At 33.1% G+C, this 57671-nt stretch carries 35 protein-coding genes (1 of these 35 cut by a window edge); 24 read left to right on the top strand and 11 right to left on the bottom strand.

The annotated features are described in order from the left end of the window. Positions 1-1146 precede the first annotated feature (1146 nt). From ACP7AT_RS04730 to ACP7AT_RS04710, 5 genes are all read right to left on the bottom strand, one after another. Positions 1147-3879 (bottom strand): cation-translocating P-type ATPase, encoded by a 2733-nt coding sequence (locus ACP7AT_RS04730; RefSeq protein ID WP_426063198.1) that lies wholly within the window; start codon positions 3877-3879, stop codon positions 1147-1149. 75 nt (positions 3880-3954) lie between these two features. After that, positions 3955-4389, bottom strand: coding sequence for a phosphate-starvation-inducible PsiE family protein (locus ACP7AT_RS04725; protein WP_426063197.1), 435 nt, complete (start codon positions 4387-4389; stop codon positions 3955-3957). 1264 nt (positions 4390-5653) lie between these two features. Further along, positions 5654-8191: a TonB-dependent receptor gene (locus ACP7AT_RS04720; protein WP_426063196.1), complete on the bottom strand. Its 2538-nt coding sequence runs from the start codon at positions 8189-8191 to the stop codon at positions 5654-5656. Between the two features lie 9 nt (positions 8192-8200). Beyond that, entirely contained in the window at positions 8201-9100 is a 900-nt protein-coding gene (locus ACP7AT_RS04715) for a FecR family protein (protein ID WP_426063195.1), read from the bottom strand. Between the two features lie 45 nt (positions 9101-9145). After that, positions 9146-9667, bottom strand: a complete 522-nt coding sequence (locus tag ACP7AT_RS04710; RefSeq protein ID WP_426063194.1) for an RNA polymerase sigma factor — start codon at positions 9665-9667, stop codon at positions 9146-9148. A gap of 229 nt (positions 9668-9896) precedes the next feature. Here ACP7AT_RS04710 and ACP7AT_RS04705 point away from each other — a divergent pair, with 229 nt between their 5' ends. The 3 genes from ACP7AT_RS04705 (at position 9897) to ACP7AT_RS04695 (ending at position 12547) form a co-directional block, all read left to right on the top strand. Then, entirely contained in the window at positions 9897-10928 is a 1032-nt protein-coding gene (locus ACP7AT_RS04705) for a hypothetical protein (RefSeq protein WP_426063193.1), read from the top strand. A 133-nt stretch (positions 10929-11061) separates the two neighbouring features. Further along, entirely contained in the window at positions 11062-11793 is a 732-nt protein-coding gene (locus ACP7AT_RS04700; RefSeq protein WP_426063192.1) for a hypothetical protein, read from the top strand. 385 nt (positions 11794-12178) lie between these two features. Then, a complete protein-coding gene (locus ACP7AT_RS04695; protein ID WP_426063191.1) occupies positions 12179-12547 on the top strand; it encodes a hypothetical protein in 369 nt (122 codons plus the stop codon). A gap of 166 nt (positions 12548-12713) precedes the next feature. On the opposite strand, the gene ACP7AT_RS04690 is transcribed toward ACP7AT_RS04695, so the two are convergent. The 4 genes from ACP7AT_RS04690 to ACP7AT_RS04675 form a co-directional block, all read right to left on the bottom strand. Next, a complete protein-coding gene (locus ACP7AT_RS04690) occupies positions 12714-13046 on the bottom strand; it encodes a hypothetical protein (protein WP_426063190.1) in 333 nt (110 codons plus the stop codon). Between the two features lie 608 nt (positions 13047-13654). After that, the gene (locus ACP7AT_RS04685) at positions 13655-13933 is read right to left on the bottom strand and encodes a transposase (protein WP_426063189.1); all 279 of its coding nucleotides are present in this window, start codon (positions 13931-13933) and stop codon (positions 13655-13657) included. A gap of 177 nt (positions 13934-14110) precedes the next feature. After that, on the bottom strand, positions 14111-14752 hold the full coding sequence (locus ACP7AT_RS04680; RefSeq protein ID WP_426063188.1) for a DUF932 domain-containing protein: 642 nt from the start codon (positions 14750-14752) through the stop codon (positions 14111-14113). Between the two features lie 393 nt (positions 14753-15145). Further along, positions 15146-15316 (bottom strand): hypothetical protein, encoded by a 171-nt coding sequence (locus ACP7AT_RS04675; RefSeq protein ID WP_426063187.1) that lies wholly within the window; start codon positions 15314-15316, stop codon positions 15146-15148. A 674-nt stretch (positions 15317-15990) separates the two neighbouring features. Here ACP7AT_RS04675 and ACP7AT_RS04670 point away from each other — a divergent pair. The 13 genes from ACP7AT_RS04670 to ACP7AT_RS04610 all read left to right on the top strand — a co-directional run bounded on the left by ACP7AT_RS04670 (position 15991) and on the right by ACP7AT_RS04610 (position 45557). Next, the gene (locus ACP7AT_RS04670; RefSeq protein WP_426063186.1) at positions 15991-16497 is read left to right on the top strand and encodes an OmpH family outer membrane protein; all 507 of its coding nucleotides are present in this window, start codon (positions 15991-15993) and stop codon (positions 16495-16497) included. Beyond that, entirely contained in the window at positions 16481-17083 is a 603-nt protein-coding gene (locus tag ACP7AT_RS04665) for a hypothetical protein (RefSeq protein ID WP_426063185.1), read from the top strand. The genes ACP7AT_RS04670 and ACP7AT_RS04665 overlap by 17 nt, the downstream gene beginning before the upstream one ends. Then, positions 17080-23184 carry a PKD-like domain-containing protein gene (locus ACP7AT_RS04660; RefSeq protein ID WP_426063184.1) on the top strand — a complete coding sequence of 2035 codons (6105 nt, stop codon included), beginning with the start codon at positions 17080-17082 and terminating at the stop codon, positions 23182-23184. The genes ACP7AT_RS04665 and ACP7AT_RS04660 overlap by 4 nt, the downstream gene beginning before the upstream one ends. Before the next feature lie 113 nt (positions 23185-23297). Continuing rightward, positions 23298-25910 carry a leucine-rich repeat domain-containing protein gene (locus ACP7AT_RS04655; RefSeq protein WP_426063183.1) on the top strand — a complete coding sequence of 871 codons (2613 nt, stop codon included), beginning with the start codon at positions 23298-23300 and terminating at the stop codon, positions 25908-25910. After that, the gene (locus tag ACP7AT_RS04650; protein ID WP_426063182.1) at positions 25907-26626 is read left to right on the top strand and encodes a hypothetical protein; all 720 of its coding nucleotides are present in this window, start codon (positions 25907-25909) and stop codon (positions 26624-26626) included. The genes ACP7AT_RS04655 and ACP7AT_RS04650 overlap by 4 nt, the downstream gene beginning before the upstream one ends. A 15-nt stretch (positions 26627-26641) precedes the next feature. Further along, positions 26642-38413 carry an RHS repeat-associated core domain-containing protein gene (locus tag ACP7AT_RS04645; protein ID WP_426063180.1) on the top strand — a complete coding sequence of 3924 codons (11772 nt, stop codon included), beginning with the start codon at positions 26642-26644 and terminating at the stop codon, positions 38411-38413. A gap of 82 nt (positions 38414-38495) precedes the next feature. Continuing rightward, a complete protein-coding gene (locus ACP7AT_RS04640) occupies positions 38496-38987 on the top strand; it encodes a hypothetical protein (protein ID WP_426063179.1) in 492 nt (163 codons plus the stop codon). Positions 38988-39068: 81 nt separating this feature from the next. Continuing rightward, the gene (locus ACP7AT_RS04635; RefSeq protein ID WP_426063178.1) at positions 39069-39350 is read left to right on the top strand and encodes a hypothetical protein; all 282 of its coding nucleotides are present in this window, start codon (positions 39069-39071) and stop codon (positions 39348-39350) included. An 87-nt stretch (positions 39351-39437) separates the two neighbouring features. Continuing rightward, a complete protein-coding gene (locus ACP7AT_RS04630) occupies positions 39438-39590 on the top strand; it encodes a hypothetical protein (protein WP_426063177.1) in 153 nt (50 codons plus the stop codon). Positions 39591-39607: 17 nt separating this feature from the next. Further along, complete coding sequence (locus ACP7AT_RS04625; protein ID WP_426063176.1) at positions 39608-43393, top strand: RHS repeat-associated core domain-containing protein; 3786 nt, start codon at positions 39608-39610, stop codon at positions 43391-43393. Between the two features lie 986 nt (positions 43394-44379). Further along, positions 44380-44679 carry a transposase gene (locus ACP7AT_RS04620; protein ID WP_426063175.1) on the top strand — a complete coding sequence of 100 codons (300 nt, stop codon included), beginning with the start codon at positions 44380-44382 and terminating at the stop codon, positions 44677-44679. Further along, positions 44676-45098 carry an IS3 family transposase gene (locus tag ACP7AT_RS04615; RefSeq protein WP_426063174.1) on the top strand — a complete coding sequence of 141 codons (423 nt, stop codon included), beginning with the start codon at positions 44676-44678 and terminating at the stop codon, positions 45096-45098. Before ACP7AT_RS04620 ends, ACP7AT_RS04615 begins: the two co-directional genes overlap by 4 nt. 108 nt (positions 45099-45206) lie before the next feature. Then, complete coding sequence (locus ACP7AT_RS04610) at positions 45207-45557, top strand: transposase (protein ID WP_426063173.1); 351 nt, start codon at positions 45207-45209, stop codon at positions 45555-45557. Positions 45558-45615: 58 nt separating this feature from the next. On the opposite strand, the gene ACP7AT_RS04605 is transcribed toward ACP7AT_RS04610, so the two are convergent. Continuing rightward, entirely contained in the window at positions 45616-45837 is a 222-nt protein-coding gene (locus tag ACP7AT_RS04605; RefSeq protein ID WP_426063172.1) for a hypothetical protein, read from the bottom strand. Between the two features lie 307 nt (positions 45838-46144). Here ACP7AT_RS04605 and ACP7AT_RS04600 point away from each other — a divergent pair, with 307 nt between their 5' ends. The 8 genes from ACP7AT_RS04600 to ACP7AT_RS04565 all read left to right on the top strand — a co-directional run bounded on the left by ACP7AT_RS04600 (position 46145) and on the right by ACP7AT_RS04565 (position 56721). Further along, positions 46145-47110, top strand: a complete 966-nt coding sequence (locus ACP7AT_RS04600) for an MlaD family protein (RefSeq protein WP_426063171.1) — start codon at positions 46145-46147, stop codon at positions 47108-47110. A 5-nt stretch (positions 47111-47115) separates the two neighbouring features. Next, on the top strand, positions 47116-48447 hold the full coding sequence (locus tag ACP7AT_RS04595) for a 4Fe-4S dicluster domain-containing protein (protein ID WP_426063170.1): 1332 nt from the start codon (positions 47116-47118) through the stop codon (positions 48445-48447). Between the two features lie 95 nt (positions 48448-48542). Then, on the top strand, positions 48543-49334 hold the full coding sequence (locus tag ACP7AT_RS04590) for a (Fe-S)-binding protein (protein WP_114755209.1): 792 nt from the start codon (positions 48543-48545) through the stop codon (positions 49332-49334). Positions 49335-49397: 63 nt separating this feature from the next. Further along, positions 49398-49880, top strand: a complete 483-nt coding sequence (locus ACP7AT_RS04585; RefSeq protein ID WP_426063169.1) for an ABC transporter ATPase — start codon at positions 49398-49400, stop codon at positions 49878-49880. A gap of 13 nt (positions 49881-49893) precedes the next feature. Continuing rightward, on the top strand, positions 49894-52890 hold the full coding sequence (locus tag ACP7AT_RS04580) for a glycoside hydrolase family 3 N-terminal domain-containing protein (protein ID WP_426063168.1): 2997 nt from the start codon (positions 49894-49896) through the stop codon (positions 52888-52890). 101 nt (positions 52891-52991) lie between these two features. Next, complete coding sequence (locus tag ACP7AT_RS04575) at positions 52992-55010, top strand: heavy metal translocating P-type ATPase (RefSeq protein ID WP_426063167.1); 2019 nt, start codon at positions 52992-52994, stop codon at positions 55008-55010. A gap of 77 nt (positions 55011-55087) precedes the next feature. Then, positions 55088-56221, top strand: a complete 1134-nt coding sequence (gene bshA / locus ACP7AT_RS04570) for an N-acetyl-alpha-D-glucosaminyl L-malate synthase BshA (protein ID WP_426063165.1) — start codon at positions 55088-55090, stop codon at positions 56219-56221. A gap of 71 nt (positions 56222-56292) precedes the next feature. After that, complete coding sequence (locus ACP7AT_RS04565) at positions 56293-56721, top strand: protease complex subunit PrcB family protein (protein WP_426063164.1); 429 nt, start codon at positions 56293-56295, stop codon at positions 56719-56721. A gap of 61 nt (positions 56722-56782) precedes the next feature. Here the strand turns inward: ACP7AT_RS04565 and ACP7AT_RS04560 are convergent. Then, positions 56783-57671 (bottom strand): IS3 family transposase gene (locus ACP7AT_RS04560; RefSeq protein ID WP_426063163.1); it runs 370 nt beyond the window's last position. Within the gene, positions 56783-57671 belong to an annotated coding region that runs on past the window's edge; the region does not span the whole gene.

Raw genomic sequence — 57671 nt, 5'->3', positions numbered from 1 at the left:
TGGTAACAGTCATTGCTCTTCTGAATAATTTTTACAGGGAATTTTTTTTGACTCAATTATTACCTCTTTTTGTGTAATCATCTTATATAATCTAAAAATCAATATCGCTTTAAAAACATAAATCGTCCTATAGAATTTCTCGCTTACGGCCACTCCCGCAAAAATAAAAGCAGCTCGCATTATCAAATCCCCGATCATTCTCCAAAACAGAATTTTATGCTAATGAATAGCAGGAGTGTTAAAATAAAAGTGAATACAAAAATATTATATATGCTCCATGCTTTTTCGATCACATAAACCGTAAAAAACTCCAATGCTTTTGTCTCACCTTCACAATAATAGAAAAGCATATCGAAGCACAAAGCAAGCGTCATCCGAACCCCTATCTAAATCAAAGATTATAAAACGCTTACTTCATGAGATTTACGATTAAATATCCCTAAATTTAATGCCAGAATCAGCAGTACAAATTCATTAAAACCAATCCAAAAACTCAAATCCGTTTGCATATTCACAAAATGTATAATTGATACTCTATGCTTATTTTGTCAAATTCAATTGGTCAATTTCATTGTTTACCAAAATTTTTGTCTGTTACCAAAATACGCACCTTTAGTTACGGTCAGACGATTTGCGTTTAAAAGCTGTTCGGGATTTACAGGCACAAATCGTTTTAAACGAAAATGCTTATGAAAGATAATAAGTTTTTTATCAAATGCCCAACAAAATTTTATACAATTAAAAAAACTTTACGCTTGTATAAATCCGTCACTGTTTATGATGGTTATATTTCTGACTTGTAATCCTATTTACTATTTTTTTGTTCGTATGCGGTTCGTTTTGTTGATATATAATACTTTGTAATTTTGATGCAGATGTTGTGTTAAAAAAATCTTGTTAAACACTCCAAACCTCGTGATCATTAACTAGTTTTAATGGTTCTTATGTTGTTTTGCACTAATTGTCCAAATAGTTTGATGAGTTTAGTCTGTTTGTTTTTTTATTTCATCTCGATAAGGATTGCATTTATTTTGTTTTGGATTTTCTTTGATTGGTTCGCAAGATATTTCATTTACTATGCTACAACCCACATTTCATATTTGTCAAACACTTCTTGATTACGAGTTTTACTTTTTCACTGTAATATTACATCTCAATATTTTTAAAATATTTTCTTTGAATCCATTTTTCAATACTGATGATTATTAGAATTGAAAAAGCGACCATGGCTGACACCCCCCATGCCTCCGCTTTTAATGGAGATGAATGAAACCAACGATTCATAAATGGAAAATAAACAAAAGCGGTCTGAACAAACAGTACTGTTGCAATTCCGATATAAATAAAAGGATTAGAGAAAAGCCCGATTTTATTGACTGAAAAATGAAGAGATCGGCAATCAATAAGATAAAACACCTGAAATAAAACCATTGCTGTTACAGCCATTGTTTGAGCTTCCGAAATGGCCAGTGAATGTGCTATGCCCCTGGACAGCTCATTATTATATTCCCAGAGAAATAATCCAATTGTTCCACCTGCCATTACCAAAGAAACTAGGATCATCCTGAAAATTATAAAGGAACTTAATAAAGGCTTCTTGGGCTTACGTGGAGGACGATTCATTACATCGGGTTCCATTGCTTCAAGCGCAAGCGGCAATGACAAGGCAACGGCAGTTATAAGATTGATCCACAATACCTGAACAGGTTGTATTGGGATGAGTAAAATTCCGTCTTTTGAGGGAAAAAACAACACAGCAATAAAAATAACCAATCCCAATCCTATACTTGTAGGCAGAAGAAATACAATAGATTTTAATAGGTTGTCAAATACTCTGCGTCCTTCTTCAACAGCCGCCTTTATACTTTCAAAATTATCATTGGTCAGGATCATGTCTGCCGCCTCTTTGGCAACAGCCGTACCACTGATACCCATAGCTACACCAATATCTGCACGTTTTAGTGCTGGGGCGTCATTTACACCATCTCCTGTCATGGCTACCACTTCCTCGCTGGCCTGAAGGGCTTTTACTAGATTTAATTTATCTTCAGGGGATACCCGTGCAAAAATATTGGTGTTTTTTACTACTTCTTGAATCTCTAGAGCATTCAAATTCTGAAGCTCCTTTCCGGTGATAACCCGATCTGCATTTATAAATCCAAGTTCCATGCCTATTGCTGCGGCTGTTGCAGGATGGTCGCCGGTAATCATTTTCACTGTAATACCTGCATTATGACACGATTTTATCGCTTCTTTTACTTCCATTCTTGGAGGGTCACTTATGGCCTGTATTCCTAAAAAAGTAAAATCGTAAAGATCCTCTTCCGTAATGAGTGATGAATGTTCGCTATCTAAGTTTCTGAAAGCGAAAGCCAATACTCTCATTCCTGTTCCTGCTAACTGTAAAGCCTCCGCTCGCACCATTTCTGTGTCAAAGACAATGGATGAATTTTCACTTTTTAATAAAAGTGGAATAACTGATTCAGGGGCGCCTTTTAGGTAAATTATTTTTTCTCCCAAAGGGGAGAGATGTAGCGTAGTCATTATTTTTTTTTCAGAATCAAAGGGTAATTCATCCAGCCTCGGCCATTTGCCTCTTAATTCATCTTCGTTTATTCCAAACTTCCCGGCTACTGCTATGAGGGCAACCTCTGTGGGATCTCCTACTGCTTTCCAAAGACCCTCATTATTATGAAGTGTTGCGTCATTGCACAATGCAGCAGCCCTTATCAGTTCTCCAATTTCATCATCTGTTCCTTTTTCATCTGAATTATTTTTTAAAATTTCACCATCAGTGTTAATGCCTACTCCTGTGACATTGAATTTTTGCTTTCCATTCCAAAGAACCTGAACGGTCATTTCGTTAAGGGTAAGCGTTCCCGTTTTGTCTGAGCAGATTACAGTGGTGCTACCCAAAGTCTCTACAGCGGATAAATGCCGGATAATAGCTTGTCTTTTTGCCATTCGCATAACACCGATAGCTGATGCGATAGTAATTACGGCAGGCAGCCCTTCGGGGATAGCTGCGACCGCAAGAGTAATGGCAAAAAATATTGCATCAATAAGTGTGTAATTACGAAATATTCCAATTAGAAAAACTAAGACACCAACAAATATGATGGAATATGTAATTCCCCGTGCAATTTTTTCAAGAGATTTTGTCAGTGGAGATTTGACTGACGTGGTGGTTTGAAGAAGTATGGAAATTTTACCGATTTCTGTTTTAACCCCTGTTAAAACAGCTACGCCTTCCGCAGTACCAGAAGTAATCATTGTACCGCTAAAAACCATATTCTTACGGTCAGCAACTCCTGCATCTGAGTCAATATTATCCGTGTGTTTTTCTACCGGGAAGGATTCGCCGGTAAGGATAGATTCATTACACTGCATGTTTTTTACGAATGTAAGCCGTAAATCTGCGGATACCTTGTCTCCAGCCTGAAGCAATACATAATCACCAGGTACAAGGTCAGCAGCCTGGATATTTTTTTGCTTTCCGTCTCTCATTACCGTAACATTCTCCGGTATCAATTGCAGAAGCCCCTGAATGGTTTTACCGGCTTGGTATTCTTGAACAAATCCGATAATAGCATTAATAATTATAACGCAAAATACCACTATTCCATCAGTGATTTTACCCATAGCTATGGCAAGGGTGGTAGCAGCAAGGAGAACATATATAAGCGGGTTAAGAAATTGCCTCAGCAAAATTTTAAAGGCACTTTCTCTATTTTGCCTGTGCAAAATATTGGGTCCTACTATTTTTAGACGTTTCTCTGCTTCTTTCGTATCAAGACCTTGCGAGGAAGCATTGAAGTTCTCTAATACATCATTATAAGAAACTGAATGCCATTTTTTATTTTGCAGTAATTGATCCATAATAACTTCATTTTATAGTTGTTATATTTTTAAATACAATTAAATAATTAAAAAACAGCGCGCTACTGGATTTGTTCAGGGTTTGTTTTGTGGTTTCTTATAATATTTTAACAAAAAATAAGCAAGACCGAGTGCAGCAATCATTAAAGCTAAACTCATAATAATATTACTACTTGTTTGCTGTATATCCAGTGTGATTATTTTAGTTGAAATAGCAATAATTGAGATTTCTATAATTTGAATAGTGGGAATTGTATCGGACGAAATAATTAATAGCAATGCTTTTATGAGCTCATATCCTACTGCTATGATCAGTATTAAATTAAATACTTCGAATAAGGTGGAAACTTCAATCAATAGATAAGGAGGAGCGATAATTTTTTTTAATTCTAAATAGATAAGATGTACTGTTCCCAAAATTAAAATTAAAGTCATAATGCTAATTAAAACACGAATTATATTTTTATTAGTGGCTGTAATTATTCTTAAAAATTTATCATCGCTCTTCATAGTATTTATTTTAACGGATTGAAGTTGCAGATTAATTATTTCAACTTTTAAGCGAGAACTTGTCAAATTGACAGAAAGCCCGCCGAAAATTGATTTTTTGTTTTTGATATTTTATGTTTTTCCTCTGTGTCAATTTTATCAGGGTTGTCTTTTACACTATAATGGTCCTATTATTACCAGTAAATTTAGTTATAAAAAAGTGTCTCTTTAGCAATATAATTATTTTTATTTTTTATTTTTGTTGATTGTTAGCAAAAAATAGAAAAAAAGTATATTGTTGTTTATCAGAGTTTTAATCTTAATTTGTCATTGTTTTATGTTCAATAATTACAATACATTTGTAGGATCTCTATTTTTTTGCGTAAAATTTACTTTGCCACTTTCCACATTTTAATTGTCAGGTCAAATTCGAGGGTTTAGTTTTTTTACCTTCTATTTATCACTTTCCAAATTTCTTTTTTTGCGTTATTGCTTGCTGATAAATCTGATTTGCTGAAAGAGAAAATGCCCAACTATTTTTCAATCGGGAATACTTGTTCGTTGTTTTTGATTAAACTTTTAATCATTGACCGCTCTTTGGAAAAATGCTGATTAGTTTTTACGTATATCACGCTCTGAATCAGATTCTTGGAATTTTTTCTCCAGTTCATGGATTTTTTATTGCTTAAGACTTATTTAAAATTCCATTTTTCAGGAAACCTTCCTTCTATAAACTCCTCGAACTCTTACCGCCATTTACACAACTATGGCGCTGTTATTCCCAAATCTCTTCCAAACTCTGATTCATTGTGTTTTCATAATTTAATTATAAAGCTTTTTCTATAAAGGCTTTATCATAAATTTTGCACACTTTTTTTATAGGTTAAAATTGAGGTTATTTCTTAATTATCTGTGATTACTACGTTAGCATGTACACTATTATGTTGCTGATCTTTCATCCTCCAACAAATGAAAACTGCTAGTCGGAATTCCCAATTTTACAAATAAAAGTTATTTCAACTCCGGACCAACCAGTTATCTGCGATCAAGAATAATACATTCCGATGCAAGAACTTATTACATTACCCTTAAGTTTGTTTTTTAACCTATTTTAAATCTGATTTTTTGGTTTTTTTGTACAAACTAGGCAAGTAGCGCTTCGATGACAATGCGATTTTTTATAGTTCTTACTACGGTAAATAGGGGAGTACTCAGATACATGGTTTTTTAAACAATTAATACATTTGAGTAACTTAATAAATTTATTCAATGTTATGGAAATCGTTTAATAAGCTATTCTAAAACTTAAATTTGGAGTGCGTCGAAGTGAAAAAGTTTTTATATTTTCTATAGAATTTGTGACCGTATTTATTTTATAATATTCGTTGATTTCATTTTTTCGATTCAATACATTCAGTAAAGAGAACCCCAATTTATATTGAATTTGATTTAAGCTTTCCCATTTGTATGTTGTTGAAAAATTAACTTGAAAAAAGTCATCTAGTATTTTATTGTTTGGAGTATTGTAATCAATCTTTGGATTAGAGAAATTACTGTAATTTATTGTCGAACTTATAGGAGTGGTCTCTGGTTTTCCAGAATACCACTTTGATCCCAATGCTATTTTTAGATTTTTTCTTTCATAGATTCCAGCCCAAGAGATAATATGGTCTAATTTAAAGTTATTTGGAAATACAGGCTGTTCTAAATCTGGAAAGTGATAATTATTAGTATTGTAAGTGTAACTAAACCAGGTAATAAAATGATTTATCTTTTTTTGAACCAGCATTTCCATTCCTAAAACTTCATAATCGCCATTCGTTTTTACAAATTCTAATTGGTTTTGAAATTCTTGACTCGAACTATTAATTCCAGTTACTTTTTTATAAAAATTATCTAAAGTAAATAACCAATTATTTTTGTTGTAAAACAAACTAATTGATGCTTGCTTACTTCTTTGAATAGGTATCGTTGTGTTGTTTGCCAATATCCATCTTCTTTTTTCAATACCAAAATAATCGTTTTGCAAATCAATAACCTGATAAGAATTTTGACTTTTAAATTCTCCTAATACTTCTAAATTAAAATATTTTGTAATGGCATAATTAAACTGTAATCGTGGTTCTAAAAGGCTTTTTTTGAATTGTTCAATGTAGTTTAATCGCAATCCTGCATTAAAATATATTTTGGATAAAGTATCATTATATTTTGCTTCAGCTATAAGTGCATGAATTCGTAAAACTTCTTTAATTCTTCTGTAAAATATAGGACTATTTACTTCATCTGAATTTATGGTGCCAATTTCGTTAAATTGATATCCATTTTTAAGAGTAAATTTCGAATTGATTGTATGACTATTTTCAAGCTTAAAGCCATTGTCTAGCACTTCATTTTTTTGTTTTACAATTTGATTGTCTTGTATTTTGTTTTTTTCGGCATTGAGTACATAAGACGATGTGTAAACATTCAAATGAGCGCTATTTTTAGTATTCCAGTTTCGTATCCATGAAAGATTACTTCCGTAATTTTTTTGGTATAAAATATTATTTTCAGACTGAATTTGAGAACTGGCGTTGGTTGTTTGAAAAATTTTAAGTTGATCGTTAATTGTAATAAAATCGAAAACAAAATGGTTTTTTTGTCCGATTTGTTGAGAATATTTAGCCGTAATATCGTAAAAATTAAATTTTTCGTCACCTAAATAATCTATATTTTGATTATTGGAAAAATTAGTAATACTTGTATTTTGAAAGGCTTTATTATAATATTCTTTGTAAGTCGGTGTTTTTACAAAATCGGTTATGGATTTTCTTCCTGAAATTTCTACAAAACTGTTTTCGGAGATTTTGAACTTTGAATATACATCGGCATTTATCATGTTTATTCCTGCACTAAAACTGTTTTTTTTAAATGCATTGGAGTTTGAGGAAATATCCACAACGCTTGAGACGCCTTCTCCAAAAAAAGCAGAAGTCCCATTTTTAATTATAGAAATGGTATGGGCTAAATTAGGGTTGAAAGCCGAAATTAATCCAAAAAAATGTCCCGTCTGATACATTTTTATTCCATTCCATAAAAACAAATTTTGATCATGCGTACCTCCTCTTACATTAATACTTGAAATACTTTCATCAGCACTATAAATACCGGGAATTTGCAACATGGTTTGTAAAACATCGGGTTCAATTAAGCCAGGTAATATTCCAAGTTTTTTAGGTTTAATTTCAAATGTTCCATTAATTTTTTTTGAGATTCCAGATGTTAAAAGTTGATTCGCAATTATATTATTTAATTCAGAAACTTCCACTTCAATAAAAATCTTTAAACAATTTTTATTTTGTAAAGCAGAGACAGAAATTTTTTCAGTGGTATACCCAATGTTACTAATTAATAAATCAGTTGACTTTTCTTTTTTTAGTTCAAAATATCCTTTTTTATTGGTTGAAGTACTGGAACCATCTTCAAACTTAATATTCACATTTTCCAGTGGAGAATTATCTTCTTTAGAATATACATATCCACAAATATTCTTTGTGTCAACCCTATTATCACTAAAGATAGTAATGAATTTATTATCGATATTTTTAAAGAAGAGGTTCGTTTTTTTTTCAAGATAACTGATCTTCTTGTTCAAAGGCAACGATTTTTTTGGAGGTACAATTTTAAGAGTAACTATTTCATTGTCAATATAATTAAAATAAATAAGATGTTGTTTTTCAATAGACTGCAGAATATCTTTTAATGCAATTGCTTTACTTCTGTTTTGAGCCGTCATACTCAAGACAAAAACAAGGCAAAAGAATAAAACAGAAGTGTATTTCATTTAAAAAATTTATTTTCCTTCAAAAATTATTTTGTTTGCAGTAATTTTTTTGGCTTCTAAATGATAGGTTGTGGCAATAATTTGAAGGGCAACATCAAGATTGTTAATTGGGATTTTTCCAGTAAATAATTCACTCGAATATTTTGTTTTTACTTCAATAGAAACATTGTATTGTCTTTGAATTTCATCTAGGATGTTGCGTAAATTTTCTTTATTAAAAGCAATTGTGTTTTCCATCCATTCTGGTTGAGCTGTAGCAATGGTTGTGTTTATTTGTTTTCCATCTTCAAAATAAACACTTTGTCCCGGAGTTAAAATCAATTCTTTTTCTTGGTACTTTACAAGTACCCTTCCTTCAAAACAAGTTACATCAAAACGATTTTTTCGTACTTTTACATTAAATTGGGTTCCAAGAACAGCAACTTTTCCAAGAACAGTTGTAACCTCAAATTTTTTACCTTTTGCTACTTTAAAATAGGCTTCGCCCTTCAACTCAAGGTTTCTATTATTGTCCCAATTCCATTTTTTATATTTAATTTCAGAACCGGCATTCAACACTACTTTAGAATTATCCGGTAATAAGAAAGTGGTTTTTTTACCATTGAAAGCATATTGTGTTTGCAACGAAAAATTCTGCATCAAAAATAAAATTCCTAATCCAATAACAAAGACGGCAGCCACTTTGAATAACCATTTTTTGTATGAAGGAATAATTTTAGGTGTTGTTTTTTTGTGATTAATAACATGCTCTAAAACTTTCTCTTCATTGAAAGGAGGTACTTCTAAATGTGCAGTATAATTTTTAATTTGCTCGTATTTTTCGTTATCAGGATTAGCTTTGAATTCAGCTAATTGATCTTCTGTTAATTCGTTGTTTAGCCATTTTGCCAAAATGTGATTCTTTTCCATAGCATTATTCGTATTATATTTAAAACAAGTAAAAACAAATTTACCCTACTTTATTGTATCAATTTCTTTTCGTAATTCTAATAAAGCCAAGTGTATGCGCTTTTCAACTGCTTTTACACTTATATTTAACTCAGCTGCTATTTCGCTATATTTCTTGCCGTCTATTCGATGCATCAAAAAAGCAACTCGCTGTGTTTCTTTCAAATTCTCAATTGATTTTAAGAGCTTACTTTTGAATTGCTTTTCTTCAAGTATAAATTCCGGAGTTTCATTTGTATTATTATGACCAACAAAATTTTTTTCATATTGCAAAACTACTTTTTGATGTGCAATTTCGTTAAGAGAGCTATTATTTGCAATGGTATAGATATAAGATTTAGCTTTTTCAATGGGGACTGCAGCACAGTTTTGCCAGAGTTTAATGAAAGCTTCTTGAGTTATATCATCGGCTTGGTCTTTATTTCCGTATTTGTAAAAAAGAAAATTGCGAAGCGCTTTCGCATGACTTTTAAAAAATATTGAAAAAATAATTTTATCACAAGTACTTGATAATGAATGTATGGTCATTTAATTCGTAATTTTTTGCTTTACAAAGATATATTTATTTTTAAATTTTGGTAGGGTAATATGGATGTAAACTGTTTTACTAAAGAACCATTACTATTTTAATGTGAAATATATGAAATGAAATCGGTTTGTAAAGATTGAAACGGACGCTCAAAACAGAGTTTAATGTCACGCAAAACAATATAAAAAATATCATTTCAATAATCTAGATATTAAATAGTAGCTACATATGAAAACAATTAAATATTTATTGATGTGCGTTGCTGTAGTAGTATTTATTTCGTGTCAAGATGAGGAAACATTGGTTATTCAAGACATTACACAAAACTTAACAGCTAAATCTCCTCTCGCGAGTTTGATATCCAGGGTATCACAAAATCCTACGTCTAAGGATAATATTTTGGACAAATCAAGTTGTTTTAATGTTCAGTTGCCAGTTAGTGTTATTGTAAATAAAAAGCAAATTACAGTATCTAGCCAAAATGATTATAAAGTAGTTCAAAACGCACTAGATGCTTTTTCTAATGATGATGATGTAGTAAATTTTGTATATCCAATAACAATCCAGTTTCAAAATTTCAAAACGGAACTGATTGCAAATCCAGATCAATTAGAGGATGTTATTGATAACTGTGATGATGATGACGGGTTTGATGAGATTGACTGCTTACACATAAATTATCCTATAAAGATTAATATTTATAATGCAGATAATCAAATAGCAAATACCATTACTATTCAAAAAGATAAAGATTTATTTAACTTTTTGAAAGATTTAAAAAGCAATGTGTTCATATCCATCAATTATCCAGTTTCTATTATAAATTTTAAGGGTCAAAATGTTATAATTACAAACAATTCTAATTTTGAAAGCAATATTGAAGATGGGATTAAAGATTGTAATACGAATTCAGGCTCTGCAGGAAACCAGAATTTCGCTGCGATTTTGACTAATGGAACGTGGCATGTATCCTATTATTTTGATGACAAAGATGAAACTTTAAATTATAAGGGATATAATTTTACTTTCAATTCTAATGGAACTATTATGGTTGTAAAAGAAAAAAATACTATCGCCGGAAATTGGTCCACTTTTGTAAATAGTGGTCAAAATATATTTCTGTTAAAATTTGATGACAGTAGATTAGATGAATTGAAGGACGAATGGAAAATTACAGAATTTACAAGCACAAATGTTAGACTAAAAAATAAAAATGCCAGCGATGGAGCAACTGATTATCTTTATTTCACGAAGAATTAATTAAGACGGAATATAATACTTACAGTAAATTTTAAAGAACTTTTTTATAAATACAATTATTAAAATTGTATTTCAAACGATTAATTATAAACCCCTTATTATATATTACTAAACTTTTAAAAAAATGAAAAAAATGAAAAAAATGAAAAAAACATCAATTTTAGCATTACTTGTTATCATGATGAGTTCTTGCACAAATGATCCAACTACAAGCGGTAATGTTACCTTAAAAGCTTCATCCGTTTCTGCAACAGGAAAAACTTCTACAACTGCACGTATTGCTGCATCAACAGTAGTGTTTACGGAGTTTAAAATAAACATTGGAAAGATAAAATTTGAATTAGATGAAGAAGATGATAAATATAATCTTGTAGATCCTTTTTATGATGATGATGTAAAACTGGTAGGTCCTTTTTTAATAGATATTTTAGATCCTAACAAAACTTTGACTCAATTTATAACTTCAGTTAATATTCCGAATGCCAAGTATGAGGAAATTAAATTTAAATTTGAAAAAAGTATCGTGCCGGGCGAAATGTTAGGTAAAACTTTTTTAATTAAAGGGACAATAAACGGTAAAAACTTTGTTATCTATAGTGGAAAAGATGCTGAACTTGAAATGGACTTTAAAGATCAAACTAAAGATTTTATAGTTAATGGTAACGATATGTCACTTAACATAAAAATACATCTTGATGCCATAATGGCAAGACTTGTTACTTTAGCCAATCAAAATTTATTGATGGATACAGATGGGGATGGAGTAATTGAAATTAGTACTGATAACGATGATGGACATCATGATATTGGAGAGCAAATAAAAAACTTGCTTGAAAATGAAACAGACTTAGATGACAAGGACTAATTAAATTAAAATGAATGAATTAAAAAAAGGCTATTTTTAAACGGTAGTCTTTTTTTACTTATTTTGGATACTATTGTATAAGTCTTATAAATAAGCTACTGTACGGAAGCCTCTTTCAGCATAAGTTTTGGTAAAGAAGTTTCGATTCATTAAAATGCTATCTAAAGCAGTAATGAGAGTATTTATTTACTCTGTGTGATACTTACTTTTTTTCCAATTTCATTATCTTTCTTCTGGGCGAGTCCGAGGCAATTAGAAGTAAATTCGTTTGTATATTTCTAAAACATTTTAGTTTTGTACAACCGTCTTAATAACATTAACAAATTTTTTAAGAAAGCAAATTTTTTTAAACGCCTAATTTACAACAATTTAAATACAAACAATTATGAGAATGAAATATTTTTTTATTACTGCAATATTCGTTTTAGCGAGCGGATTATTTTTGAATTCATGCTCAAAGGATGATGCTGCAGTTCCAACAATAACTTTTAATCAAACCGAGGGCAAAGCTAATTCACAAGGCGAATATACAGTGAGCGGTCGAATCCAATCTGAGATTGCGCTTTCTAAGGTTATAATTACAAAAGAGGGATCAAATGTTCCCTTTTTAACTGATGATACGACAGCGAAAAATAAAACCGACTATAATTTTGCGTATTTAATTACAGGTGTTACTACTAATACCTATCTAATAGTTGATATTTATAATCAAGCGAACGATAAAACAACAGTACGATTTTTAATTCGTCCTTAATTAAAGGAATTAACTTTTACAATTACATTTGATGGAGATTTTAACCCGCGCTTTGCACAGGTGTACTTTCCAAAAAATATATTTTACTGGAAAATGCGCAAGGTAATAAACTTTGCGCTTTTTTTATGGGAGCTAGTATGCTGTACCCATTTTCCAGACAGAAATCTCAAAGATCTAAGATAGGTTTTTTGTTTGAAATTCTATTATCTTGGTTAAAATCGGAGCTTACTTTTTTGGCTATTTTAAAAAGCCAAAAGAAGTTATTCTGATTTTCTGCCACTTCTTTTTTATAATAATTCTGATGAGGCGTTCCATAATCAAGTGACTGATGAAGTCGCCGTATATTATAAAATTCAAGATAATCTTTCAGTCCTCTATAAAGGCTGATTCCGTCAGTGTATACTTGTAAACATAAATTCCCGTATTTGATTGTTCTCCATAATCTTTCTATAAAAATGATGTCTATACCTAGTCCTTTACAGTCGATAGAAATTTTCATTCCATTGTTTAACACTCTTTTGGTGTGAACTTCACTAATGTATTGATTTCCTTGATCTGTATTGAAAGTTTCAGTCGCACCATACTTTTGTATGGTTTTTTACAAAATATCGGAACATCAATAAGCACTCATCGTGTTGCTTAAAATGCAGTTCAAAACAAATCTTGTATGCAAATCTATAATCACAGTTAAATACATAAATCCTTTTGTAGGAATACAGGTCATATCAACTGCTAACACTTGATTTTTATGGGTGATTTTTAAACCATTGAGTATATAAGGGTATTTCTTATGTTCATTATTACTTATTGTTGTTTGAGGTTCTCGATAAATGGTTTGCCAACTAATAATTTGTATCAATCGTTTTACCAGTTTGCGATTCACTTTAATTCCTAGATCCGTGAACTTCAACGTCAATTTTCTGCAGCCATACAATGGAGTGTTAAAATACTGTAGATACTATAATTGCATTCTTCTCAAGTTCTATAAACTTTCATTTTGTGTATTATAATAAAGATCGCCACGACGAATTTCTAATAATCGACATTGTTTGACAACACTCAATTTATTTTGGGTACCGACCATTTTCACTCGCTCACTGATCGATATTAACCCAGACTTTTTTTTAAAAAGTCATTCTTCAAGGTCAGCTGACCTATTTGCGCATTGCGTTTTTCTGATGGAATTTCATTTTTGGCAACGACCGTTTTTTCTGCAGAAAAAACCGCAAAAAGATTCCGGATGGCGTCCGTCTTCCACATTGAAATTTGGTTGGGCCGCAACTCGTATTTTTTTGCTAATACCTCGATGGTATCTTTCTCTTTTAAGGCTTTCAAAACAACTCTGGCTTTGAAGTCTTTCCCGAATGTTCTTCTTGTTCTTAACATATCACTGCTAATTTAAGGTTTTTAGTTCTATCTAAATTAGTCGGGATATATTGTCCGAATTTTAAGGGTCAGCACAATAACTAATTTTATTTTTAATATCAATAATTACGTTTTCTTTCTACTTGCGCCAGTAATTTTTTGCATGCATTTTTCTTTTTAAATCAGTCTATGTAGAATTTATAATTTCATTAAATCCAATTTTATTTGATGCAATTGCTTGATCTTTTCTGAACTGGGAGCGAGTGCGGATTGCACCATTATTTTTAGTTCCCTATCAATAATGCGCACTTTTGTCCAGTTATTGAAAATGGCTCCCATTTGCACCGATAAGATACCGGATATCTCCATGACCTTGTGCGCCTGCTCCAAACATTGTTTGGCGTTATAGGTATGCAGAATGCGAACGGTATTAATTTGTTTGCGCAGGGCGGCATTTAGGGTATTGGCGCACAGGATAAGACTAGGAGTAAAGGCTGCAGTTATGCTTCCTCTCCCATCGTGAGAAGTCGTTAAGAACAAGTACTTTTGGACTAGGTCATCTTTTCCTACCTCAACATAGTCGGCCAGGTTGGCGATTATAAATATACGTTCTCCTTTGCCTAATGCCCCTGCGGTTTCGTAGAAAATATTGTCACCACCAACGATCCTGTCGAAAAAAGAAAAGGCATCTCTGTTTTGTATGATTTGGTAGTCTTTACCAACAACACCCAATACAGCATCGTTGTCCTTGTGTACGGTACTAAAGTAATTAGGGACTTCAATTTCATTGTAAATGATTTCTCCATCAAAGCTTATTTCCTCGGAGCATGAAGTAAACAATTTTCTTTTTTCTACTTCATCACCGAATCCCGCTTGTTTGATAGCCTCGGCGCTAGTCGGGTAATCCTGAATAAGTTTATCCCAAATTGTGCCATGCTTTTTCTTTTACGCTAAAAAAACGGTGTTTCTCTGTCTGCATGTTGTAATTTATATCGTGTGCCATCATGTTGTGATTTAAAGGATTGTTATATTTTACTGCTTAAAAGGGCAGGTCGTCTGTCGTTTCTGGTTGTTCTCACTGTTTTACTGACGGTAATGCTCCACTATTTTCTGTCTGTTCTGTCCTTTTAACAAAAGCTAAAAATTTAAGGTTGTTGATGTGAAACGTAAGACTACCCATTGCTTTGCCTTCAGCGTTGCTGTACACATTTAAGCCGATGTGTCCAAACAATTTTACGATTGCACCGTTCTTAAGCCACTCCCCGTTTTTGAATTGAGCCAATACGAACAATTGATGTAGGTTGTAATTTCCATTACTTCGGTACTTCCTTTAGACTTGTAGTTGTCATTAATAGCGATGTTAAAGTTGACTACCTCTTTGTTGCCGTTCACTATGTGAACCATTGCATCTGCTGTTACTTTTCCTGTGATTTCTATAACTTGATTTTTTTATAATTACTATTATTTACGTTGCTTCCTCTGTAACCGTCAACCTCATAAAATATTTTCAAAAGGAAAAACGGAGAAAAAGCAAACAAGGAACAATTGGCTCAAGAATGTGGGGACGTACAAGTCCCGAAGGGCGACAAGTGCAAGGCAATCATAATGCGCTTCCAACATTCTTAAGTCACTATCTTAGCTGCTTTTTCGTCCGTTTCGAATGAAAACTTTACTTAAACTTTATACAAAAAATCTAACATAAATACTTTTTAGATAGCTACCAAACCCCACCTAGATGGTGTAATTAATCTTAAGATTAGATGCTAAAGGTAAATAGTGCTATTGATCAATTTTTGGAACAAACAAATCTGATACTTTGGTATCAGATGACTAGGTAATTTATTATTTATAATAGCAGCAGTAGATATCAAAGAAGAAATAAAAACATTTTAGAAATTACTTTTATGTTTTCTTCTCGTGTGGAACGGAAATCCTTTTTTTTTTTGAAATATCAAATATTATTAAAAGTGGATATTGTTAATTAACAATAATTATTAGACTTTTTAATTTTTTTTTATGAGTAATGTTTTAAAGTAAGAAAAACTACTATATTTACGTAAATTTTAACAATACATTTTGTGATAAAAAATAAATTAAATTTTTTAGTTGTAATTAATATCGTGTTAATAGGTATAGTGATTATTTTTTTTGTTTTTAATGTTCTTGCATCAAGCAAAAAAATTGTTTATGCTGACAATAGCAAACTCTTTGATAGTTTTAACATGACAAAAGAAATGAAGCGAATTGGGGAGAAAGAATTTAATATTCGGAAATTGAGTTTAGACTCTCTGTATTCTGAGTTGCAATCTAAAACAATTTCTGAAGGAGATAAGAAAATAGTGATGCAAAATTTCATTAAGGGAAAAGAAGAATTGGAGCAATTCAACCAAAATTTTGCTTCGGAAGAGTATTTAAAAATTTGGGCAAGAATTAATGGTTATGTAAATGAATTCGCTAAAGAAAAAAAATATCAATTAGTTATTGGTTCGGAAAATAAAAGGAGCGTTTTGTTTGCTGATGAAAATATAGATGTGACAAACGAGCTGCTTATTTATATAAACAAAAAGTATGAGGGATATAAATAAGATATTTTGGTTGCTTTTTATTTTTGCATTTTTTTCTTGTAAGAAGGGGGGAGATGATAATAAAGGTGACTCTGAAATCAGGGATCGCTATTTCAACTTAGAAAAGATAGGTTGGAAATCTCGTCAATATATCCAAAAAGTAGATGACATAGGTTTTATCGCTACCGAAGTTCCTATTCAATATTATTTATTAAAAGACAAAGGGAACGAAAATCTGCTCCTTGTAGATTCTCTTTATGAGGAAAACAAAAAAGAACGCGTCATTGAATTTACATTTCAACAGGACGAAGAAAAGGACCTGCTTGCAAAAGATTTTACAGGAATGGATTATACAAGTGCCGTAAAATATATGTCTTTCGGTTTGGATAAAGATTTCTATGTTGTTACTTCAAAAAAAGACACTATTTCTTGTTCGGGTGTGACTTTTGAGAGAAGTTACAAAATAGCCCCATATCAGAAGGTATTATTATTTTTTTCAGGAATAGATCCTAACGATCGAATACAATTGGTTTATAACGATTACCTTTTTAGAAAAGGAACCTTAAAGTTTAAATTTAAAGATACCTATACCAAAATAGCCTTATGATTAAACAAGTAAAAAAAAGTAAATTTAAAAAAACAGTTGCCATTTATTTAGCGATGATGATTCTTTTAGAAACACTGCAGCCAATGCAAATGTACGCCTTAACCAGTGGCCCAACCCAACCGGAGTTCAATGCCTTTACTCCAATTGGAACATCCGATATGGTAAACCTAACCAGTGGAGATTTTAATTATAACATTCCTATTATGGACGTGGGTGGATACCCTTTAAATCTCGCCTATAATTCTGGAGTGACTATGGATCAGGAAGCTTCATGGGTAGGACTAGGATGGAACCTTAATGTTGGGGAAATTTCGCGACAGGTTAGAGGTTTGCCAGATGATTTTAGGGGAGACAAAATGAAATATGAAAATAATATGAGAGAAAATGTTACGGTAGGTACAAATTTTAATGTTTCTCCAGCAATTTTTGGATATGATTTACCTTATAGTTTAGGATTAGGTGTGCAATACAATAACTATGAAGGAATAACTTTTAAACCATCTATTGGGGTTTCGTTTCCTATTGCAGAAAGTGTTAGTGTCGGATTTAATTTATCTGGTTCAACAGGGGAAGGTGCATCAGTTAGTCCATCGGTAAGTATTTCTGCCAAAATTGATGATGAAGTAAAATCATCTACAATGACAGGTAGTATAGGGGCAGCTTTTGACAGCAGAAAAGGTTTAGAAAATGTGAGCGTATCGGCAACTGCAAGAAATACACATTATATTACGAATGATAAAACACAACAAAGTTCCATAAAGCATTCTATGGGAAATTTTGGCGGAAGCATCTCTTTGAATAACACTAATAACTATACACCTGCAAAACGAGTGGCCTATGACAATGTCAACAGTACATTTAATGCAACTTTAGGGGCTGAATTTTACGGTGCCGAACCCCAAGTGCGTGTTACTGGATATGGCTCAGTGCAAAAAATTAATGCGAAATACAAAAATAGATCAGTCGGCGCTTATGGTTATGATAATTCCCAATATAAAAATAATTTAGAAGGCGTTCTTGATTTTAACAGAGAAAAGGAACAAACGATTTCTAAAAACACAAATGCTTTAGCAGTAACGAACTATACTTATGATGTCTATAATATCGAGGGGCAGGGGGTGGCTGGTATGTTCAGGCCATTTAGATCACAGACTAGTTATTTATATAATGATAAGGTTTCTGATTTTAGTATAAGTGGCACATTTGGTGCAGAGTTTGGTGTGGGAGGATTGTACCATGGAGGAGCAAATTTTGCGGTTTCACCTTCCACAAGCACAACAGGTTTATGGTCCAATAAAAACAATACACTGCCTGTGTTTGGAGAGAGTAATGCGGATAAGAATAATCCATTATATGAACAATCCACTTTTAAATTAATAGGAGAACTAGACGTAGATAATGATAATGCACTTTACGCCAATAGGATGCTTGCCAATAAAGCTCTTAGATTAGAGCTTCGTGGATCAAAGTTTAACAGAAGACTAGTTCCTACTTACATAGCTAAGCCGTCGTTAATCTCAAGTAAAATCTATGATTCTACTGCTATAAACTCTAAAATTAAAAGAAAAGGAAGACTATTAAGAAATCAAACCGTACAAAAAATAACAAATCAAGAGGCTGATGATAAATTTGTTTTTAAAAATAATAATGCTAAACCATACCATACGGCCGGCATGAAAGTTTTGCAAGCGGATGGAACTACGTATGTATATGGGAAAACCGTTTATAATACGACAAAGGTAGAAGCCACTTTTGACGTTTCAGGGCAAACGGCAAATATCATTAAAGGAACTGTTCCGTATAAAACTAAAAAGGACTTACTTACGAATGAGGACAAACTTGATATGGACAGAAATAGTAATGCTAATAGTGACGAATATATTAATAAAATTACGACTCCAGGCTATGCTCATTCTTATTTAGTTACCAGTGTACTATCATCCGATTATGAAGATATTGACGACGATGGTCCTTCGGATAAAGATTTAGGAAATTATACAAAATTTGATTATACAAAATCGGGGGATATTGGTTATGCAAGCAATTATAAATGGAGGGTTCCTTATGGCGCAAATGAAGCTTCTTATAGTGAAGGATTAAAAACCAGCAAGAAAGACCAAAAAGGAAATTATATTTATGGTGAAAAGGAACTTAGCTATTTAAAAAAGATTGAAACAAAAACCCATGTTGCTTTTATTGATTTGGAAAAAAGGAAAGATGCAAGAGAAGTTTTGAGTGAAAGCGGAGGAAATGGATCTGGATATATGTATAACATAAAATCAATCAGGTTATATTCCAAACCAGAATTGGCCGCGGCAGAAATTTCTCTAACAAAAGCAGCAGATATAAACAACACTATTTCAGTCAAGCCAATAAAAACAGCTCATTTTGAATATAGTTATGAGTTATGCAGTGGCACTCCCAATAACTTTGATGAAACTAAAGGAAAATTAACTTTAAAGAAAGTATACTTTACCTACCGTGCATCGAATATGGGAAAATATACCCCTTATAAATTTAATTATTCAGAAACAGATCCTAAATTAAATCCGGCGTATGACATGAAAGGATTTGATGTCTGGGGAAATTATAAAGAAAATTTAATGACAAATCCTTTAACAACATCAGAATTTCCATTTGTAGAACAACATAAAGTAGATGCAGATAAAAAAACGAGTGCTTGGGTACTAAAAAGTGTCACACTGCCATCAGGAGGAACCTTGACTATTCAAACGGAAAGCGATGATTATAAATATGTACAAAATAAAAAAGCGATGCAAATGTTTAAAGTGGTCGGTGCCGGAAAGTACTCAACTCCAACAACAAACAACAGTCTGTATTATGGTAGCACTCCTAACAAATATATTTATGTAAAAATTAATGATGAAGATTCAGGCTTAAAGGCAGATCAATTTGAAAGCAAGTATTTATCTATGAACATTGACAAACCTATTTACTTTAAGTTTCTATTGAATATGAATGAAAAAAATAGTGATTTTGTTTCTGGCTATTTTGAAATAGATAAAGATCTTAAATCACAGATGAATGTAAATAATGGAATTGTTGCTATTCCTTTGAAGTTTCTCAAAATTGATGGCTTAATCAATAGTAGTAGACCAGTCAATCCAATTGCTAAATCTGGATGGGGCTTCGGAAGAACTTATCTGAATAGAGCGGTTTATAGCCTTGGTGGAGACGAAACTAATAAAAGCTTTATCGCAATAGTTAAGGATTTAGTTGGAAGTATTAAATCAATGACAGAAATTTTTAAAGGACCAAATGCCGTATTGGAGAGAAAAAGGTGTGCTAGATATTTTGATACGCAACGTTCTTGGATACGATTAGAAAATCCTAATGGAAAAAAATTAGGGGGAGGGTTACGGGTTAAAAAAATTGAACTAAGTGATAATTGGGATGTAATGAATATTGTTGAAGGGAATGCTATTTATAAAGAAAAATATGGACAGGATTATTCGTATGCTTTAGAAGATGGAACTTCAAGTGGGGTGGCCACTTTTGAACCCAATGCTTCGACAGAAAACCCTTTTGTGGAGCCTTTTTATGGCAAAGATGGTAATTATGCAGATCGAATTGGAGCTCCAAAAGAAATGAATTATGTAGAAAAACCTTTTGGAGAAAGTTTTTTCCCTTCCCCAAAAATCACGTATTCTAGAGTGACGGTTACTAATTTAGACAAAAAAAACGATAACGGAATTAAAGTTGTCAAAAAACATGCTACAGGAAAAGTGGTAACGGAACATTATACCACCCATGATTTCCCAACACTGGTTGATTATACCGATCTTGACATACGCCCTGACGAAATGAAAAGTCCTTTACTCAAAATCTTAAACGTAATTTCTATAAACCATTTAACAGCTTCACAAGGATTTTCTATAGAAACCAATGATATGGATGGTAAGGTAAAATCAGAAAAAGTGTATGGTGAAGGACAAACTGCTCCCATTTCCAGAGTAGATTTTAAATACAATGTGGGTTCAGATGGTAAATTGGACAATAATTTAACAACCATAAATTCAAAAGGGGAAACCCAAACCAATTTGCTGGGGGTTAATTATGATTTAATTAATGATTTCAACGAGAGTAACTCTACAACGAAAACTCTTGGAGCTGATGGGAATTTAGCCGCTTTTATTCTCTTGATATTCCCTGGCATCGTACCTACAGTATTACCTAGGTTTGCATATCACGAAAATATTCTAAGAACTGCAACTACCACTAAAGTAGTTCACAAAACAGGTATTCTAATAGAAAAGGTAGCCTATGACTTAGGTTCCAGAGTGTCAACAAAAAATTTGGCGTGGGATGCCAAGTCCGGGCAAGTGCTACTCACCAAAACCATAAACGAATTCGACGATAATTACTATAACTTTAATTATCCGGCCTATTGGAATTATGAAAATATGGGGATGGCTTCTGAAAATATAAATCTTCAAGGGGAACTTGTTAATAATCAGTCTTATTTTGATATAAAAAACTTCGCTTCTACAGACATCTCAAAATATTTTAAAATTGGTGATGAACTTGTACTAGGAAATGGTACAAAACTTTGGGTTAATGGATATAATTCGAATGCAAATAAAACCCAAATTCAGTTAATTGATCGAAATGGAAATAGTATTAATCAATCGACTCTACCGAATGATCTAAATTTCAAAATAGTGCGATCGGGTTATAGAAATCAACAAATGGCATCGATGGCGTCAGTAACATCGATGATCAATCCTATAGATAAGAATAATGATAAAATCTTGGAAAGCATCACAGACGCTACCTTTGGTTACACATCAGGTAGTGCTATGGATCCCAAGGTTATTAATGCCAGCGCAGTAGAATACAGCGATGTTTGGAATTCTCAATGTGAGAATGGATTGCCTAGCGAAGCTGGGCTTAAACCAGATGAAGCCGGACTTATTAACGTTACTGGCACTTTTATAAACCCATTTTTATACAATACTAAAGGTAATTGGAGAGCCGTAAAATCTCATGCCTACTTGACTGGTAGAAACAATTTTGTAACAGCCAATAGACGAAAAGCTGGTTATTTTATAAATTTTAGCCCTTTTTATAAATTAAATGCAGGCGCCTGGGCAAAAGATACGTTGGGCTGGACATTTGCCAGCCAAGTCACCAAATACAGTCCGTATGGTGTAGAGTTAGAAAACAAAGATGCACTAAATAGATATTCTTCTGCACAATACGGTTATAATTACACTTTACCCGTAGCAGTTGCCTCAAACGCAAAATATAGCGAAATTGGCTTTGATGGTTTTGAGGATTATGGCATTCCTAATCCAGTTGTAAATTCATTAAAACCGCACTTTGGCTTTACTCAAGGTTTGAATACAGATGTCTATATTACAAAAGACAAATCGCATACAGGACGGAACAGTATAGCCATTAACGCTGGAAAAAAAGCAACTTTTACCAGAAAGATAAATGGGTGTAAGGCAAATACAATCCCTTCTGTTTGCCGAGCTAATGTAATAGCAACTCCAACTTCACAAAGTATTTCTTCCGGGCAAACAACAGGTATCGTATTAACAAGTAAAGTCGCTGGAACAACGTTTGAATGGACTGTAGATCAAACTGGAGTATCAGGAGCTACAGCAGGAAACGGAAATTCTATAACACAAATAATAAATAATACTGGAACAACAAATGGAACAGCAACCTACACCATTACCCCAACATTAGGAAATTGTTTAGGAATACCAGCTAATGTTATTATTAATGTAACTCCTCAATTTCAACCGTCTATTGGAGTTGGATCCGCTTCTTGCAGAACTGTAGGATCCTGCAGTGATAATTCCAGTTGTGGTGTAAAACTTCCTATATCAATATATAATGCGCCTTCGGGATCATATATAACCTTAACAGCTACGTATTTACAGTCGGCAACTGTTACATTAATCAATGCATCTGGAGTTTATTCATTGAATTATAATGAATCTACAGCAGTAAATGCCACAGTAAGTTTTACTTTATATTTGAAAAACAGTAATGGAAATATAATTTATCAGACTGATCAATCACTGTCTCACCAATCCTATTGGTCTATGCTAAATAATTGTAATTGATAATAGATTTTTTTAATTAATTAAATTTAAAAAAAAGGTACAAGTATTTTTTAGATAATGATTCATTTTAATAGAGATCATAAAAATGTACTTTTCAAAAAAGAGAAACAAATATGATAAACGGTTTTAAAATAAATAAAAATTGGATTCTTACATTTTGTCTGGTGTTTTGCTCTATGACTACACTATTTGCTCAAGAACTCACAGATAAGGAGATTGGGCTTGATGTGGCAGTAATGACCAGCACATTGACGAAGCGGGGTATTGAATTGAAAGAAATCAAGCAAGAAATCGACATGATGCGGGAAATGTATAAAATGCGTTTCGTAGAAATGAAAAAAAACGAGGATGCCATTTTACAAAAAATAAGGCAACAACAAGCTGTTAACAAAACCAACACAAGAAATAGTAACGCAGCTAATACTGTTGTTATAGATATTCCTCAAATGGAAAAGGACGCATTACAGCTATTGTATAATAGCACCAACGGAGATAATTGGACAAATCGTTCTGGTTGGGATTTCTCTACACCCGTTACTTCTTGGAACTATACAACCCAAACAGGTTGGTTTGGAGTTTTTGTTGTAGATGGACATATTGATTATTTAGCTTTAACAAATAATAACTTAGTTGGTTTTATTCCAGATTTATTTGGTTTATCAAAACTTAGAATTTTAGAATTGGATAATAATCATTTTAATGGTACTGCTATTCCTTCAACTCTTAATTCCTTAACTAATTTAGATACATTAATTTTAAATAATTGTGGCTTTATAGGTGATATACCTAATTTGTCGGCCTTAAGTAATTTAAAAATGTTTTTTATTGGCAATAATGGAGGTTTAAACCCTCAAGCTATTCCTTCGTGGATTTTTGCTTGCACTAACTTGATTTATTTGCACATGTATTATTGTAATTTAACAGGTGATTTACCATTAGGATTATTTCAATTAAACCAACTAAATAATTTAGCATTATATGGTAATAAATTAAGTGGTATCATTCCTTCTCAAATAAGTCAATTAACCAATCTTCGTACTCTTTATATGCATAATAACCAGCTAGAGGGCTCTATACCAGTTGAGATAGGTCTTTTATTAAACCTTGACTATATATCAATGTCAAATAATAAGTTAAGTGGTTTTATACCTTCAGCGATTAGTCAATTAACCAATCTTCGTTATCTTTATTTAGATAATAACCAACTAGAGGGGTCTATCCCCGTTGAGATAGGTTTTCTATCAAAACTTCAATTATTAGCTATTTCATTTAATAAATTGAATGGCACTATACCCTTAGAGATTAATCAATTAACCAATCTTCAATATCTTTGGTTGAATTTTAACCAACTAGAAGGCAGTATTCCCCCTGAGATTGGTCAATTGTCCCAACTTACTTACTTATTTTTGAACAATAATAAATTAAGTGGCATTTTACCCCAACAAATAGGTCAGTTAACCAATCTTAATTCCCTTAGATTGAATTCCAACCAACTAGAAGCTAGTGTACCTGATCTAACAAATTTAGTCTTATTAGAAGAATTACTCATCTATAATAACAAATTCCGTTTTGTTGACTTTACAACACAATATCCCATATACAAAACGCAAATCACTTACTTTCAGTATGCACCACAAGCCAAAACTGATACAGAAGAAACAATTACTAATGCAACAGGAGGAGCAGTAACTTTAACCATGTTTACAGATAATAGATATACACCGGATGACACATTTCAATGGTATAAGAATTATTCGTTAATAACGGGAGCTACCTCGAGGCAATACACCATCTCAAATTTAAGTATTAGTGATGCGGGCAATTACTATTGTATTTCTAAACACCCCCAAATAACAAATCCGACCATTTATTACCTAAATTTAATTTTAGAAAGAAATCCTATTCATTTAAACGTAACTAATTGTACCCCAGTTACAGGATCTCTAACTGTTACAACAAATGAACTTTGTAAAGATCAGAGTAGTTCTTTCTCTTTTACAAGTAACACTCCAAATTTAAGTTATATCTGGACTAGTATTAACTCCAATGGCGTTGTCGTAAATACAACAACTAATACTATCGGTACTTATTCTTTTGTGTTTGATAGTGCAGGAAAATACACTATTAAATTGGAGGTTATTAAAACGGATGGATGTAAAACTATATTTTCAAAAAATGTGGCTATAGACAATTGTACCCCTTGCAACTACTGTGCCTCTTTCAATTTAATTAAAAATGAAAAATATTTAGTAAGTGCCTGGGTAAAAGAAAGTAATCTTGCCACACCGCAAGAACAATCAAAAAATTATGACAAAGGCTGCATTAGTGTATCTTTTATAGATGCTGCGGGCACAACCATAGCCACACCACAAAAGTTTTATGCCACAGGCGAAATTATTGATGACTGGCAACGTATTATAGGCGAATTTGTAGTTCCTGATAATGTTGACGACATGAATCTGGAATTATTAAATGAAAATACAGATTCTGAAAAAATGGCCTATTTTGATGACATACGAATTCTGCCAAGTAAAGGCAATATGAAGAGTTTTGTTTATGATCAAAAAACACAACGCTTGATGGCAGAGTTAGATGAAAATAACTATTCGACTTTCTATGAATATGATTTAGAAGGCGGTTTAGTTAGAATCAAAAAAGAAACTGAGAAAGGAATTTTTACAATTCAGGAAACTCGCAGTGGTACTACTAAATCAGACAAACCATGATGAAACACAAAAGTGCATTTTATAGAGTAATGCTACTGTTTGTTTTTTCCTGTATGTACAGTCAACAAGAAAAAATGACAGCTTTACAAGTATTAAAAAAAGCAACGGAGGTAAATAGCAAACAAGAATACCTGAGCTATAATTCTAAATATGCTTTATATCTTGACTATACTTCAAAGAAAGTTTATGAACAATATATGGGGATTGTTTTGAAGAAAAATAACATTAATTATTTTAAAATTAAGAATACTGAATTTGTGACTTTCAAAAATTACGGATTAAAGATTAATCATGAACAGAAGGCATTCGTAATTGAAAAGCAGATGAAAGCAATGGAGGAATCTCCTTTATCGTTAACCAATTACCTAAAGGGGTTTGAATCAAAATTGATTTTGACGGATAATGATAATTTTATTTGTGAACTAACTCCTGCTAAAATTTCTCAAATCATGTTAAGCAAAGTAATTATATATATTAGAAAAAAAGATTACAGTATTGCAAAACAGATCTTGTTTTTTTTAGAAAAAATGGAGAGTAAAAATGCTAAAGAAAAACCTATTTATACCATTCCGAGATTAGAAATCACTTTTAGCCTTAGGACAAAAGATGAAAAAAGAGACAACTTACTTGTTGCAAAAGAAAATTATTTTATTGAAAAAAACAATGAAATAGTTATTTCAAAAAGATTATCGGCCTATCAATTATTCAAATTATAATAGTAAACCTGTTTTATGAATTTATCACACTTTACCTTTACTCGAAATTTATGCAATTTAGCAATAGTATTCATGCTGATTTTGTGCAGTGGGACTATTTTTGGACAAAAAAATAGTTATAAAACACCTGTTAAAACTTATAATAATGTTCAATTATTAGACGGGACTCCAAAAACAATAATTGACCCAGAGCTAAATGTACCCAATCATATTTCTATAAGCACTAAAGCCTATGTGAAATTAAAGGTAAACAGTAATGTAATCCCTTTTATTTGGGTTAAAACGATAGTTAATCTGACAATAATTCCTGTCCTTTCGGGAGGAATTGAAGATAATGTAAATCAGTACACAAAAACATTGGAAGTAGAATATAACCCTTTGGGAAATTCGGCAAATTTTATTGATTTGGCTTCCCACGAATTAATGAATACATATGGAGTTAAGGTTATTGTTAACTCTTACACAACAACTGATCCTAAAACGGGAATTGTAACCAATACCATTAATTCAAATATCTCATTAGAATTAGGATTTGAATCAGAACGCTATTATCAAGTAACGGAACAGTTACCAAAAGTTCAACCTAAATTTCTTAATGATATCGATGGAGTACCTGTTGCTCTGAGATACAGTTGGTCACCTCTTGTTGGTGCTTTAGAATATGAACTCGAATGGACATGGGTAGATAATTATGCCAGCAATGGATTATCTACCGTTTTAAATCCCAATTCTATTAATTTTTCATCCAGAGATTTTGAGTTAAACAATACCAGAATACGTACAACAAACCCTAATTATGAAATTCCTTTGATTTATTCAAGAGGATATATCATTTATCGAGTGAGAGCGGTAGGTCGATTTATGGATAATGTAAATAAAGTCTATTATGGGCCTTGGAGTTCTGGAGTATCTAATAAGAATAAAGTAATTGATTGGTTAAATAGTTTTATTTCTATAAATGAACATGAAAATAGTAAAAACTGGCAATTTCAAGCCAGTTATGCTGAACAAGGAAAAAAGAAAGAAGTAGTAAGTTATTTTGATGGTTCATTAAGAAACAGACAAACGGTTACTAAAGTGAATACAAATAACAATGCGGTTGTAGGCGAAGTTATATACGATACACAAGGAAGACCGGCTATAGAGGTTTTACCGGTGCCATTAAATAGAAATTACATTCGCTATTTTAAGGATCTAAATCAAAACTTAAACAGTGAACTCTACTCTAATTTAGATTTTGATTGGGATACTCAGGCTACAAGTTGTGATTCACAAATTTCAGGTATGATAAACACGAGTGGCTCCAGTCAGTATTATTCTGTGAATAATGACATAACAAGTTCTTTTAAAAACTACATTCCTGCGGCATCAAATCATCCGTTTAGTCAAATTGAGTATACACCAGACAACACAGGTAGAATAGCCCGAAAAGGGGGCGTTGGACTCAATCATCAATTAGGAACTGGTCATGAGATGAAGTATTTTTATTCTGTTCCTAATCAAGAAGAACTTAATCGTCTTTTTGGATACGAAGTGGGTTATGCTTCACATTATAAAAAAAATAGTGTTGTAGATCCAAACGGACAAGTGAGCGTAAGTTATATTGACCCGCAAGGAAGAACTATTGCGACAGCTTTAGCAGGTGGTGCTCCTGATAACTTAGAAGCATTACCCGATGCAAACAATGCAGATTTGCATAAGAAAATGACTGTAGATTTATTAAATAAAATCAACGTAAATGATACAGATACAACTTTAGATATCAATGAGTTAAACACTTCTTTTAATTTTTCCAACAATAAAGATATCCTGGCCCTTTCAAAACAAATTGGAGTTACGGGAAATAATATTCAACATTATTTTGCCTATAATGTAAAAAATGATAAAACTTTTACACCTGACATACTTTCATGTGGTGATAAATATTCTTTTGTTTACGATTTAAATATCAGTTTAAAGGATGATTGTGCTACAAATCTACTAACACCAATTACAAACGTTCGTATAGGTACATCAGGTATTGGCTCAAGTCCTCCTACTTTTAATATTAATCAACCTATCTTACCTCAAAATTTATCCTTAAATACGGGAAATTATTTACTTTTAAAAGAATTAAAAGTAAATAAAGAGGTGTTAAATGATTATGCTGATAGCTATATGGCTAAAATAATGAATCCTTCAAGTTCCTGTTATATCAAGCCCTCTGATTTCTCAAATTTCAATTCCGCTACCACGATTACCTGTGAAACAACCTGCGAAGAATGCAACACCAGTATTGGTACAAAAAAGAATTATATTTTGAACCAGTTAAATGGTATTTATCATGTGTCCGTCAATGACCCAATTACTTTTGTAGTAGATCCTTCAACCTTTACGGTAACAATAAACGAACCTGCAAACAGCTCTCCAGTCAATTTTGGAGAACCGATATCTCAAACAGATATAGATGGATTAGCACTAAAATTAATAGAAGAATGGGAAACACTTAACAAAGCTTGTGAACAGTTGTGTGGACCCACTTTTGCTTCAAGTTGCTCCATCAATGAAGATACTTTATTAACGGATGTAGGTCCTAGCGGTCAGTATGGTCTGACTGGTGATTTAGATACTGAAAACAGTCTAATTCCAAACTGGGCAAGACTCAGTCTTTTTAACGAAGACAACAAAATAATATACCAAGGACTGGTTAATAATAATTCAGGCAATAAGTTCAATTGGAGAAATCCAACCCAACCTTATGCGGATGAAGAAAATAAAGTATCTCTAATAGAAGTTGAATTAGAGGAAGGTATCTATAAACCCGAAATCGCTTTAGGAGTACTAATAACATCTGATACAGATGGGAGAATATTTATTAAACCACAGGATTTAAAAAATGTAGCTGACTTTTTAGATAACTGGAAAAATTCATGGGCTAAATCATTAATTCAATACCATCCTGAATATTGTTATTTAGACTATTCTAAAGCTTTATGTCAGCTCACAAAACAAGTAACAGTCAAACAATATGGAGGAATAGACAACAGTGATGTGACTTCTTCTCAAGCTAAAACACTTAACTCGGATGAGTATAATGGTTACTTAGATACCATAGATACTTATGCTAAAGCGACTGCCGAAGGATTATTTAATTTCAATTTTCCTAATTCAAATGCAATCTATACCAATGACTCGTATTTTAACACAGTAATTCCGGGTCAATTTGAAACTTCCGGGTTGTTTGAGATTAGAAAAGACATTATCGAAGAAGCATTAAACAACAAATACGAAAGTTTTACTGTAAATTCTGATGGAACTGGAGGCGGACTCAATTTGTTTAAAGTGGCCGTTCAGATGGTTAAATGCAATGCTATTCAGGCTTGTAATTTTTCAAATATTAATCTTTCCAACTTGACAACAGCAGAAAAAGATAGGATTTGGAATACTTACAAAAGTTTGTATACTTCATTAAAAGGGAATATTCAGCACGTTTTCATAAATGTCTATGCGACAACAAAGGGATGCTATAATGGATGCATTGGCAAAGATGGGTCATCCACATTTACCAATGTAATCAAAAATTATCCAACTCAGGTTACTGCAATCAACAATTATCTTAAACAAAATCCCGCTACTACTGCGATTTTTTGTTCAATCCCGCAAGCATCAAATTATAAAGAAAAAGAAAAGCGGTTTATCCCTACGGATTTTGGATATGATTCAGATGTTGAACCAAAGGACGCTATAAATGATTTGGTTTCTCAAGGGAACTATCAATATTATGAACAAACCGGAAACTGTCCCCTAGTAGGTGACCTTAATTCCTATTTAAACGGTTTATTTACTGATATTAATTCATCAACAACGCCTTCAATAGGAACTTGGAATCAAATAGGACAAACACTAACCGCAAAATTATTTGGGGAATTTACGGGACAATCAATGCCATTAGTAGCTTCAGTTAATACTCCAACTATGAGTATTCAAGTGAACTCAAATGAACTGAATTTTTCATTCACTCCTACCGTTTTAACTGGAACACCATTAAAATTGACTTTGCCGGCAAGTGCTGGATTGTCATGGAATAATTATGGCAGTAATACTGCTTGGCGTATTGTAGGTTTTAGCCAATTGTATTATGATCGAACTACCTCAACATTAAATCCAACCAATCCTTCTTTTGGATTTAAAGTGATTGCCAAAGTTCAAATAGGATCCGACATTTCAAACGTAAAAGAAATTGTATTGACAGGAAGTACTATCGCAAAAATTGGGGAATGTCATGTTTCGGGTACTTCTGGAGTAGGAGAAATTCTTAACCCTGTAACAGCTGATTGTGATAAAAAAGAACAATTTAGCGATGCATTAAACGATTTAGTACTGCACTTACAAGCGATAGGTAATTTTGAGAGTTCTGATTTTGATATTACCAATGATACTGTTTTTGCAAACAGTTACCTTAAAACATATTTTGGAATAAACACAGGCGATGTAGTCATTTGGACAAATACCGCTGGCGTTGCAATGGTATATGTAAATAATGTAAAACGCTTTATTATAAATCTTACTGATTTTTCGCAAGGAGATGTTATCGCCAGTGTATCAGTTGGTGCTTTAAAAACAGCGAATCAAGCCAATGTTCTGGTGCTGAATCTTGTACCACAAACTGGTAGAGAATCACAAATTCTCGGTACTATAAGCTCAGGAAACCAAAAAAACGCACTTTATTTTGCCTGTTGTGCTCCTTGTGGAGAATGGGATTATAATGGGGATGGGTTTGGAGAACTGTGTGACAATCCATGTGGCACGATTGATACTGATGGTGATGGAGTCTTTGATAATTGTGACAACTGTATTAATACGCCAAACCCTAATCAAGAGGACACAAATGGTGATGGTGTTGGAGATACATGCAACATGCCTTGTGGCACGGTTGACACTGATGGCGATGGTGTTTTCGATAATTGTGATAACTGTATCGACGTGCCGAATCCGAATCAAGAAGATAATAATGGAGATGGCATTGGAGATTTTTGTAAAGTTCAAGAGCCTAATGGTAATAGATATGTGCCAGCTTTCTTATTAAGAAAGCAGATTTCGAGAGGAAGTCCATCAGGACATTTATATTTCAAAGATTTAGATATATATCCTTTAAATGTTACATTTTCTAAAGGAGAGCTAATCGATATTGAAATTCATTATGAAGGAGACATTGAAGGTAATTATACCTCTTCTCCTTCCCTTCTTATTAATGGAATAACGTATTCTTTGGAGAATAATAACCTTGGGGTTGATCCATATGAAGCAGATGAAAATCCTAGTCAGTTTACACACTATCCAGCTCAAGACAAATTGGCATGGGTTGAATATTATCCAGCACCGATTGAAATCTATAAACTAAATTATACATTCAATAGTTTTAATGAGTCATTTTCATTGACTGAAGGATCTGATTTAGCTTATTCTTCTGCAGGTACGCCTATGACTATTTCATCTGGTGGGTGGAATACAAACGGGCTAGGGCTTAATTTGGGAACAGGAGGAAAACAAGCTACATGGGAAAGCAGTCAACATCCATTTAATCTTGATTTGACAACTTCTATTGAATTTAAAGCTAAATTTAAATTTACTGAAGATTTACCCATCGAATGGGCAACATTAGCTCAACTAGATTCACAAAATCCTGATTTAGAAAGTACTCTGTATAATGTAATTCTTTACGCTTACTATGATAATCAGGAAGCTAGCACTGCTCTAAAAACTACTTCAGCTAAAATTGCGATTGCAAATTCCAGTTGTACGGTTGTATGCATACCTCAAACTGTTGCGCCTGTTAGTTGTGATGAAATATATACACGTTATACAACATTCTTTAATTTTGATGCAGAAGGTACTTCGCAATTAGTTCAAGGTCTGAAAAAAGAAGAAGCAATAGGTTTTTGTGAATCAAACTTACAATATCTGGTTGAGGATTATATTTTTTATATCAATGCTTTACAAATTGCATCTGTAGAAAATCCAAATTTTGTAACAATAGTTGAGTTTGGAGATACCCAATTGCATTACGGCTATAAAAACATGAATACCGTAATTGCCAATTATGGTGCTTACGCGGCTGCAAATGCCTCAAATTCAGAGAGAATATTTTGGAGAGAATATGTAAATACGATTTATGTAACCAATATGACAGATTGCCCGCCGATAGCAATGCCTCCTAATGTTAATTTAGATCCACTTACATCAAATCCACCTACTACAAATCCGTGTAGTGAAATATTGGCAAATGTGTCAGCTTCTTATCAATTAGAGTATTATAATAAATATTTATCTTCCTTACGTCAGGAATTTATCGATAAGTATACGAAGGACGCCATGGAAGAGGTGGTCGAAAATTTCACTATGGAATATACTGATAAAGAGTATCAATACACGCTTTATTATTATGATCAGGCTGGCAATTTGATCCAGACCGTGGCCCCAGAAGGTGTAAAACGTTTTACCACAGATAGAATGGTTTTAAAAAACCAAGCCATTAATGATAATCGTGCACTACCTGATTCTTTGGAAATCCCTAGTTTAGTACCTAGTCATAATTTTAAAACAGAGTATAAGTACAACTCTCTAAATCAATTGGTTTGGCAACAAACACCAGATGGCGGCAAAACGAGATTTGCTTATGATGCTTTGGGCAGAATAATTGCGTCGCAAAATGCCAAACAATTAAATCCGAATTTAGAAGCAGGACAACAAAGATTTAGCTATACTAATTACGATTATTTAGGAAGGATTACTGAGGCTGGAGAGGTTCATGTATCCACAACTAATTATGTGATTAATGATGAAGGAAAACTACTTTTAGCTTCCGTAATAGTTAATGGGTTTGATGGTGCTTTTGATAGAACAGAAGTTACCAGAACTGTTTATACCGAAGATCCATCGGTAGAAACTTCGCCAATTACAGTAACGGCTTCTAGTCTATTTACAACAAATACAGCTGTAGGTTTTAAACCCGCTACTAATAATAGAAACAGGGTAACTGGAGTTTATTATTATGATAATTACGTTGCCAAAATTCCTGAAATTTTTAAAAATGCCATTTTCTACAATTATGATGCACATGGAAATGTGAAAGAAATCGTGAATTATAATTCATACTTAAAAAAGTTAGGGTGCAATGCAGCTACAATTGTAAATACTGTTACAGGACAAACAAATGATTGTGAAGCACATCTAAAAAGAGTGGTTTATGAGTACGATTTAATAAGCGGGAATGTTAATACCGTTAAATTCCAGCCTAATAAAACAGATCAGTTTGCCCATAAATACAATTATGATGCTGACAACCGTATTGTCAATGTAGAAACCTCTTCAAATGGGGTGTTATGGGAAAAAGATGCGCACTACCAATACTATGCCCATGGTCCACTGGCAAGAGTAGAACTAGGTGATAAAAAAGTACAAGGCATTGATTATGCTTATACCTTGCAAAGTTGGTTAAAAACAGTAAATGGTGAAAACATCACTAATTCTCTTAATGATTTAGGAAATGATGGATTAAATAATGGAGGAACAAGAACTCAAGATGCTTTTGGATATTCATTAAACTATTATGACAATGATTATTTGGCTATAAAAAATGATGTTGGAGATAAAAGTTTCAAACCTTTGATGTTTAGTCGTGACAATACTATTGCCGGAAACATAAAGAATTTGTATAATGGAAACATTAAGCAAATGACAACTGCAATTCGTTCAAAAGAAGAAACGGTATTGCCGGTACAAAAAAACAATTATACTTACGATCAGCTTAACCGTATTAAAGCAATGACATCAGTCTCCATAGTTCCTAATGAAACAGGAGTTAAAAAGTCCACTGTAAGTTATGGCTCGAATTACTCCTATGACAGAAACGGAAATTTACTCACATTAAATAGAACAGCACCAAAATCAGATGGAACTATTGTCGGAATGGATCAACTGGTTTATGATTATCTACCGGGCAACAACAAGTTGACACTTGTAAAAGACAATACATCAACTCCGTCAGCTACTTTTGATAATGATTTAGAGAATCAGGTAGCACAATTAGCAGCCTTGGGTATAACCTATAATATCAATAATGCTGCAACACATAATTATATTTATGATGAAATAGGACAGTTAATTGAGGATAAAACCGAAGGACTAAAAATAGATTGGCGTGCAGACGGGAAGGTAAAAAAGGTAACCAAAATTGTCACCGGAAATACAAAATATATTTCGTTTGAATACGATGGACTTGGAAATCGTATCGCTAAAAGAGTTGAAGATGCAAGTTCCTCTTCAAATGCGGTAACGAGTTATTATGCAAGAGATGCTCAAGGAAATGAAATGGCTGTTTATAACTTGAATGAATCCTCTACTGCCAAAAATTTGATTCTAAAAGAACACCACATTTTTGGAAGCAGCAGACTAGGATTAGAAGAAACAAATCTTCTCGTTTATCAATCTGATGCAAATAGTCCTGCTCTAAAAACAAAAGGAAGTACATCTAAAATAGCAACCCCAAAAACAACGATTACCCTTTTGGCTCCTGTGGCAGATACAAATAATGCAATAAGTACAGCAAGATCAGCAGTTGTACTTAGCCCATTACCTCTTGTGAGAGATTACGCATTGCATTTTGATAAAACCACTACAGCGAAATGGCCAATAGAATTATTTGGTGATACACCATTAGCTGATCCGACGTTAAATGATTTTACATTAGACACCAATATCAAATTATTAACGGTGCCTACTGTGATTGGAAATTATGCTATAAGTCAGTTACAATATAAAGGGACAAAGATTTTTTCGGAGACTAACCTAGATATTAGCTTACCAAATATTACTTGCATCACGATGCAGGGTGCGGGTGGTAATATGTTTAATATTACTAGGTCAGGAACTTGTACTGGTTCAAAAACTAAAACTGTAACGGCCTTACCTGCAAATCAGAATGGTTATATTGAATATAAATTAGGCACTGCTTTATCAAGCAATAATGTTAGGGTTGGATTTCTTATTGGCACTGATCTTTATGGTTTTCAAACTGTTATTACAGGATCTAATACGGCAATTAATAAAGCTGCAGGTACACCTACATCTACAACTACCCCATTAGCAACTGTACCAACAAGTATCATGACTGATGGTAAATTAAGAGTAGAAAGAACCCAAACAGGTGTGCTGTTAAGCTATCCTGATGCAACAGGAGGGATAAACACCCTTGCGATAGATGGTGTAACTACTTTGGCTTCAGCTTATAAATTATCTATAGTTTTTCCAACAAATAACACGGCTGTTAGAGAACTAAAAGTGGTTAAAACCTTAACACAAGAAATAACAACACAAGCAATACTATCTTTAGCAAAAAGTACAACTGGTTTAAAACCCCAAATTGCGTTTACGCAATATGCTAAAGATCTGTTTTCTAGCATTACTAAAAAAAGTACATTCAGCGTGATACCAAGCGATTATTTAAGTGCTTCCGAGATTACTAATGTAATTTCGTTAAAATTAAATACCAATTTTGCCACAACTTTATTCAATGTTAATGCTACGAATAGTATTGCCACTCCACAATGGAGCCTTCCAGCTACATTTATAGGTATAATCCCAACAGTTAGCACTACAAGTGACAGCAATCAGCTGGGCGGTACACTGGCAGGATTTAAAGCCTTAAAGTTTGAAATGTGTAATTTTAATTACAGTTTAAATAATGTCATTTCCCATTCATTTAGTTTCGATGATGTTTCTGAGGCTACAGTGACCAGCAATCCTCCCGTAGAGGCCAGTAATAACGCTATACAAATGACAGTGCTACCGGGAGTAGTAAGAGACCTTGGTTCTTGTTTACTGGATCAAGATGCAGATGGCATTTCTGATATTTTTGAAGTGGTTTATGATATAAATAATATTACATATACCGATACTGACAATGATACAGTTCCTAATTACATTGACGATGATGATGATGGCGATAGTATACTTACTAAATTTGAAGGAGCTGACCCAGATGACGATCATAATCCTACAGTAGGAACAGCCTCATTAAATACGAATAAATCAGCAGGACCAAGCCGAAATTTAATACCCAATTATCTAGACAATGATGATGACGGTGATGGGGTACTTACTTTATATGAAAAACCAGGTAATCCAGACCCCACAGCAACTATCGACGCATTGAATACAGATGGAGACACATTACCGGATTATCTAGACTTTGATGATGATGAAGATGGTCTATATACCTTTTATGAAGGCGCAAAACCTATGGGCGATCAAGATGCTAACTCTCTAAACACGGATAAGTATACAGGAGTTAATACTAATATTATTGTAGATACGATACCCAATTATCTAGATACAGACGATGATGGTGATGGCATATTTACCAAATTTGAAGGAGCTGACCCAGATGGCAATCATAACCCTTCAGGTACAGGTTTGTCTAAATCTTTAAATACCAATTCGGTGGCAGGAAACAATCCTAAAATGATTGTAAATTCAATCCCCAACTATTTAGACTCAGATGATGATGGTGATGGTTATGCTACTTTAGAAAATACAGAAAAAGGAACCGCAGACCCTAAAGGCAATCCATATACGTTAGATTCTGATGGCGATGGTATTCCTAATTATTTAGATTATTCAGATATAGTTTATCCAGATATACTACCTATCGAATTCAAAAATTATGTAAATTTGACAGGCGATAAAAGGTATGAGCTTTCGAACCATTTGGGTAACGTATTAGCAGTAATAAGCGACAAAAAAATCCCAACATTAAACGCAACAAATCTTTTACGATTTTTTAATGCGGATATTGTTAGCTATTCGGACTATGATTCTTTTGGCATGCTCGTTCCAAACCGTCACGCAAGCTCTACGGCTTACAGATACGGGTTTAACGGTAAAGAACTTGACAACGAGTTAAAAGGCGAAGGAAATAGTATTGATTTTGGAGCGAGGATGTATGATCCGAGATTTGGAAGATGGTTTGCACCTGATGCACTTGAGAAAAAATACCCAAGTATTTCACCATATACTTCGTTTGGAAATGACCCAATAAATGTAATAGATCCTGATGGTAATGAATTAGTTGAAATAATAATAAAAACTAAATCACGTTATGTAAAAGGACAATTAAGAATAGTTATAGATAAGGAAATTGCAGGCAAGGTTAAAGAGCTAATTAAATATGCTATAGATAATAAAATTTATATCCATATTAATAGCGATTTCAGGACTACAAAAGAACAATCAACAGGTATTCAAAAAACGGGTTTGACACCTGCCAAGCCAGGTAATAGTAGGCACGAAGGGGGGTTTGCTATAGATTTTCAAGTTTATAAAAATAATTCGGGTAAATCAAGCGATATTATTAGTAAAAACAATATGGGTAAAATAGAAGATAATGATTTTATAGATAAAGCAAAAGAGTTAGGATTTAGATGGGGTGGTGATTTTAAAAAGAAAGATGGTGTACATATTGATTCTTGGCCAGCTGGAAAGAACAAAATGTTTGGGTATTCAAGTTGGAAGGAGGCTTATAATGAAAATCAAAATGATTACAAAAATAATACTTATGAAAAAGAAATATTTAAATACAATAGCACTAAAGATAATGTTTTAGCTCCTTCAGAAGATAAATTAAATCCATTTACGATTGATCTCATTAATAGATTTAATAAAACAGAATCTCAATTTAAATTTAGTACTTCTAATGGTAATTCAAACAATAGTAGTAAAGATAAAATTTTATCACCAAGAAATTTTTAATAGTTCATATGTTGTGAATTAAAACAAAAGTTTCAATTATTTAGACAATTTGAACAGTAAAATATTAATTAAAAAAAATAAAATGGCATTTGTAAATTTATTTCATAGATACTATCCCGTATTACTAATTATAGTTTTCTTTGGATGCAAAAACGAAAAAGAAGAAAAAGATTTAATAAAAAGCACTAAAACTATCACAAACAAAGTGGCCAAGCAATTAAATACAATTTCTCTTAAATGTTGTAGTAATTATATTATTGGATACTCCTTGAGTCAAAATGAATATGATAAATTGGATTCTGTAAATAAGTCTGAATATGATGAGGGTTATTCTGATTTTATATATAATTTAGAAGAATATTCAAGTAAAGTAGACACCTTAAATATTAAAATTAGAATTTCAGCTTCAAGATTTATTATATTTAAAGATCATATAATTGATAAAAAAATGATTAACTCAGATTTTGGATTGTTATTTGTGAATAGTGAAGGTGAGTATTATATAGATAAAGATGGACTTTTAGAATCCGAAATTAGGCAAATTTCAGATTCTTTATTTGACGCTGTGCATTAACCCCTGATCCGCAAAGTGTTCTTATCCATAGATGAATTTGTCGTGTGCGGGTCAAAGTCGGGAGACTTTGACCCGGCAAGGATGAGCGGCAAACAGAATCAAACAAAAACCAAAGATGCTTTTGGATATTCTTTAGGTTATTTTGATGGGGATTATAATGCCATTTCGGGAGATACTAATGATGCTTCTATCAAGCCATTGATGTTTAGTCGCAATACGGTTGGGGGTAATCTCAAGAATTTGTACAATGGAAACATTAGACAGATGACCACGGCAATTCGTAAAAATAAAGATGAATTACTACCTGTACAAAAAAATAATTATTCTTACGACCAGCCCAACCGCATTAAGTCGATGACTTGATTATCAATTGTTCCTAATGAAACCGAAGTTGAAAATGCCACTGAAAGTTATGGTTCGAATTACTCCTATGATAGAAATGGAAATTTAATGACCCTACAACGAAAAGCACTTGGAGTGATTAATGGAGTCAGGAATCCGGCGATGGATAATTTTGCTTATAAGTATAGTAATGGTACTAATCGCCTCACGAAACTATTTGATGCAGCCAATGATCTATTCTCCGATACAGGGATCGTATAAGACAAAACATAAGCGAATTGTCTAAATACAATGAAAACGATGCGGCAACCCACAATTATATATATGACGAAATAGGGCAATTAATCGAAGACAAATCTGAGGGGTTAAAAATTGTTTGGCGCGTAGATGGTAAAGTCAAAAAAGTTATGAAAAACACGGACGGAAATCCGGTTACTATTTCATTTGGATATGACGGATTGGGAAATCGTATTTCGAAATCAGTAGCTACTAATTTTGGAATCATAGCAAACCCAATATCAAAAACTACCTATTATGTAAGAGATGCTCAAGGCAATGAATTGGCGGTCTATACTCTTAACCAAACGTCAACAGCTAAGAGTATGACACTCAGAGAGCATGATATTTATGGTAGTAGCCGTTTAGGACTGGAAGACATGAATTTGTTGGTATATAAAAACGAATTGCCAAATACTGCACAACTTAAAAGTAGTGTGAGCAAAGTGGCGAGTACCACTCAAACAGATATCGTGGCCGATGCAAGTACAAACAAAACAGCGGCAACATTGACTATTCAGCCATTAGTAGCATTGTCTCCAGTACCGGTTATAAGGGACTACTCTCTTAGTTTCGATTCGTCAACAGTTGCCACTTGGCCAATACAAACCAGCACGGTAGTTTTAGCTAATCCGGAATCTACGAACATCCATTTAGATACTAAATTTAGTTTAAAGGATAGTAGTATTCCAGAAGGGAATTATGCTATTGGGCAATTTGAATATAAAGGGGTCGCAGCTATTGCATCTAAAACAGACATCCCACTAGTTAGAACAACTACCAATTGTATCACTGTAAATAATACTAGTGTCATGAATGTTGTAAATGTATCTAGACTTAGTAATTGTAACGAAACTGACCTCTCTTTTGGGCAGGTTTTAAACCAAAACGAAGAGGGATTTGTTGAATATAATGCTCGTACAGGATTAGATCAAAGCGGTATCAAAGTAGGTTTTGCAATAGATAATAAATTTTATGGTTTTATTACAAGAATTGTTGTAAAAAAGAAAAAGAAGATTAGTTCTAATCCATGGTATAATGAACTTGATTTATTTAGGATTGACAACGGTGGTGATCCAGTTGATTTAGGAGCAATAAATTCCACTCAAACTATAAAAATGGAGCGTCTTGTTGTGGGATCTCCTATCTTAAGGTATAGTGTAGATGGTGCCATAGTTTATGAAACAAGCACTGTTTCGACTAATGCTGCTATTTTGACAACTTCTTTTGAAAACAAGAAAACTTATATTGAAAAACTAAGGGTAAATAAAAAAGTAATCGTAAACAAGAAGTTAACGACTCAAGTATTGGTGTCGGTGACAAAAGATGCCACAGGATATAGGCCCGCTGTTATTGTTGCTCAAACCTTAAACGAGACAGCTTCTACCGTTCGCAGCTACAACAAAGTGGCAACAAACTCCATAAGCCAAAGCGATATTCAAAAAGGAATTACCTTAAATTTGGATACCGATTTCGGAACCGGATCTGCAAGCTTCATTGTAAATGGTGCCATCGAAGCAGCCAGTGCGGTTTGGAATGCAGCCACGTCTACTGCGCCGCTGCCTGCGGTTCAAATAAATGGCATTAATAAACTGGGCGGATCCATAAACGGAGGAAACAGCCTTGGTTTTGATATGTGTTACCTCAATTACACCATCAAACCACTAAACGATGTGGCTAATTCCCAATCATTTAGTTTTGACGATGCGACCAGCAAAACGGTTACCAATAATCCTCCTGCATCAGCCACAGGCACTATCATGACGGTTTCGCCTAGTGTACAAAGAACCCTTACGGCACTTTGTATGGCTGATACCGATGGAGATGGCATTCTGGATATTTATGAAGATTTAAACCTGGATGATAATTTGGCAAGCGATGATACCGATCAAGACGGAACCCCCAATTATCTGGATACAGACGATGATGGCGATGGCTTGCTTACCATTTTTGAAGGAGCAGATCCTGACGGGGATCACAACCCTATAACAGGAACACCATCTTGGAACACGAATGCGACCACGGGACCAAACCAAAACACAGTACCAAACTATCTGGACAATGATGATGACGGGGATGGTTTGTTTACCCAATATGAAGGAGCTGATCCAGATGGAGACCAGAACCCTGCTAAAGGTGGAACATCATTAGACACAGATGGTGATGCCCAACCAAATTATCTGGATATTGATGATGATGGAGACGGTCTGTACACCAACTTTGAAAATGTAGATCCAGACGGCGACCATAACCCACTAACAGGAATTCAGTCGCTCAATACCGACCATTTTACAGAAAGGAAAGGCAATGTGATCACAGATCTTGTTCCTAACTATCTTGATAATGATGACGATGGCGACAGCGTACTGACTATTTGGGAAGGTGCCGATCCCGATGGCGATCATAACCCCACTGCGGGCTTGCCGTCATTGAATACAGATGCAGTGGCAGGAAACAACCCTAATATGCTTGTTGATACCATACCAAACTATCTGGACAAGGATGATGATGGCGATGGTTACGCAACTTGGGAAGAAGGACCCGATCCGGATAAGGATGGAAATCCAAATACAGGTGCTACCCAAGACGTTGATGTAGATGGTATACATGATTATATAGATTATTCAGATATAATTTATCCTGCTCTTGAAGCAATTAAGTTAAATAATTATGTAAATTTGGTGGGCGATAAACGTTATGAGTTAGCGAACCACTTGGGGAATGTCTTGGTTGTGGTAACCGACAAAAAAATCCCAATGTTTATAACGGATGCAGTGCCTAGCAGTGGTCTCAAATCGTTTAATGCAGACGTTCTTTCGTATAATGACTATTACCCTTTCGGTATGCTTGTGCCTAATAGACATGGGAACAGTACAGCGTATCGTTATGGCTTTAACGGCATGGAGAAAGATGACGAATTAAAAGGCGAGGGAAACAGCTATGATTTCGGAGCTAGACTTTATGACCCGAGAGTGGGTAGATGGTTTAAAATGGATGCTGAATTTAGTAAATTACCGAATTTATCACCTTATGGATATGTAAACAATAATCCTTTATTGTTTATCGACCCCGATGGAAATTTCCTTATAGATGTGCATAAACGTATTACAAGAAATGCATTTTCTAAAGTGAACGGTAGATATTTAAGCATGAAACAACAAAAAGCAATAATTGCCTTTAGAAATGGTATTGTTGGTAATGGTGTTTCTTATTATGATGGTAGTGTGGTAGCTCCCGATGTTAGAAGTTTACCTTGGTATGCTGGTGGGTTTGGAAAAAAATCAGTTGAATCAGACCATTTTGACAGTATGAATTATAAAGAAATATTGGCAAATTTTGAGGGAACAATGGATAATATTGAAACTGCACTTTATAGCTATAAAAAGAATCAGATTAATGCTGAAGGATTAGCTAAAATAGTTGGAGAAGAATACCACGCAGTACAAGATTTTTATTCACACTCTAACTTTATTGAAATTTACAAAGATGTTTATGGTGAAACCAAATTATCAGATATACCAACTTTACAAGAAGCAATGTCTCAAGATAAGTATAAGAAATTTGCAGGAAAATTGCAAAAAGAGTTAAAAACTGGAATTTATCCAGGTACTGACAAAGATTCTCATAAACAAATGAATCATGATTTAGGTGCTGGTTCAACTTTTGGTTCAGTTGAGGAAGTTAAAGGTAAAGAGGTAAATTGGAATTCAAGAGCTGCTGAAGCTGTAGCAACTAAGGCTACAAAAAAAGTAAATGATAAAGTTGAACAAGCTATTTTAACAAAATGAGAAAATATAAATTAATAGTTCCATTATCAATAATTATTGTTTGTTTATTTACTCTGCATTTTATAGATGTTAATGTTAAAAATTTTGATTTGAGATTTTATGATGGCAAAGACAATGGATTATTTTCTTATTTTGAGGTTTCAATTGTAACAATAATATTTATATATATAGATTTATTTCGTAATATTTTGCTAGCCCTTATTCTAAGTTTATTTTACGGAATAATATCGTTTATATTAATTTACTTAGTCTTTAATACAGATAATTTGATTGAAATATTTATAGTGCACTTAATTTTTTCATTGTTACCTATTTTTATAGCATCATTAATTAAAAATGGTTCTTATCTAAATTTAGAATTTAAAGTTTCTAACTTATTCAGTTTCCTAATTTATTTATTATTTTTAGAAATCGTTTTAAGATGTAGTATGGAATCGTCTATGTTGGAATTGATTTATCATTAATCGGTAATGTATCAATGTTGATGCCTCTGGTTGGCGCAAGCGTCCCGCTTGTGCACACAAACAAGATAAAATAAAGGTTTTAAAAAAAACAGGCATAATTGCCTGTTTTTTTGTTTTATAACATCGCTACATTTTTATTAAAGAAGTCTTTAAATTTTTTAGTAATGAGCATTTTGTCGATGATTTTAAAGACGGTGCTTTTGTCTTCCTCGTCTAATTGCTGTAGCAATTGCATTTTCTCTATTGTAGATTTTTTTAGCAGCTAACAATAAAGATTATCCTTCACCCGAAAACTTAATAACAGAGATTTTTGTGTTTTAATGCTGATGAAATCAACCCGACTTTTATTGGTACAAAAACTTCGTTTAAGGTTATAATTAGATATACTAACGGTTCTTTATGGTTTGTATATTCGCACCTTAACGCTATATGGAATAAGAAGTCCAGATGCCGAATACTGGCACTGGACATGCTAACTTTAACCTCATAAAAAGTTAAGAATAAAAACCTTAATTTTAATTTATGAAAAAGATGCTAAAAATTTACGACCGAGTTTTTAAAGAGAAAGCGGTTCAATTGAGTTATGAAAGGCATAACATTTCAGAATTAGCTAGAGAACTGGGTATTACTGCTCCACAATTGTATAAATGGAGAAAAGAGTATGAAGAGTTTGAGCAAGGAAGTTTTTCTGATAACGGCAATGTAAAGCAAACGCCAGAACAGGATCGAATTGCAGAGCTTGAAAGAAAACTCAAAGATGCGGAAGTAGAAAGAGATATATTAAAAAAAGCAGTAGGCATCTTTTCCAAAATCGGTCAATGATTTATACTTTCATCAGAAACAATGAAAAGATATTTCCGATTGAAAAGATGTGCAAAGTATTACAAGTCAGTCAAAGAAGTTATTATCAATTGAAAAGCGGGGCTATTTTGGATAGAAAACAAAGAGCTGAGCTGGTTAAAGAAAAAATAACATCCATTTATTTTGATTCAAAACAAAGATATGCAAGTCCGAGAATGACGGCAGAGTTGGCTTCTTTGGGTAATAATATATCAAGAGTTAGCGTTGCCAAATATATGAATCAACTCGGTTTACGAAGCAAATTAAGCAAGAAATTTAAGGTTACAAAGAACTCAAAGCATAAGTATTTAATTGTACCAAATGTTTTATATAGAGAATTTTTAGTTACAGAACCGTCAAAAGTTTGGGTGTCGGACATTACATATATAAAAGTAAAATAAGGATTTATATATTTAACAACCATTTTAGACCTCTATGACAGAAAAATTATTGGCTAGAGTTTGAGTAATGGAATGAGCATAGAGGAAACTTCGTTGGCAGCTTAGAGAATGGCTATTAAAAACAGATGTGTTGAAAAAGGATTACTATTTCATTCTGACCGAGGAATTCAATATGCTAGTAAAAAGTTTACCAATGTAATTGATTCCTATAAAATGATTACAAGAAGCATGAGTAGAAAAGGGAATTGTTGGGACAATGCAGTAGCTGAGAGCTTTTTTAAGACTTTGAAAACAGAACAAATTTATGGAAATAAACTTATATCAAAAGAACAGATGGAACGAGATATATTTGAAATTATTGAAATTTGGTACAATAGAAAAAGAAGGCATTCAGCTCTAGATTACAAGACAATTAAAGAATTCTGGCAACAGAAAAATAATTTTAAAAATGTTGCTTAATTAATACAGCTGGTTTTATTTACACATCCACAGATAATTTTTTTGTTTGATTGTTCATCTATGGCAAAGGTACAATATTGGGAGTTGAATAATCATATCCAATATCTCTTAACCAATATATTAAGCGTGAATTACCGATATTATACTTATGTTTAATTTCTCGTCTTGTTGATGTTCCAGTTAAAAATTCATTATAAACAAACCTTTTAAATTCTTCACTATATTTTGATTGCCATTTTGATTGCCATTTTGATGAAGATTCTTTTGAATATCTTTCCATAATTTGACACTTTTGTGTAAACCTTTTTTAGGACAAGACAAAACGCAATATTTTAAATCCATCTAATTTTAAAGGATTAAATAATGTTGCTTCCGGAATAAATAATGGTTCTTTTTACAAATAATTACATGGCTCAACATTAATTTATTGTAGTGTAAAAGAATATTTGACTTCAGTTAAATCTAAAGGATTTTTTTACTTATATAATTGAATTTAGAGACGGAAAAAACATTAGTCTCAAAGAAGCGGTGAAATAATTATAACAAGTCAAATATTTTATATTAAATTTGTACAAAATACATATATTGTGAAAATAACACGAGAAATTAAAACTGCCATTTTAGTAATTGCATCTATTTTATTATTTATTTGGGGCTACAGTTTTTTAAAAGGAAGAGATCTTTTTACCAATTACAAAACCTTTTTTGTAGAGTATAAAAGTGTTGAAGGTTTAGCAACGTCAGCGCCAGTGACTCTTAACGGTTTAGTTATAGGTAAGGTGAGTAGTATCACCATAAATCAGAATACGGGCGTACTGTTAGTTGAACTACAATTAAAAACGGATTTTCCAATTTCTAAATCCAGTATTGCTTCTATTTATGAGCCAGGATTTATTGGAGGAAAACAAATTGCGATTATCCCTAATTTCAATGATAAAACCTTAGCTGTTGACGGTGAGAAATTGCAAGGTGGTATAAAAATGGGTCTAACAGATAAAGTAGGAGACCAATTGGCACCTCTTCAAGAGAAATTGGAAAAATTATTGGGAAGTACTGAAAAATTAATTTCCGGATTGAACAATGTTTTAGATCAAAAGGGGCAACAAGATTTAAAACTCACATTGTCTGAATTAAGTAGCACTGTTGAGCAATTCCATAAAGTTTCCATGAGCGTTAACGATTTATTAAGTATCAATAAAAGTCAAATAAACGGAGTGGTTACTAACTTTAATAAAATATCAGGAAATTTTTCTAAAATTTCAGATTCGTTGGATAAAGCTGATTTAGGCAAAACAGCCAGAAATTTGAATGCAACTTTAGCTAGAGTTGATGGCATTGTGAGCGGTTTGGAATCTGGTAAAGGTTCTATGGGCAAATTGTTAAACGATGAAGCTTTCTACCAAAATATTAGAAGTTCTACAAAAGAATTAGAATTATTATTGCAGGATATTAGACTTTATCCAACTAGATATGTTAACATTTCTGTGTTTGGAAAGAAAAATAAACCGTACATGGGTCCTGTAAAAGATTCTGTATCTAATGAAATAAAATAGCAAATATGAGCTACTTAGACAATATTTTATTTGCCATTCTATTGGTAATTGGTTTTGGATATTTTTTTACCAGTGTTAAAAAAATCATGCGAAACATCAATCTTGGAACTAATGTAAACCGTTCCGACAATCCAAAAGCCCGCTGGAGTAATATGGCCATGATTGCTTTTGGTCAATCAAAAATGGTAAAACGTCCTGTTACTGGAATACTCCATATTATTGTTTATGTTGGTTTTGTAATTATAAACATTGAATTATTAGAAATTATAATCGACGGACTTTTTGGTACGCATCGTGTTTTTGCTTTTTTAGGAACTACTTATGATGTGCTGATTGCTTCTTTCGAAATTTTAGCATTTTTAGTTTTAATTGCTGTTATCGCTTTTTGGAGTCGAAGAAATGCAATCAAATTAAAAAGATTTGTCAGCAGTGACTTAAAAGGTTGGCCAAAAAGTGATGCAAATTATATCTTGTATTTTGAGGTAGTTTTGATGACTTTATTTTTATTGATGAATGCATCTGATTTGCATTTGCAAAATGTACCGGGAGGTTTTTCTCATTTTATAAAAGCAGGTTTTTTTCCAGTAAGTCAATTTATTGAACCCATTTTCAATGGAATGTCAAATGAATTGGTAATGTTGCTTTCAGAGATCTTTTGGTGGTTGCACATTGTGGGGATTTTGATTTTTATGAATTACCTTTATTTTTCAAAACACCTGCACATACTATTAGCTTTTCCAAATACCTATTTTGCCAATCTGAATCCTCAAGGTCAATTTGATAATTTGGAGTCAGTCACCAAAGAAGTGAAGTTAATGATGGATCCTAATGCTGATCCTTTCGCCTCAGCACCAGTGGATGAAAATGCGGTTCCAAGCAAGTTTGGCGCCAGTGATATTCAAGATTTAAACTGGGTACAATTATTGAATGCCTACACTTGTACAGAATGTGGTCGTTGTACTTCATCTTGTCCGGCCAATATAACAGGTAAAAAATTGTCTCCACGTAAAATCATGATGGATACCAGAGACAGGATGGAAGAGGTGGGTAGAAATATAGATGCTAATAAAGGTATTTTTATTCCGGACAACAAAACATTATTGAACGATTATATCACACAAGAAGAACTTTGGGCTTGTACCTCCTGTAATGCTTGTGTGGAGGAATGTCCTGTAAACATTAGCCCGCTTTCTATCATTATGGATATGCGTCGCTATTTAGTTATGGAAAAAAGTGCGGCTCCAATGCCTCTGAATGCCATGATGACCAATATAGAAAATAATGGAGCACCTTGGCAATACAATCAGCAAGATCGATTGAATTGGAAAAATGAATAATTGTTTATTTGTTTAAATTTCATCTGATAAAGTGAAATATCAATTTTCCGTTTGCTCGAATAATCAAATCAACGAATAACCGAATCACAAATAGTATGTCAGAGAATTTAATAGTGCCAACAATGGCCGAAATGTTAGCTCAAGGGAAACAGCCAGAAGTTTTATTTTGGGTAGGTTGTGCAGGAAGTTTTGACGACAGGGCAAAGAAAATAACAAAGGCATTTGTTCGTATTTTGAATCGTGCCAACGTTTCCTTTGCCGTTTTAGGGACTGAAGAAAGTTGTACCGGTGATCCTGCAAAAAGAGCTGGAAATGAGTTTTTATTCCAAATGCAGGCCATGATGAATATTGAGGTTTTGAATGCATACGAGGCAAAAAAAATTGTTACAGCTTGTCCGCATTGTTTCAATACTTTAAAAAATGAATATCCGGAATTAGGCGGGAAATATGAAGTAGTTCACCATACGGAATTTCTAAAATCATTGTTAGATGATGGAAGATTGACCATTGAAGGAGGACAATTTAAAGGAAAGCGAATTACTTTTCACGATCCTTGCTATTTAGGCAGAGCCAATAATGTCTATGAAGCACCTAGAGATTTAATTCTAAAGTTGGATGCTGAATTAGTGGAAATGAAACGCTCCAAAGCAAACGGTTTATGCTGTGGTGCCGGTGGTGCGCAAATGTTTAAAGATGCTGAGCCAGGAAATAAGGAAGTGAACGTTGAAAGAACCGAAGACGCATTAGAAACTAAACCAGAAATAATTGCCGCGGGTTGTCCTTTTTGTAATACGATGATGACTGACGGTATTAAAAATAAAGAAAAGGAAGGTGAAGTCAAAGTCATGGATATTGCGGAATTGATCGCTAATGCTCAAGATTTATAATAAATTAAAAATTACGAATATTGATTTTTTAAATCAAAATTCATAACTCATAACACAATTAAGATGTACGTTCCTTTTGAAAATTTACCTGAAGAATCTAAAATCTGGATTTATCAATCGAACAGAAAGTTTTCGGATGCGGAATTTTCTGAAATAGAAACTGCTTTACAAACCTTTCTGGAAAGTTGGGCTGCGCATGGTACCAGTTTAGAATCATCGTATCAATTAAAATACAACCGATTTATAATTATTGCCGTTAATCAAGATGTTCAAGCTGCAACAGGTTGCTCGATTGATTCCTCAGTAGAATTTATTCAAAATTTGGAACAAAAATACACCGTTGATTTATTGGATAAAATGAATGTCACTTTCAAACTTGGGGAGCATATTGCACACAAGCCATTGATTGATTTCAAGAAAATGGTAAAAGATAAAGCTGTTACTGAAAATACTATAGTTTTCAATAATTTAGTAAACAATATAGAAGAATATAATGAATCGTGGGAAGTTCCAGGTATTGATAGCTGGCATAGCCGATTTTTTTAAACAAACTAGGTGAATGAAAAAAATAAGAATTAAAATTGTTTTTTTTTATGTCTTATTTATTTTTGTTGCTGCGGGTTGTGTTGGTACAAAAGTGAACAAGAATAAAACAATTGTAACCAATATTCCGCCCAAAATAGAGAATTTCGACAGTATAAATTCTACTAATAGTCCGAATCTTTTTGAATTATCTCCGCAAGGCAATAAATGGGTGGATAGTGTTTATAATGCAATGACTTTAGAGGAAAAATTAGGGCAATTATTTATGGTTGCTGCTTATTCCAATAAAGATTCAGCGCATATTAAAGCTATTGAAAAACTTATATTAGATCATAAAATTGGCGGATTAATTTTCTTTCAAGGCGGTCCGCAACGCCAGGCTAAGTTGACCAATCGTTATCAATCCAAATCAAAAATTCCATTATTTATTGGTAATGATGCCGAATGGGGCTTGGGTATGCGACTGGATTCTACTTACAGTTATCCTTGGAATATGACACTTGGAGCCATCCAAAATATGGAACTTTTGGAGAAAGTAGGTGTTCAAATGGGACAACAAAGCAAACGAATGGGATTGCAATTTAACTTTGCCCCAGTGTTGGATATCAATTCAAATCCCAATAATCCAATTATAGGTTTTCGTTCTTTTGGCGAAGATAAATTTAACGTTACCGAGCGCGCCATTGCCATAATGAAAGGCGTTCAGAGCCAAGGTGTGTTTTCTACCGGTAAACATTTTCCGGGTCATGGAGATACGGAAACGGATTCTCATAAAAGTTTACCAACTATAAATTCCTCAATAGAAAAATTATCGGACGTAGAGTTTTATCCCTATAAAAAAATGTTTCATGAAGGACTTTCGTCCGTTATGGTGGCGCATCTAAACGTTCCCAGTTTAGAATCAAGACCTAATTTTCCTTCTTCGATTTCTTATAATGTAGTTACTGATATTCTCCAAAAAAAATTGGGTTTTAAAGGACTTATTATTACAGATGCCCTAAATATGAAAAGTGTTTCTGATTTTAAATTACCAAGCGAAATCAACTTTGAAGCTTTTATGGCCGGAAATGACGTGCTGTTGTTTCCTGAAAATGTTCCAGGTGCGATTGATAAATTTAAACTCGCTTATTCTCTAAATTTATTTACTGATGAACGATTGGCTTTTTCCATAAAGAAAATTTTAAAGTTCAAGTACAAAGCCGGTTTAAACAATTACAAACCAATTGTGACTGAAAATTTATACAAAGATTTAAATTCAGTTGATAATGATGCTTTACAGTATGAATTGTATGAAAATGCGATTACTGTGCTAAAAAATACGGGAACTGTTTTACCAATTAAAAATTTGGACAAACAAAAAATCGCTTATGTCAAAATAGGAGATGACAATAATGATGCATTTGTTTCGACTTTGAAAAAATATGCTGAAGTTACGGTGATTTCAGATCCGAATCTAGACAGTCTTCAAGTGAAATTGCAAGCTTTTACAACAGTGATTATTGGCTATCACAAATCAGATGTGGCTTTCAAAAACGACGATTTAAAATCGGATGAAATATTTAAAATCAATTTTTTAGCTAAAAATAATACTGTAATTCTAGATATTTTTGCAAAACCATACGCTTTATTACCTTTTATAAATTTTGATGGTATCGAAGGATTGGTCGTTTCTTATCAAAATAGTACCATTGGTCAAGTCGTTTCTGCGGAACTAATTTTTGGTTCGATTGCAGCTAAAGGAAAATTGCCGGTTTCTATTAACAATAGCTTTAAGGTAAATGACGGTTTGTCTACGGAAAAACTGAATCGTTTAGGATTCACGACTCCGGAGAATGTTGGTATGAATTCAGCTATTTTATCAAAGATTGATGCTATTGCCAATAAAGCTATCAGCGCCAAAATGACACCGGGAATTCAGGTTCTTGTAGCCCGAAAAGGGAAAGTCATTTATCAAAAATCATTTGGACATCATACCTATGATGAATCGATTAAAGTTCAAGATTCAGATATATATGACGTAGCATCTTTAACAAAAATTTTAGCAACATTGCCCAATGTTATGTTGCAGTACGATCAGCAAAAAATAAATTTGGAAACAACATTAGGAACAATGTCTCCAATTTTTAAAGATTCGAATAAAGCAAATATTAATTTCAAGGATTTATTGTCTCATTATGCGGGACTTGCTGCCGGGATTCCATTTTACAAAGCAGCAATGGATAAAGGCAAATTACCTTCGGATGTTTATTTTAGAAAAGTAGCTGAACAGGAGTTTTCAAAAAAACTGGGCGACAGTCTTTTTATCAGAAATAATTTTAGTGATACGATCATGAAAATGATTGTTAAAAGTAAAATTGCAACAAAAAAAGAATACAAATACAGTGATCTTACATTTATGATCTTGAAGGATTATTTGGAAAAAACTACGGGTAAAACATTAGATGTTTTAATTCAAGAAAATTTTTATCGTTCACTTGGTATGAATAATTCCAGTTTTAATCCTTTGACCAAATTTGATAAAAACAGAATTCCTCCAACAGAAACGGATACTTATTTCCGTCGTCAACTTCTACAAGGTTATGTCAATGATTTGTCAGCTGCTTTAGAAGGTGGAGTTTCGGGTCATGCAGGTGTTTTTTCAAATGCAATGGATGTGGCTAAAATAATGGAACTTTATTTACAAAAAGGTAATTATGGCAATCAGCAGTATTTTTCTGAAAAGACATTTGAAGATTTCAATACGTGTTATTTTTGTGCGGTCGGAAACAGGAGAGGTGTTGGCTTTGATAAACCCCAATTGGGTTCCGAAGGTCCAACGTGCGGTTGTGCTTCGATGACCAGTTTTGGACATACCGGCTACACAGGAACGATGGCTTGGGCCGATCCTGAAACACAAATTGTTTATGTATTTTTATCCAATAGAACTTTTCCGATTGCGGCTGAAAATAGATTATCCAAAGCAAACATTCGCGAAGACATCCAGAAGATAATTTACGAAGCGATTACTAATTAAAAGATGCATTAGTGTGGCACCAGTCAGGTTAAGAAACAGTTGAACTTCCCCCTTTCTGGAAGTAAATTTTGTACTTTTAGAACTCTTAATCTATTCTAATTATGGCACACAAACATAAAAATAACGCTAATCATCAAACTGCCTGTTGCTCATTAGAAGAAAACAAGCAGGAATCAGATAAAGATCAAAAGGGATGTTGTACCGTAGAAAATGATGCTGAAAATTACGACGGACATGATCATGATGATAGAAACGGAAGCGAAAGTGTCTTCAGATTATTTTTACCGTCTATCATCAGCTTCGTATTATTAATTATCGCGTTGTTATTTGATAATTATTTTCCCCAATCATGGTTTAATGGCTGGGTTCGAATTGCATGGTATCTTGTAGCCTATCTTCCCGTAGGTTTTCCAGTTCTGAAAGATGCTTTTCAAAGTATTAGAAAAGGAGCTTTTTTTTCCGAATTTTTTTTAATGAGTATTGCTACAATCGGTGCTTTTGGAATTGGTCAATACGCGGAGGGAGTAGCCGTAATGCTTTTTTACGCAATTGGAGAACTATTTCAGATGATGGCGGTACAAAAAGCTAAATCAAATATTAAATCATTATTAGACCAAAGACCTGATACAGCAAATGTATTATACGGCGCGAATGTTGTTTCCAAAAAAGCTTCGGAAGTAACTATAGGGGAAACAATAGAATTAAAACCTGGAGAGAAGTTAGCATTAGATGGAAAATTACTTTCGGATCATGCGACTTTCAATACCGCCGCATTAACCGGAGAGAGTAAACCAGATTCTAAATCAAAAGGGGATATTATTCTTGCTGGAATGATTAATCTAAATTCTATTGCGCAAATAGAAGTAACTACCGCATTTAACGACAGTAAATTATCTAAAATTCTTGAAATGGTGCAAGAAGCTACGGCCAAGAAAGCACCAACGGAGTTGTTTATCAGGAAGTTTGCTAAAATTTACACGCCAATAGTTGTTTATTTGGCTATCGGAATTTGTTTGATTCCACTGTTATTTGTCGATGATTATGTTTTTAAAGAGTGGCTGTACCGCGCTCTGATATTTTTGGTAATTTCATGTCCATGTGCTTTAGTTATTTCTATACCGTTGGGTTATTTTGGCGGAATTGGGGCAGCTAGTAAAAACGGAATCTTATTTAAAGGATCTACATTTCTAGATACTATGGCAGCTATTCAAGTTGTAGTGTTGGACAAAACTGGAACGCTGACCAAAGGAGTTTTTAAAGTGCAAAAAGTAGTGGCGGTAGGAATTTCAGAGACCGATTTAGTTAATTATACCGCAGCGATTGAAGCTAAATCCACACATCCTGTGGGTTCAGCAATAATAACATTCGCTAATAATGCTAAAAACAAAACTGTTGTTACCGAAGTTACCGAAATCGCTGGTTACGGAATAAAAGGTTTTGTTGATGGAAACGAAATCTTGTTAGGAAGCATTAAATTGATGAAAAAATTCAATATTGATTATGACACGAAACTTGAAACGATTCCGTACACTATTATCGTCGTTGCCATCAATAAAAAATATACAGGTTATTTCCTGATAGCCGACGAAATAAAAGAAGATGCAAAATCGGCCATTGAAAGTTTACATAAAATAAATATTAAAACAATATTGCTTTCCGGAGATAATCAAGCTGTAGTTATGGCTGTAGCCAAAGAATTGAATATCGATGAAGCATTCGGGAATTTATTGCCGGAAAATAAAGTCGAAAAAGTGGAAGAGCTATTGCGACAAAAGTTAAAAGTTGCATTTGCTGGAGACGGCGTAAATGATGCTCCAGTAATCGCTTTGGCGGACGTCGGAATTGCAATGGGTGGCTTAGGAAGCGATGCTACTATTGAAACCGCTGATGTTGTAATTCAAAATGACCAACCCACTAAAATTTTCACCGCTGTCACCATCGGGAGAAAAACAAAACAAATCGTTTGGCAAAATATCGGATTGGCTTTTTCAGTAAAACTAATAGTGCTGATTCTGGGAGCTGGCGGACTGGCATCGATGTGGGAAGCTGTTTTTGCAGATGTGGGCGTTGCCTTGTTAGCAATATTGAATGCGGTACGAATCCAGCGAATGAAATTTTAAAATCCGATGGTATTTAACTTAAAATTCCATAAAACCCATTCCTATTTTTCTTAATTTCGTTTTATTAAATTACATACATGAAAATTGCAATAGTTTGTTATCCTACCTTTGGAGGTAGTGGTGTTGTCGCTACAGAACTGGGACTGGAATTGGCTCGTAGAGGTCATGAAATACATTTTATAACTTACAGTCAGCCTGTGCGTTTGGCGCTTTTGAACCCCAATGTGCATTACCATGAAGTGAACGTTCCAGAATATCCATTATTCCATTATCAACCGTATGAATTGGCTTTATCGAGCAAATTGGTCGATATGGTAAAATTATATAAAATAGAATTGCTTCACGTTCATTATGCGATTCCACATGCGTATGCGGGATATATGGCAAAACAAATGTTGAAAGATGAAGGAATTAATATACCAATGGTCACAACGCTGCATGGAACCGATATTACATTGGTGGGAAATCATCCTTTTTATAAACCAGCGGTAACTTTCAGTATCAACAAATCAGATTTTGTTACTTCGGTTTCCCAAAGTTTGAAAGACGATACCTTAAAATTATTTAATATAAAAAATGAAATTGAGGTGATTCCAAATTTTATCGAATTGAATAAAAACATGAATGACCCGAGTATTCCTTGTCAACGTTCGGTTATGGCGAAGGAAAATGAGCGAATCATAACGCACATCAGTAATTTTAGAAAAGTAAAACGAATTCCGGATGTCATTAAAATTTTCTATAACATTCAGAAGGAGATTCCTGCGAAATTGATGATGGTTGGAGATGGTCCTGAAAAAGAAAAAGCGGAATATTTATGTCAGGAATTAGGAATTTTAGACAAGGTGATTTTCTTTGGTAACAGTAACGAAATTGATAAAATTCTGTGCTTGACAGATTTGTTTTTGCTTCCTTCAGAAACAGAAAGTTTTGGACTTGCGGCATTGGAAGCTATGGCTTGTAAAGTTCCAGTTATTTCCAGTAATTCCGGAGGTTTGCCAGAGGTAAATTATGATGGTGTTTCCGGTTACTTAAGTGATGTTGGAAACATAGAAGAAATGGCTCAAAATGCCCTGAAAATCTTGAAGGATGACGTGGTTCTTAAACAATTTAAAGAAAACGCTTTAACAGTTGCAAAACAATTTGATATTAAAAACATTTTGCCACTTTACGAAGAGTTGTATAAAAAAGCCCTTAATAAATTTTTATAAATTTTAGAATTTGTAAATTGAAATGAGAATGAGTTTCAGAAATTATCCCATTTAATTAAAAAATATAAAGAATGAAAAAAGTAATTTTATCAATACTTGCTATATCTCTGGCTTCATGCGGTGCTACTTCTTCAAAAAGTTCAGATACAAATAAATTGTATGAAGTTTTGACACAACAGACAACTGGCGGCGCTAATATTCGCTTTTTTGAGATTCTTTCGGAACCAAACGAAATTAAAATGCTGCAGAATGATGAAAATTTAAAAAATAAAATTAGTGCTAATGATGTTCATAAATCTAATTTTATTGTTTTGAATATGGGAGAGAAATCAACCGGTGGTTATAATATAGGGATTGACACTGTAGTTGAAACCGATAAAAATATAATCATGACAGTGAAGGAAATAAATCCTGAACCGGGAAGTATGGTTACACAAGCGTTTACTACTCCTTTTTGTGTAGTAAAAATAAATTCTAAAAAAGAAATTATAATCAAATAATAAGAAGATTAATTTGTCTAATCCTGAAAAAAGTTGACACGAATTAGATTTTAAAATTACATTAATTATTAACCTCTGAAGTAAAAACTTTCGAGGTTTTTTTCTTCCATTTTTTTGATTTGATTACTTGTTGTAAATGCGTCTGATTTGGCGTTAACATTTGACAACTTAAGTGAGGCCTATTTTGGTTATAAATATCAATAGATTCCCTTATTACTTTTAATGCCTGTACATGATTTATAAATCCATCTATCAGTAAAAATTCATACTTTAAAATACCATTTATTCTCTCTGCTATTTCATTTTCATAAGGATCACCATTTTCAGTCATACTAATTTTGATGTTGTTTTCAGTAAGCTTTTTTACATAATCACCAGAACAGTATTGTAAACCTCTGTCGGATTGATGAATTAATTCATGTTTGTATTTTCGGTTCTTTAAAGCTAACTCCAACGCATTTAAAAGCCCTACTGTGCTTAGATTATCCAAAAGCTCATAACCCATAATCTTTTTTGAATATGCGTCAGTAATTAAACTTAAATATTCATGTCCTTTATCGGTTTTGATATAAGTGATATCGCTAACCCATAGCTGTTCTGGTTTTGTGACATCCATGTTTTTAATTAAATTGGGATATTTCTTCATCCAATGTTTTGAATTTGTTGTTTTTATATAGCTCCTTTTAGGTTTTATAAGTAAATGCTCTGCTCTCGAAAAATGGAATAAAAAATCTCTTCCTATTTTAATATTCAACTCATCTAATTCATCTTTAATTAAAAAGTAAAGCTTTCGTGTGCCTATCCTAGGCATAACGCAACGTATTCTCATTACCATGTCACGAACAATTAAAAGTTCAGAATGTCTTTGTAATCTATCAGTTTTGTTTTTATAATAGGCTTGTCTGCTTATCCCAAACAATAAACACATACCCTTTATGCCTAGGATCTTG

The organism is Flavobacterium sp. DSP2-3-1 (assembly GCF_049896865.1).
Taxonomy (GTDB): Bacteria; Bacteroidota; Bacteroidia; order Flavobacteriales; family Flavobacteriaceae; genus Flavobacterium.
This window is presented reverse-complemented; position numbering and strand designations above follow the sequence as displayed.

What these genes read in the sequence shown, in the direction of transcription:
- ACP7AT_RS04730 (WP_426063198.1), bottom strand. Translation starts at nt 3,879, where the DNA reads ATGGATCAATTACTGCAAAATAAAAAATGGCATTCAGTTTCTTATAAT.
- ACP7AT_RS04725 (WP_426063197.1), bottom strand. Translation starts at nt 4,389, where the DNA reads ATGAAGAGCGATGATAAATTTTTAAGAATAATTACAGCCACTAATAAA.
- ACP7AT_RS04720 (WP_426063196.1), bottom strand. Translation starts at nt 8,191, where the DNA reads ATGAAATACACTTCTGTTTTATTCTTTTGCCTTGTTTTTGTCTTGAGT.
- ACP7AT_RS04715 (WP_426063195.1), bottom strand. Translation starts at nt 9,100, where the DNA reads ATGGAAAAGAATCACATTTTGGCAAAATGGCTAAACAACGAATTAACA.
- ACP7AT_RS04710 (WP_426063194.1), bottom strand. Translation starts at nt 9,667, where the DNA reads ATGACCATACATTCATTATCAAGTACTTGTGATAAAATTATTTTTTCA.
- ACP7AT_RS04705 (WP_426063193.1), top strand. Translation starts at nt 9,897, where the DNA reads ATGAAAACAATTAAATATTTATTGATGTGCGTTGCTGTAGTAGTATTT.
- ACP7AT_RS04700 (WP_426063192.1), top strand. Translation starts at nt 11,062, where the DNA reads ATGAAAAAAATGAAAAAAACATCAATTTTAGCATTACTTGTTATCATG.
- ACP7AT_RS04695 (WP_426063191.1), top strand. Translation starts at nt 12,179, where the DNA reads ATGAGAATGAAATATTTTTTTATTACTGCAATATTCGTTTTAGCGAGC.
- ACP7AT_RS04690 (WP_426063190.1), bottom strand. Translation starts at nt 13,046, where the DNA reads ATGAAAATTTCTATCGACTGTAAAGGACTAGGTATAGACATCATTTTT.
- ACP7AT_RS04685 (WP_426063189.1), bottom strand. Translation starts at nt 13,933, where the DNA reads ATGTTAAGAACAAGAAGAACATTCGGGAAAGACTTCAAAGCCAGAGTT.
- ACP7AT_RS04675 (WP_426063187.1), bottom strand. Translation starts at nt 15,316, where the DNA reads ATGGTTCACATAGTGAACGGCAACAAAGAGGTAGTCAACTTTAACATC.
- ACP7AT_RS04665 (WP_426063185.1), top strand. Translation starts at nt 16,481, where the DNA reads ATGAGGGATATAAATAAGATATTTTGGTTGCTTTTTATTTTTGCATTT.
- ACP7AT_RS04660 (WP_426063184.1), top strand. Translation starts at nt 17,080, where the DNA reads ATGATTAAACAAGTAAAAAAAAGTAAATTTAAAAAAACAGTTGCCATT.
- ACP7AT_RS04655 (WP_426063183.1), top strand. Translation starts at nt 23,298, where the DNA reads ATGATAAACGGTTTTAAAATAAATAAAAATTGGATTCTTACATTTTGT.
- ACP7AT_RS04650 (WP_426063182.1), top strand. Translation starts at nt 25,907, where the DNA reads ATGATGAAACACAAAAGTGCATTTTATAGAGTAATGCTACTGTTTGTT.
- ACP7AT_RS04645 (WP_426063180.1), top strand. Translation starts at nt 26,642, where the DNA reads ATGAATTTATCACACTTTACCTTTACTCGAAATTTATGCAATTTAGCA.
- ACP7AT_RS04640 (WP_426063179.1), top strand. Translation starts at nt 38,496, where the DNA reads ATGGCATTTGTAAATTTATTTCATAGATACTATCCCGTATTACTAATT.
- ACP7AT_RS04635 (WP_426063178.1), top strand. Translation starts at nt 39,069, where the DNA reads ATGAGCGGCAAACAGAATCAAACAAAAACCAAAGATGCTTTTGGATAT.
- ACP7AT_RS04630 (WP_426063177.1), top strand. Translation starts at nt 39,438, where the DNA reads ATGACCCTACAACGAAAAGCACTTGGAGTGATTAATGGAGTCAGGAAT.
- ACP7AT_RS04620 (WP_426063175.1), top strand. Translation starts at nt 44,380, where the DNA reads ATGAAAAAGATGCTAAAAATTTACGACCGAGTTTTTAAAGAGAAAGCG.
- ACP7AT_RS04615 (WP_426063174.1), top strand. Translation starts at nt 44,676, where the DNA reads ATGATTTATACTTTCATCAGAAACAATGAAAAGATATTTCCGATTGAA.
- ACP7AT_RS04610 (WP_426063173.1), top strand. Translation starts at nt 45,207, where the DNA reads ATGGCTATTAAAAACAGATGTGTTGAAAAAGGATTACTATTTCATTCT.
- ACP7AT_RS04605 (WP_426063172.1), bottom strand. Translation starts at nt 45,837, where the DNA reads ATGGAAAGATATTCAAAAGAATCTTCATCAAAATGGCAATCAAAATGG.
- ACP7AT_RS04595 (WP_426063170.1), top strand. Translation starts at nt 47,116, where the DNA reads ATGAGCTACTTAGACAATATTTTATTTGCCATTCTATTGGTAATTGGT.
- ACP7AT_RS04590 (WP_114755209.1), top strand. Translation starts at nt 48,543, where the DNA reads ATGTCAGAGAATTTAATAGTGCCAACAATGGCCGAAATGTTAGCTCAA.
- ACP7AT_RS04585 (WP_426063169.1), top strand. Translation starts at nt 49,398, where the DNA reads ATGTACGTTCCTTTTGAAAATTTACCTGAAGAATCTAAAATCTGGATT.
- ACP7AT_RS04580 (WP_426063168.1), top strand. Translation starts at nt 49,894, where the DNA reads ATGAAAAAAATAAGAATTAAAATTGTTTTTTTTTATGTCTTATTTATT.
- ACP7AT_RS04575 (WP_426063167.1), top strand. Translation starts at nt 52,992, where the DNA reads ATGGCACACAAACATAAAAATAACGCTAATCATCAAACTGCCTGTTGC.
- bshA (WP_426063165.1), top strand. Translation starts at nt 55,088, where the DNA reads ATGAAAATTGCAATAGTTTGTTATCCTACCTTTGGAGGTAGTGGTGTT.
- ACP7AT_RS04565 (WP_426063164.1), top strand. Translation starts at nt 56,293, where the DNA reads ATGAAAAAAGTAATTTTATCAATACTTGCTATATCTCTGGCTTCATGC.